Source organism: Vibrio agarilyticus (assembly GCF_012641465.1).
GTDB lineage: Bacteria > Pseudomonadota > Gammaproteobacteria > Enterobacterales > Vibrionaceae > Vibrio > Vibrio agarilyticus.
Genome location: NZ_JABAIK010000001.1, coordinates 115343 through 173013, shown reverse-complemented (window position 1 = coordinate 173013; position 57671 = coordinate 115343). Strand labels below are relative to the sequence as shown.

The following is a 57671-nucleotide window of genomic DNA, read 5'->3' as shown; positions in this document are numbered from 1 at the left end:
CAAGCGCTGTTTGTGTTTGATTTTGAGGTGGGTTTTCGAAAGCATCAGCGTCAATACGCTGGGGTGTTTGAGACGTTGTTTGCCAGCTAGCTTGAAATGGGTTAAATCGAAGTGCATCAATCGGCTGTTTATTTTGGCCATGATGATAGATAGCACGCTCAACCACATTTTTTAGCTCTCGAACATTACCAGGCCATGAATAGGTGAGGAGCGCGTGTTTGGCATTATCGCTAAAACCAACAAAATAATCTAAAGCCAGCTCTCGACACATCTTGATTGCGTAGTGTTCCGCGAGCAGCATAATATCTTCACGTCGGTGGCGTAGTGGTGGCAGCAAGATAACATCGAATGCCAGCCTATCAAGGAGGTCGGCACGAAAGTCACCCGATTCTGCCATCTCAGGCAAGTTAGCGTTGGTTGCACAAATCAATCGTACATCGGCGCGGCGAGCACGATGGCCGCCGACACGCTCGTATTCACCGTATTCAATGACGCGTAATAGCTTTTCTTGTACCGTGGCCGTTGTGGTGGCCAATTCATCTAAAAATAAGGTGCCGCCTTCGGCGCGCTCAAATCGACCTGAGTGAGTTCCTTTCGCGCCAGTAAACGCGCCAGCTTCATGGCCAAAAAGCTCTGAATCGACTAAATGCTCATTTAATGCAGCGCAATTGAGCGTGACTAAAGGCTTATCCCATCGCTGAGACAAATAATGAAGTCGCTGAGCGATGAGCTCTTTACCCGTTCCTCGTTCGCCGATAATCAGCACAGGGCGCTCAATTGGCGCAAGACGAGAAACTTGGTCTAGCACTTCAAGAAAAGAGGGAGATTCGCCAATTAACGTTTGCTTCACGATGAGGCTCTTTTTTACGTTCAAATTTAGTAAAATTTACCAATAAGTGACGAAAATAGCCAATTATTGGTAATAAATGTTACTGCTTGAAGGTCGCTGACTCCTTTAAACGTTGAGATTAGATATTGAATTTAGTTAAAGTATTAAAATTAAAGGAAAATAAATAGTTGGCACGTTAATTGATATTACGTTAATCGATACGCTATGAATCGATACCGTATCGATGAAATAAACTGATTTAGGAGAGTGACCATGGGTATTTTTTCTCGTTTTGCTGACATCGTAAATTCAAACATCAGCGCACTTTTGGACAAAGCGGAAGATCCAGAAAAAATGATCCGTCTTATCATTCAAGAGATGGAAGATACGTTGGTTGAAGTGCGAACCAATTCAGCCAAAGCCCTTGCAGATAAAAAAGAGCTGGCGCGTAAAGTAGACGCGATGCAGCAGCACATTGATGATTGGCAGCAAAAAGCGACCTTAGCGCTAACAAAACAGCGTGAAGATTTGGCTCGTGCCGCACTTATCGAAAAACAAAAGCTAGAACAATTGATTAAGGGCTTACACACAGAGCAAACTTTGGTCGACGAGACGATTGCGAAGCTAAGTGGTGAGATTGGCAAACTTGAAACCAAAATTGCCGAGACACGGGCGAAACAGCAAGCACTAGCAATTCGCAGCCAGGCGGCCACGAATCGTCGCACAGTGCAAAAGCAGTTGGACCAAAATCGTACCAACGAAGCGATGGCAAAATTTGAACAATACTCGCGTAAGGTCGATGAGCTTGAAGCGCAGGCAGATGTGTTTGGCCAAACCACGAGTGCGAAATCGTTAGATCAAGAGTTCGCTGAGCTGCAAGCGCAAGATGAAATTGAAAAAGAGCTGGCCAAGCTTAAAGCGACGATGCAGCAAGCGGATGATTCAAAATAATTCGACGGTTAGTGAAACGCTATCGTTAGTGAAATAAGGAGTAAGCTATGTCTGCTGGTTTAATCATCGGCCCTTTGATTGTCTTTTTGATCTTCGTTGCGCCGTTATGGTTGTTTTTACATTACCGCAGCAAGCGTAAATCCAATGTCGGGTTATCAAACGAGGATCGCATGCGGCTCGATACGCTGGCAGCCAAAGCGCAAGCGCTGCAAGCTCGAGTGGATAGTTTAGAGCGAATCTTAGATGCAGAGACACCGAATTGGAGAGGACGTTATGAGTGATAGAACACTGTATCGCGACTCTTCGCGTGGCATGTTGTCTGGCGTGTGTGCGGGCATCGCGAACTACTTCAATATTGAAGTGTGGCTGGTGCGCATCATCTGCATTTCTTTGACCTTACTTGGGGGCGCGTTGATCACCTTGCTAGCTTACGTGGCGCTGAGCTTTATGTTAGAGCCAGCGCCCACAGAGCAAAGTGCGACCGCGCAGCACAAGCAAACCCACACATTGAAAAATAAGCCATGGCAGCAAGGGCAGTCGACCGAAGCCTTGATTGCCACACTTGAGCAAGATTTTGAACGTATCGAGGGACAAGTTCAGCATTTAGAAGCGTATGTCACCTCGAAGCGTTTTCAGGTCGACCGTGAGTTTAATCGGCTATAAAATGGCGCCTAGAGGCTTTGCTCTCAGCCCAGTGAGTCAACTCTGAATCCAGAATCTTGAAGTCACTCGGGTATACAAAATCATTATTAAGGAACGGTAGAATGACGCGTTGTCAGTGGGTCGATGAAAGCAAGCCTGATTATGTTGCTTATCATGATGATGAGTGGGGCGTGCCCGTTTATGACGATCAGCGTTTTTTTGAGTTTATTGTTTTAGAGTCTGCGCAAGCTGGCCTGAATTGGTACACCATATTGCGCCGTCGGGAGGGCTACCGTCATGCGTTTGCTCAATTTGATCCGCACAAGGTGGCTCAGTTCGATGAGGCCAAGATTGATCAGTTGGTACAAGATCCTGGCATTATTCGTCATCGCGGGAAAATTGCGGCGGCGGTAAATAATGCACGCTGCTTTCTCGAAATACAGCAGGAGTTTGGCAGCTTTAGTCGGTTTATCTGGGCTTATGTGGATGATGTTCCTTTAGTGCGCAGTGAGGCTACGACGGTACCTGCGACAACCCCTTTGTCTGATCGTATTGCAAAGGATCTAAAAAAACGTGGCTTTAAGTTTATCGGCAGCACCATTGTCTATGCCTTTATGCAAGCCACGGGATTGGTGAACGATCATGATCTTGACTGTTGTTGTCGCCGAGTTTAACGTTTCCCTGATGCACTGCCGTTATTTGGTTACAAAAAACGGGTGATATTGATACCACCCGTTTGATCTGTTTCGCTGAGAAATCCTTGCCGACTCCCAAGATTAAGTTTACTTGTGCAGCTGCTCCATAATCACGCTGTTGTATCGCTCAAATCCTGCCGCAAGATCGGCGATTAAATCTTGTGGATCTTCAAGTCCAACGTGAATGCGAATCAAAGTGCCATCGAAATCAGGGTTACTCACACGGCGTAAGCTGTTAAAGCTGCTCGGCTCATTGGCAAGAATTAGACTCTCGTAGCCGCCCCACGAAAATCCCATACTAAAATGCTGCATGCCATCAAGAAGCGCGGTCGTTGCAGCAACATCACTGGTCTTTAAAACAAATGAGAATAGGCCATTTCCGCCAGTAAAGTCGCGTTTGAAAAATTCATGTCCTGGGCAACTGGGCAATTCGGGGTGTCGCACTTCGGCAACTTCTGAGCGAGCCTCAAGCCATTGGGCAATCTCCAAGCTGGCTTTGGCGTGTTGCGCCATGCGCATTGAAAGGGTGCGAATACCACGCAGCGCGAGATAAGCGTCATCGGCAGAAACGCACTGCCCCATAAGATAACTTTGTTCGCGCAGGGTGGGCCACAGCGCCTCAGTGGCAACTGCGGTACCTAGCATGACGTCCGAGTGCCCGACAATGTATTTCGTGGCCGCTTGAATAGAAATATCGACGCCGTGAGCAAAAGGGTCAAAATGCAAACCGGCACTCCAAGTATTATCAAGCATCACAATGATATCGTGCTGGTGTGCAATTGTCGCAAGAGTGGGAACGTCTTGCACTTCCATTGTGATTGAGCCCGGTGATTCTAAAAATAGAATTTTGGTATTTGGCTGAATCAGTGCCGCGATACCCTCACCGATCATCGGATCGTAGTAGGTCGTGGCGATCCCCATACGCGCTAAAATACCATCACAAAAAGCGCGAGTTGGCTCATAGCAAGTGTCGACCATCAAAATATGATCACCAGTGGCTAAAAAAGAGAGTAAAGCATTCGTGATTGCTGCGGTACCACAAGGGTAGAGCGCGCAGCCAGCACCGCCTTCAAGTTGAACCATGGCATCTTGCAAAGCAAAGTGGGTCTGAGTGCCACGGCGGCCATAAAACAGTGTTTGTTGCCCGCGTTTGAGTGTGGCTTGTTTTTTTTCTGCAACCGTATCAAAAATGATGGTTGATGCGCGCTGAACGGGTGGATTAACCACGCCGTGAGTCCATTGCTTACTGCGTCCGGCATGGATAAGCGAGGTTTGCTTACGTTGAGACATCGGTGATCCTTGTGATGATTCGCTAAGATAACGAGCTTATCTGGATAACAAAACGATAACAAGCTTATGCTCTAAAGCAGTGGGTTAAACAGATAAAACACCCGCTCAAGGAATCGTGAATATAGGCCTCGTTGACTCCACTGAGTGAGATCCACTCTATGAGATTGCGTCATATAATCGCTTTGCATTTGATAAAGTTCTTGGGTAAACGCTTCGTCGTCAACCGCCAGAGTGACTTCAAAATTAAGCCAGAGACTGCGCATATCCATGTTAACCGTACCTACAAGGCAAAACTGCTCATCAATAACGACGGATTTGGTATGCAGTAACCCACCGTAGAACTCGTAAATGGCCACACCCGCAAGCATCAATTCAGTATAAAAGGCCCGTGACGCCCACTGCACCATCAATGAGTCATTTTTGTGTGGAATCACCAGCTCTACTTTGACGCCACGTTGTGCGGTCATCTTGAGTGTCTCTAATAAATCGGCACTTGGAACAAAATAGGGCGTCGTAATACGAACCGATTCGTTGGCCTGATGAATCGCAATACTTAATACTTGAGAGATTAAGTAATCGGGCATTCCAGGCCCGGAAGGGACCACCTGAATGGGATGCGGCGGCGCCGTTTCATCCAGTTGGACCGAGGGCTTTAACGGAAGATCGCGTTGACCTGTTTCGACTTCCCAATCCCAACTATGAATGGCGGCAAGGACGTTTACGGTTGGTCCTGTGATCCGCACCATAATATCCACCCACTGCCCAACACCACTGCCTTGTTTAAAATAGGCGGGATCGACCAGATTCATTGAGCCGGTATAAGCAATTTCGTCATCAATCACCGCAATTTTACGGTGCTGGCGCAAATCGAGTCGGCGAAGGAAAATGCGGTATGGATTGACTTGCAAGGCTTGCACTACATCAATACCTGCATTGAGCATCATGGAATACCACGGACTGCGGAAAAAACGCGGGCTACCTGCTGAATCGAGCAGCAGTTTAATTTCGACGCCTCGGTTGGCTGCGCGCAGTAACGCTTGAGCGACGTCATCTGCCAAGCCTCCAGGGTGCCAAATGTAAAACACCATGCGAATGTGACTTTTGGCTTGGTCAATGTCGTTTATCATCGAGCGTAGAATGTGCTCGGGAGTGGACTGCAGAGTGAGCTGGTTACCACTTAGCGCGGGTAAGCGCAGTCGATTATTGCAAAGCGAGTCAATACGATAAATATGACGGCCAATCCCATCGGTCACGTGAGCTTGGTTTTCATCCAGTTGGGAAAACCAGTCGCCATAAGGGCCAAACATCATTTTGGCTCTTTCGGCACGTTTGCGGCCTAAATTGAGCTCGCCGAATAAAAAGTAACAAGCGATGCCGAGCACGGGAAGAATGTAGATCACCATGAGCCACGCCAGAGAGACGCTCACGGCGCGCCGTTTTAGAACCACACGTAATGTCACACCAGCGACTAAAAGCCAATAAAAACCGATACCTGCGAGGGTGACGAAATGATAAACCTTTTCCATAGCGTGCTCAAAACGAAGTCGTTTTTAGATAGTACGCTGGAACTGTGGTCTCTGGAAAGAAATTAACGAGTTTCTTGAAGACAGGACGAAATGATTATCGCAGGTTATGTTGACATTGGTGCAAAAAACCACCAAACGAATCACAAAATGACGTTAATTCAGTAAAAGATATAACTTTGGCGTTCCAATTCTAAATAAAAGCTGGTTTACTTGCCATTAGTAAGTCGTTACTCATTTAGACTTGATCTGTAAATTTTATTGTACACCTTTGGTTGAGTGACGTTGTATTAACCAACAACAATAGCGGTACTTTTATATGGCAAGTAATTCTCGTGGCCATTTCTCCTCACGATTTGGCTTTATTCTCGCGGCTGCCGGCTCGGCGGTTGGCCTTGGTAACGTATGGGGCTTCCCAACTCAAACTGCCAGTAACGGTGGTGGTGCTTTTTTAGTGGTTTACCTTGCAATGGTATTTCTGATCGCATTTCCAATGCTGGTTGCAGAACTTACTATTGGTCGTTACGGGCAATCAAACCCGATTGCATCGTTAAAATCTGTGTGGACAAATAGCCGTTTTGGCGCGCCTGTTTTAGGCGTGATAGCCATGATTGCCGCTTCGATGATCCTCAGTTTTTATTCGATTCTGGCCGGTTGGTTAATGGGTTTTGCGATTGCGCCGCTGCTGGAGCTGTTTGGATTAAGCGCCGCAGCTGAGTGGCTAATCAACTTTAGTAATGGTCGTAATTTATTACTAACGTTGGCATTTTCTCTTTTGACCATCTTTGTGGTACGTAAAGGCGTCGCCAATGGTATTGAAAAATGGTCAACCCGACTCATGCCGGTTCTTTTCGTCTTGTTCGCCATTATGATCGTGTATATCTTTACTCAGCCAGGCGCAATGGACGGGTTGAAGATGTATCTTGTGCCTGATTTTTCGCATCTGTCGCCAAGCCTAGTGGTGAATGCGATGGGCCAAGCCTTCTTCTCGCTGTCGCTTGGTGTCGGCACTATGATGGTGTATGGCTCTTACCTGAAAAAAGACGTTAATATTCCCAAAACAGCGGCTCAAGTTGCATCGATTGACACTGCTGTCGCTTTTGCTGCAGGCTTAATGATTCTGCCAGCGATGTTTGTTGCAAAGCATAATGGTGTGGAAATTTTTAACGATGCAGGCGAGCTTATCAGCTCGGGTGACTTGGTCTTTACTGTGCTGCCAGCGATGTTTGATACCATGGGAAGCGCAGGTATTCTGCTTGCGGTTGGCTTTTTCATTTTGATGGTGATTGCAGCGCTAACCTCTTCAATTTCGATGCTTGAAGTGCCCGTGGCGTGCGCGCAAGACGAGCTTAAGATGGAACGTGGCACCGCAACCTTTGTCATTGGTGGCATTATTTTGATCTTATCCGTGATTATTGCGCTTAACTTTGGCTCGCTGTTTGATTTAGTCGCTGAAATCTCAACCGTTTATATGCAGCCTCTTATTGGTTTGGCATTTGCGATTATTGTGGGTTGGGTTTGGAATCGAAATAAACTATTGCAAGAACTGCAACAAGGGTGTCCTGAGTTAGCCACCAGCCTCTTTTGGAAAATTTGGCCTTGGTATGTTCGCATTGTCTGCCCTATTGCCATTGCTGCGATATTTTTGGTGACAGTGATCTAACTGATTTGAACGACTGTTTTGAAGCCCGCCGTTTGGTGGGCTTTATTTTTGGGGTATACCTGTATTTGGGTATGCCTTGATATTCATCTTGGCGCTTTTATTTATAAATCACGGATTTTTCTAGAATAAAGTGAATTATTACTGATAAATGTAAGGATATTTGGCTAAATTTGATCACTGCGCTTTTTTCATGTTAAGCATTTTTTTATGCTGCCGATAATGATACCGAATGTATCTTGTTCAATTTGGCCATAAGGAAAATGCGATGAAGTTGTCGGTAGGGCAGAAACTCTATGCAGGATTTGCAGCTGTTATCTTGCTAATGTTGATGATGGTTGCGGTAATTTGGTATGAGGTTGATTTAGCGCATGATGAAGCTACTGAAATGCAGCTCGATGATATACCTGAAGTGGTGAATTATCTGACGCTCACCAGTGAAATCGGTAAGGTTTATCGCGATGCCATTGCGGTGATTTATGGCACAAGCATGGCTGCTCGTGATTATGATGCGCAAAAACAGGTTGTTGCGAGTGTTATCGCGGAACTAAAAACGTTAGAACAGCCGGGCTCAAGCGATTATGCTCAAGTCGAAAAAATTGAGCAGGGTATGGCAACCTTTACTCGTCAATTTGAACAGTCACTTAATCAATCATCGAGTGCCAATCTTGAACAGAGCATTGAGCAACTCACCGCCCTCTACACAAGTCATCTTTTACCAAATGAACGTCTATTGGAGCAAATAGCAAAAGAAGAGCGTGAAGATACCCAAACCGGTATGCAAGCATTAACCGCGACGGTTGATATGATATCGGTCTCTGCGGCGACAATTTTGTTGATTGCGTTGGTGATCACCATATTCATTGCCGTGACACTGTCGCGCTCGATTGTGACTCGTTTGGCAAAGCTTGAAGCGGTTGCTAAGAGTGTCGCGCGCGGCGATTTGACCTCTTCCGCGATTGTTGATCGTTCTCACGATGAGCTAGCGAGTTTGGCAAGCTCAATTAATCAGATGCAGAGCGCGTTATTTGACGTTATTGGTTCGATTTCGCGTGTCACGGGCGAAGTCGGTCAGGTCACGCAAGAAATTGCGAGCACCAGCGATGATATCGTTAAAGGCGCAAGCGCGCAGGCAGAAAAGGCAACGCTCATTGCCACTGCCGCTGAACAGTTAACGCACACGATTACCGATGTGGCGCAGCATGGGGCATCGGCTTTTGATGTTTCTCATCATTCAAAAGAGGCTGCGCAGCAGGGGCTGAAAATCATTACAGAAATGGTGCATAGCGTTGAGCAAGTTTCACTGCAAATGCGCGACATGTCGTCAAAAATGAACCAGCTAGGTACTCATGGTGAACAGATTGGCAGTGTCATTCGAGTCATTGAAGAAATTGCGGAACAAACCAATTTACTGGCATTGAATGCTGCAATAGAAGCGGCGCGCGCAGGTGAGTTTGGCCGAGGTTTTGCGGTAGTGGCTGATGAAGTTCGCGCACTGGCAGAGCGCACGACCAATGCAACCAAGGAAGTTGCAGAAATTATTCAAGCCATTCAAACCGGAACTCAAGAAGCGGTCAGCTATACAGAAGAAAATGCCCGTTTGGTTGAGATTGGGGTAAACCAAAGTGAAGACGCGGTTCAGGCACTTGCGCAAATTGTCGACAGTACCAACGATGTGCAAAGCCGAGTGAATTCAATTGCGACAGCAGCGGAAGAACAAACCGCCGTCACCAAAGAGATTGCCAGTGACATTACCACCATTAGCGAGATTTCAAGTACCTCACTGACGTTGGCGCACGATAGCGCTACCGCAGTAGGAAGTTTGAACAGCAAAGTGAATGAACTTGATACGCTTGTTGGCCGTTTTTCGATTCGCTAATCATCCTCGCTCTATTTAAGTTAAGGCTGCACCAATGAGTGCAGCCAACCTCTATGCTCAAAGGCTTTGCTCGCTTGTCGCCTAGCTGCATCTTCACGTTGTTTGGGTATAGAGATATACTGTCGGCCGCTTATTCTCTCTCCCAACGCGGCTCTGCATTCATTATGTTCGATATTCTCTATACTCACCCCGATTTTATTATTATCAATAAGCATCCCAATGTTTCGGTTCATAAAGACGATGGCGACACCATGCTGGTGGCCGAAGTGGCAAAGCAAAGTGGTGATGCTGCGCTCTATCTAGTGCACCGCTTAGATAAAATGACATCAGGGTTGTTAATTTTGGCGCGTTCGTCATCCGCCGCGGCGGCGTTATCGAGCCTTTTTGCACAAAAAACGATTGCCAAGTTCTATTTGGCAATTGGCAGCAAAAAGCCCAAGAAAAAGCAAGGTTGGGTGATAGGGGATATGGAGCGCTCTCGTCGCGCGGCATGGAAATTAATAGCCACCAAAGCCAACCCTGCCGTGACTCAGTTTTTTTCGTTACCGGGAGAATCTGGACAGCGACTTTTTTTATGTAAGCCGCACACAGGCAAAACGCATCAAATTCGCGTCGCGCTGAAATCGGTCGGTTCGCCGATTCTTGGCGACCCGATTTACAATGCAAATAACAGCGCGGACCGAGGTTATTTGCATGCTTACGCCTTGGTATTTGATTACCAGGGGGCGCACTATTCGTTTATTTGCGATCCGCGGCAGTCGCAAATAATGGGCGCATTGTGGCACACAGCTGCGGCTTGCGCCGCCATTGATCAGTGGCAGCAGCCTTGGGGCCTGACTTGGCCTACGCTTTCTTCTCGTTTGGACTAACACGGTCGTATGTCGGCTGAACACACTTTTTTTGTTTTGAGTACTCTTATGCAAGCTTCGCAACTTCCTCTGTTTTTTTCTCATCTCGAGCGCGCTTTGGCGTCCGCACCTAATGAAATGCGCCGCCTGTTTCATGGTCGCGGGCAGCTCTACCCAGGCCTTGAGCAGTTAACTTGTGATTGGTTGGCGGGCCAATTAGTGGTGAATCTATTTAAAGAGCCCGACGCTGAATTTTCAAGCGAACTCAGCCAAGGTTTAACCGAGTTAACTCAAAGCGAATTATGGCAAAACAAAAAAGGGCGCTGCATTTTAATTCAGCACCGTTATGCGGAAGGGGCGCCATCTCAGATTTTGTGGGGTGAGTTGGAGTCACGGCCTGTAGTGGAAGAGGCGGGGCTGCGTTATCAACTTGATATTGGGCGCAATCAAAATATTGGGCTGTTTCTTGATATGCGTTTGGGGCGTCAATGGGTGCGTGAACGTGCGCAACATAAAAATGTGCTTAATTTGTTTGCGTATACCTGTGGGTTTTCTGTTGCCGCGATGGCAGGCGGTGCCGATCAAGTGGTTAATGTTGATATGGCGCGAGGCTCATTGGCTAAGGGACGCGAGAACCATATGCTCAATGGTGACAATCTCAATGCGGTGAAATTTCTCGGTCATGATATTTTCAAATCTTGGGGAAAAATCAGCAAATCGGGACCTTATGATCTGATTATTATCGATCCGCCGTCGTTCCAAAAAGGCAGTTTTGCGCTGACCAAAGATTATCAAAAAATTATTCGTCGATTGCCGAGCCTACTCTCGAAGCATGGTGAAGTGCTAGCCTGTGTCAACTCACCAGCGGTAAGCTGTGACTTTCTCCTTGACTCCATGGCAGCAGAAGCGCCGCAATTGCAATTTGTTGAACGCTTAGCCAACCCACCAGAATTTGCCGATGCTGATGAGCAAGCTAGCCTCAAAGCGCTCGTGTTTAAAAATGAGGCTCACTGCGATTGATTTAAGGTCTCAAACCCAGAATAGATACGCGTTATTGTCGTAAACCAACATGCTGCGCCAAATCCGTAGGCGATAACAGCGAAATGCGCAGGGAAAAGACAGCATACAACAAAACAGGCGATGGTTTCAGTGCCTTCGGTGAGGCCACTCATATAGTAGAGCGATTTGTGGCGGTAAACGGGATTATCGATACCCCGCTTGCTCGCCATAATGGCGAAGGCTAAAAAGCTGGATCCTGTGCCAACAAAGGCAAAGATTAAGAACGCACCAGCGACAGCGTTGTGCACAGGTGCCGCAAGCACAAAACCAAACGGAACCAGTGAATAAAACAAAAAATCGAGGCTGATGTCGAGAAAGCCTCCGGCGTCGCTTATCCCTTGTATACGAGCCACTGCGCCATCCAGACCGTCAGCAATGCGATTGATAATAATGAACAGCAGCGCCCAGTCATAGTGAGAAAAGGCAAGCGCAGGTAGGGCGAAACAGCCGATAACAAACCCCATCACGCTGATTTGATTGGCACTGACGCCCCATTTATCGAGATGATTTGCACCGTGCTCGAGGGGCTTTTTAATCCACTGGATGGTGACGCGATCAAGCATGGTGCGCTCCTTGAGTTAAAGTTTGCCAAGGCCAGTGGAATACCGCACTGCCGCACGGCACATCCGCCTCATCGTGGGTAACTAACAGTGTTGGGATCTGTTTTTCTGCCAATTGTGTGAACACCCAATGACGAAATTGGCTACGCAGCGCTTTGTCGAGCTTGCTAAACGGCTCATCAAGTAGCACCACTTGAGGCTTTGCCAGCAACATGCGAACTAAAGCAACGCGCGCGCGCTGACCGCCGGAGATTTGGTCTGGGTATGAGTGGGCCAATTCCTCTAGCGCCACTTCCTTTAATGCCTCTAGCGCCTGTTGGCGCCGCGCCTTGCCTTTGATTGCGTTGGGTAATGCGAAGGCCAAATTTTCCCAAATACTGAGGTGTGGAAACAGCAGATCATCTTGAAATAAGATCCCAACATGACGCTGATGCGGAGCGCAGTGGTTGAGTGTCACCCCGTTAAGTATGATCTCGCCTTGGAACGTAAAGTCAGAATTTAAGTGCCCAGCAATGGCATCGAGCAGAGTGGACTTACCACAACCACTCGGTCCCATTAAGCACGCAACGTCGCCGGGTAACACGGAGAGATCAAATGGTGCAATTAATGGCGCGCCATCACGCGTGAAAAGCGCGATTTGCTTGAGTTCTAAACTCATTACGATGCTTCCTTTTTAGCATAGGTTGCTAGAGTCGTGCGTCTGCGGTAAACCTGCTGACTGATGATAATGGTCAGCGCAAAGAAAATGAGAGGTAATAACGCTTGGCATAAGGCGTATATCGCCGTGATTCTGCGGTCAAACCCACTCGATAATGCAACGGCTTCTGTGGTCAATGTGGTAATCCGGCCCGCACCGAGTATTAAGGTTGGTAGATATTGCGCAAGGCTGACGCTGATACCGACCGCCCATGCAAATAATACCGCCGAGCGGAGCTGGGGTAATTTTATTCTCCACCACGCATATCCATATGATTTACCAAGGCTTAGTGCGACATGCATATAATTTTGGTTAAAGCTGCGCCAAGGTCCATCAAGGGCAAGATAGACGTAAGGATACGCAAAAAAGAGATGCGCCCAGCAGACCCAAAAGAAATAAGCATGGCTATTGAGAGACAAGGTCATTATCTGCAAACCAAACAATATTGACAGCTGGGGAATCAGCATTGGTAACGCAATCATCCAGTTGGGCACCATCACACGGTATCTTGTATGGTATTCGTGGGTGACAAGTGCCAAACAAAGCGCGGCGGTGGCGCTTATGAGTGCAATAGTGACACTAGTGATGAGAGTGTCACTGATTTGAGGCCATGTTTCGAGCCAAAACCTCAGCGTCGTTTGGCTGGGCAATAGAGTGGGGAATCGCCAACGCAGTGCGACACTCCAAATGAGAAGGATCGGAATGACGGCGGCACTGATAATTAAAATAAGGGCAAAGAGCGTCTTTCCAGGAAGCAAAATGGCGTATCGGCCACTGCTCTGCCAATCACGTTGCTGCTGTAAACATAATGCTTCGATAAGACGCGCGACACCCATACACCCAAGGGCAAGCAGTAGGAGTACGAAAGCACCAGTGGCCGCTCGAGGAAGTTGGCTTAAATCTGGGTCGTTAAACCATTGCCAAACTAAAACCGCAAAAGTGGGCGGGTGCGTCGGGCCAAGGATCAAAGCCACATCTACCACAGAAACACTGTAGGCAATGACGGCAAACAGCGGAAAACGCATTTGTCTCAGCCATTGTGGTAATACACACTTCCACCAGGTTTGCGTAGGGGTATAACCCAGTGACGCGCAGACTTTTTCCGTTTGGGGAAGGTTTAATTGCTGCAAAATAGGAATGCTCATTAACAGCAAAAATGGCACTTCTTTCATCACCAGCATCATCAGCAAGCCAATACCGAAAGGATCTTTGATCAGCAGAGGCAGTGTGTCGCTGGTCTGGCTTATGTCAGCAATAGAAAATGAATGCGATAATCGGGCTATCAGCCCTGTAGAAGAGAACAGAAAGGCAAAACCGATCGCAAACGCAACATGCGGCAATGCCAGAAGCGGAGCCAAAGTGCGTTCGATTTTTTGCCAATAACGGTGATGCCAGCACCCTTGCAAAACCGCAAAGCTCACCAAGCATGCTATCGCACTGCTAGCCAATGTGGTGAAAAGGGTAAGTCCAATGGCGTGAGAAATACCATTCCACGCTAACATTTCGCGCAAACCAATGCTGGAAATTTGCGTCATATTAAGCGCGGGTAAATAGGCTAGCGCGGTGCTAATAACGCCCAGAATCCCGGGGATAATGGGCATGAAACAGAGTACCACCACACAGGTGTAAAACACTCGTAGCATCATAATCGTGCGTTAATTACTGTAGCGTTTTAGCCATGCTTTCTCGAGGGCCAATTGCCAACTTGGGTGTGGCTCTGGCAACGATTTAAATTGCTCGGTGTGTTTTGCACTGCCCGTGAGATATTGGTTTTGTAAAATCGATGGGTCGCCCCAAATCTGAATATCGCCTTTACGCGATTGTGCTTTTGGACTGAGTAAAAAGTTGATGGCCACTTGCGCGCCCTCTTTAGCGCTTGCATTCCATGGTATGGCCAAGAAATGAATATTGGAGAGTGCACCTTGATCCATGGCGTACACTTTTGTCGATTCGGCCAATTTTCCCGTTGCTTGGGCGGAGTAGACTGAGTTGGGATTAAACGTAATCGCAAGACTGAGTTGACCATCGTCCAATAATTGCAGAGCTTCGGATGAATTGGCTGGAAACTGTTGGCCACCGCGCCATGCCACCTGATGAAATTCGTCCAAATATTGCCAAAGTGGCTGAGTGATACTGTCAAAACTACTAGGGTCAACTGGTTTTGTTAGTGATGCATCATTGTTGGTTAGCTCAATCAGTAATGCTTTTAAAAAGCTGGTGCCATGAAACTCTGGTGGTTTTGGGTAACTGATGCGATGTGGGAACGCTTTGGCATAACTGAGCATCTCAGCAAAAGAGCGAGGTGGATTATTGAGTGTGGCGCTGTCGTGGATAAACACCAACTGGCCAACGCCCCAAGGCGCTTCAAGACCGTTGGTCGGCTCAGTAAAATCGACATCAACTGGCATCGATTTATCAACGTATTGCCAGTTAGGTAGCGTGTCCACAAAGGGGCCAAACAGCAGTTGATTTTGTTTCATTGATTTGAAATTTTCGCCATTGATCCAGACCATATCAACGCTGCCTTGGTGATTCTTTCCGGCGGCCTTTTCTGCCAGCAATCGAGTCGACGTTTCGGCAATGTCAGTCACTTTGACGTGTTTTAGTGTGACATTGTATTGCGATTTCAATTCATTCGCGGCCCATTGCAAATAGCGGTTGATTTCTTGGCTGCCACCCCACGCATGAAAATAAACCGTCTGCCCATTTGCACGCTGCTCAATCGCTTGCCAGTCTGATGCAAAAGAGAGAAAACTTGTGAGAGCCAGTAAGCAGGTGAGAAGGCCGTGTCGCAGTGTCATCGTTCATCCTTGAGTTTTTTGCGAGAAGTCGTTGATTGACTCTACTATACCCAACTCTTTGTAAGATACTAGCGACAGTTGTATGCTTACAATGCGTGAAGGTGTGTAATTTTGATGGCTTCAGTTGTTGAACTGAAACTGAAGTGTAACGAGAATGATGTGGTGAATCCCAAGCGGTGAAAGCGCTTGGGATTGGAGAACGCAAGTTAATTAACCCAATCGGCCAATTGATACACTAGCGTGTGTTGTGCGCCTTTTAGGGTCAGTGTTTGGCCCTCAATGGTGATTTCGCTCCATTCGGTCAGTGTGGTCGTGATTGCATCTTCGACACCCATTGCCATTGGGGGACACATCTTCATAGTCATGCCCATGTTTTCGACACGAAATTGACCGTTTTTCAGCTCCGCTTGGCCAAAAAAGTTGTTACAGCCCGCATCGCCATTGACCGTTAGGTTTTCACCAATCTCAATACGTGGTGCAATATCGCTGGTTTCTGGTACTAGCACGGCGCCGTCGATTTGGCTCAGGTTCCAATTATGGTGTAGCAGGTCGGCCTCAGTAACTTCGCTGGACTGGGTCGGGGTTTGAGTGCATCCTGCTAGTATGGCAGGAACGGCTATTACAGCCAAAAGGGATTTTACGCTACGCTTCATGTAGTCTTCTCCAGGTAATGTTGCGCTCGATTATAATGTTAAAGTTATCAATCATGTCAGCGTTTGGTCAGAGGAAATGTCAGATTTTTCTTTAAATCCCAAAGAGTAAGCGTGTGTGTTAACTTTGCGAGTGCCATTGCAAAGCCGACAAAAATTTATTAAGGGTGGGAGTACAGTGCAGCAGTTAGAGTTTTTTCCAGTCCCCAGTCCTTGCGTTGGGATCTGTAAGATGGATGACAAAGGTTATTGCATGGGCTGCATGCGACGCCGTGAAGAACGCTTTAGTTGGCTTGACATGACCCCAGCGCAGCAGCGACACGTGATCAAATTGTGCCAGCAGCGGTATCGACGCAAGCGACTTGCCATGCGCAAGCAGAATATCATACCAACAGAGCATGATACTGATAATAACGATGATAGCGGGCAACAAAGTTTGTTCTAGGTGGAGTGCTTGCCGCTTTGTTTGAACTGAATCCGATGTGAATGAGGAATGGCCACGCCATTCCTCTCTTTTTAATGAGTGTCTGCGGCTATTTCATATTCCAGCGGTCACTTACCCATCCCCCGACTTGCTCATCGAAATGACAGCCATTAAACCGGTGGTTGATCTCGCTGCCATGTTCTGGTTGTTCGCTGAGTAGCTGATGAATGTAGTTCGCCATAGGGTCGTTAAGCGCGTCTTGTTCACGACGCGTCACAACATCTTTGATCAGCTGCAAGCGGTAGGTGTTGCTGGCACGTTTCATTGGTTTCTCCACGTTGTTTGGGTATCGGGAATATTTCAAGCTGAAAAAAGCGCTATGAAGCGCTTTTGTTACAAGTAAAAATAGCTGCACCAATAAAGTTAGAAGTCGGTCACGAAAACTTCAACTGAGATTCATGGTTTGGTCATGAATTTAGTGTGAACAAGAGCTGGTGGAAAAAAGAACTGCACTAAAATGAGGCGAAATAAGTGGGTTGTTTGGGCTGTGATTGTCCTAAAACGGTGAAACCCCAGAGGTGGTAAGTCTCTGGGGTTTCGAATTTTTTAGATTAGTCGGTTGGTAAGGCCGTTAATCTTATTATGCAAAAGGTTTGGATTTAATCCGAAAATTCCTTGGTAGGGAATTAGATACGGATGAAGTCCATGTGCTCAACTTTTGGCTTGTAAGCGTGACGTTGAACATCTTGTGGCTTAACTTTTACTTCAGCGCCATCGATAACTAGAACGATTGCTTCGTAAAACTCAGGCTTATCCATTTGGTTTACGATGTCGTCGTGGTTAAGAACGATAGCAACTGGTGCTGCTTCACCGCCGTATACAACTGCAGGGAATTGACCAGCGTGACGTAGGCGGCGGCTCGCACCTTTACCTAGTTCAGTACGTACTACTGCTTCGAATTTCATAGTATTTACTCTCAAATTAGTAAAATATAACTTCACAATCGATAATGCGACCTTATCGTCTTGTGGTAAAACGCCAACGTGATAAATCATCGTTAAAGCGAGCGCGGATACTATCATTGTCTCGGAATACGAGCAAGCATTGGTGATGTGTTTTGACGTTCTATTATCTACTGGCTTAATTCGTCAGCAAAAATACGATCGCGAAGGGTCCAAAATCGCCCATTTTTACGCGCAATAACAAAGGTGGGTAAGCGAAAACGGTGTTGATTATCGACCACCTTATGCGCTGTTGTGGCGGTAAAAGGGCGATGGCGGTCCGCAAGATGAGGGCGAACAAATCGCTGTAAAAATGCGTGCTTTTGTTTTTTGGTGCTGAGTGACCAAAATTCGTGCACACGCGCGTCGTTATCACCAATATAGGTGACTTTTAATTGAGATTTACCATCGGGTGTTAATTGCACGGAAAGCTGCATGTCGCGACATTCAAAAACAAGCGCGTCTTTTAAATTTAGGGCCTCTTTGAGTTTTTTATCCGGGTCGACCAATGTGGCATCGCATTCGTGACAAATACGCGCCGCGATGTCGTTATCTGCGCCGCATTCATTACAATATTTTGCTCGAAATCGATAACCGCAATGCTCACGCTCTCCGGTGTCCTCATCGGTAAAATAGCCCTGACAGCGCCGCCCGAAATGTTCGAGTAAAAAACCATTGCTGTCGAGTTTGCCCCAAAAATTATTGTTAAACCCGCAGGCAGGGCAGGGAATGGTAATAATTTCACTGTCGCTATCGGGTTTGGGATCACCCACCTCGGGCTGATGTAAATCGTAACTGTTACCAGCATAATCAAGTACCAGACATTCGGTTTTGCCGGCAAATAAGCGCAGGCCGCGACCAATGATCTGTTGATATAAACTGACCGATTCGGTGGGACGCAAAATAGCAATCAAATCGACATGAGGCGCATCGAAGCCGGTCGTGAGGACCGAAACGTTGACCAGATATTTGATGTTTTGCTGCTTAAATTGTTGAATGATTGCATCGCGCTCCACTGTGGGAGTATCACCAATCACCAGTGCCGCCTCACCTTGTGGTAACAGTTGGAAAATTTCTTGGGCGTGACGCACTGTGGCGGCAAAAATCATTACCCCGTGGCGCGATTTTGCTTGCTCAACGATTTGAGCCACGATTTGTGGCGTGGCGCGTTTGGCTGTATCGATCACTTTATCCAATTCCGACTCTTTATAGCGCCCGCCATGAGTCGGCGTTAAAGCCGAAAAATCGTAACTGAGGATCGGCGCGTCGAGCAGACGTGCGGGTGTGAGAAAGCCTTCATCGAGTAAATAGTGAATGGGCAGCTCAAAGATGCAGTCGCGAAAAAAACGTGGCGTTTCACTGCGTACCAAGCCTCGCGTATGGTATTGGTAGAGCCATCCCATACCGAGGCGATACGGGGTTGCCGTTAGCCCTAGCACCTTGAGTTCTGGATTAAGTGTCCGCACATGAGCGATTACTTTTTGGTAGCTGCTCTCTTTATCGTCGGGCACGCGATGGCACTCATCAATGACCAGCAAAGAAAATTCATCTTTAAACGCGTCAAGATTACGAACGACAGATTGAACCGACGCAAAGACCACTTTAGCCTCAGTCTCTTTTCGACCTAAACCGGCCGAGAATATCGCCCCTTTTAAGCCATAGCCTTCATATTTGGCGTGGTTTTGTTCCACTAACTCTTTGACATGGGCCAGTACCAGTACGCGTCCTTTGGCCAGTCTTGCCAACTCGGCTATCACCAGACTTTTGCCAGCCCCTGTCGGCAGCACTATCACAGCCGGGGTGTGGTGCTTTCGAAAATAGTGGACAACCGCTTTGACGGAATCGGCTTGATAAGGGCGTAAGGTGTACATGGGAGAGATAATTTACTCAACTATTAACGCGGAGCTGGCTATAATACTCGACCTTAACCGAATGAGGTATCAATGCGTTTAGATAAATTTTTGTGCGATGCACTCGGCATTACTCGTAAAGAAGCCACCAAACTGCTTAAAAGCGGCGAGGTAACAGTCGATGGAGTGGCGAGCAAAAGTGGTGCATTAAAGCTGACAGAAGCCAACCAAGTTGCCTGGCAAGAGCGCCCGCTGAGCCAAGTGGGTCCACGTTATATCATGCTGAATAAACCCGCTGGGTTTGTCTGCTCTCATGAAGATGGTTTTAACCATACTGCGTTTGTGCTGCTTGATGAGCCCAAAATGCAAGATCTTCATTTTGCAGGGCGGTTGGATGTTGATACCACGGGTTTGGTGCTGATTACTGATGATGGTCAATGGTCACACCGCATTACCTCACCTAAGCACAAATGTGATAAAACGTACCGCGTCTGGCTGGCAGATTCGATTGGCGATGACTACGCCGAGCAATTGACACAAGGTATCCAACTACGCAACGAACGCGAGTTGACATTGCCTGCGCATATGGAAGTGGTCGATGCGAGTAACAACGAATTGTTATTGACGATTCATGAGGGCAAGTATCATCAAGTGAAGCGAATGTTCGCGGCGCTCGGAAACAAAGTTGAGCAGCTTCACCGCGAGCGAGTGGGAGCCATTGTGCTTGATGAAGCGCTTGAGCCGGGTGATTACCGCTATTTGACAGCGGACGAAATCGCATCCGTGTGGTAAATAGCTAACATAATGTGAAGCCGCAGCTTAAAGTGATATACCCGTCCTACTTGAAGTTGCAGCGCTTTTCGTTACAAAGTCAGGGACGGGCACTCACAAACCTCATAACATAGTTTATCTATGTTCACGAAGTGCTCAGAGGCTTTGTTCGCTGGTCGCCTACCTGCATCTTCAAATTGTTTGGGTATATTGGGTATATCGAATATAAAACTACTGCCATTCGAACGCGTTCATGTTGCAGTGAGTCGCTGAATTCAGCTTTGATATTTTCGATGGGTTCTTATGTTTAAGAACCCATTTTTCTGCGTAGATACCATTCTTACAGAGTGCTGTAGTGAGATAAGTAATGACCAAACCACCTCGTTCGCCAGCGGCGGCTGATACCGCGACGCATACGATTAGTGTCTTTCTTTTTGCGGTATTAGGCGCAATTGGAGCATTAACGCCACTTGCGATTGATATGTATTTACCTGCGATGCCGACCATCGCGAGCGACCTCGGGGTCGATGCAGGCGCTGTCCAATTAACGCTAACGGCGTATACCACGGGTTTTGCATTAGGCCAATTGATCCATGGGCCGCTAGCAGATAGCTTTGGCCGTCGTCCAGTATTGATTTTAGGTGTGCTGTTTTTTGGTTTAGCTTCTGTCGTGAGCGCCTTAAGTCAAGATATTGATTCATTGACTTACATTCGCGCAGCGCAAGGGTTTGCAGGGGCGGCGGCTGCGGTGATCATTCAAGCCGTAGTGCGAGATATGTTCGACCGTGAAGATTTTGCTCGCGCGATGTCGTTTGTCACGTTAGTGATCACTATCGCACCACTGATTGCACCAATGATTGGCGGGTACGTTGCGCTTTGGTTTGGATGGCGCGCGATTTTTTGGATTTTAGCGGTATTTGCGATTGGCGTTATTGCGTTGGTTTGGTGGCAAATCCCTGAGACGTTGAAGCCGGAAAATCGCCAGTCTTTGCACTTTCGAACGACATTAAGAAATTACGCGCAAGTGTGCCGAAATCCAGTTGCAATGGGCCTCATTTTCTCCGGCGCCTTCTCTTTTTCCGGTATGTTCGCCTTTTTGACCGCAGGTGCGTTTGTCTATATTGACATCTACGGTATACAGCCAGACCATTTTGGTTTCTTTTTTGGTTTGAACATCGTCGCCATGATTGTAATGACCAGCATCAATGGCCGTTTGGTGCGTAAAGTGGGTTCTCATGCCATGCTCCAGTTTGGCCTATGGGTGCAACTTGTCGCCGGTCTCGGCCTTTTGTTGTGTTGGTTCTTTGACAGTGGCTTTTGGGGCATTGTGACGTTTGTGGTGTTATTTATCGGCACCTTATCCACGATTGGCAGTAATGCGATGGCATTGCTGTTGAGTGGTTATCCGACAATGGCGGGGACCGCGTCTTCGCTTGCAGGAACATTAAGATTTGGCACTGGCTCATTAGTGGGTGCTTTAGTGGCATTTTTGCCTGATGGTGTTGCGTGGCCCATGGTCATCGTGATGGCGGTTTGTGCTGTGCTTTCAGCACTGTTTTATTGGGCATTAGGAAGAAAGGCGTAATGGCTCTAAATCATTTAACTAATCAATATAGTTCAGAAATTCAATCTGTTGTAAATTCGGCGCTCAGTGAGCTGGCAGAAGAGCATCGCGCCGGTCGTGTGGTTAATGCCCCAGTAGCGAATAACCATTTTCTGGTGCGTTGGGTAACCAAAGCGATTAAAGAGCAACGCTTTAATCGTGTGGTGAGTGCCGATTTATTGCGCTGGCAGAAGGCGGGGCGCTCAAAGGGGAACGACGCTGCATTATTATCTACCTTTCGCCGCATTTCAGCACTTTATGGTCAGTTTTTCCCAGCAAACGAAACGCCTAAGGTGTTACACGATGCCACGGTTGAGCAGTTTTTAGATGTGATGGAGCAAGCGGGGTGGGAAGTCTCGACATCAGAGCCTTTGGTGAATGTAGGTAAAGTGCAAATTTTTACTGACGGGCAAAACTCATTGGCGCTGTGTGCTAATCAATGTGAAAGCAGTTTTGATGGTAGTGTGATGGTCAAGCCGATGAATTGGTTTGTGCGCGGCAACCATAATCAATTTGTGGAAAGCGCCACCGAAGCAGGGTTTTTGGTGCATAAAGTGACCGATTACAAATCGAATGTGAAATATCATGGTGAATATTTGATTTACCCTGAAAACCAAGGGATGCAGCTTGCTGAAATTCCGATGAGTATTCAGGGGTAATCGCATATTTACCCAAACAATTTCAAGTGGAAAGGGTATACCCAAGTAACCTCAAGATACGAGGTTCAGCGAGAATGACTTGGTTTGTCAGTGAGGCGAGGATTTGAAGATTGAGTGGTTCTCAATCGAAAATCGTCAACAAAGCTGATGAGCCAAGACAGCTCGCCCTTTGGGAGCCAATCACTGAACTGATAGCGGCGTTAAACAACTTGAAAATAGACTCGCTATTTCGCTGCGTTGCTTGCCTTGCTCTCAGCTCAGTGAGCTGGCTCTGAATCCTGCATCTTGAGGTCACTTGGGTATATCTATCGTTTTAGTTACCACCTTGCTGATTGCTCTGAGTATGATTCAACAAAGCGCTGCGACACAGCGCTTTTACCATTCCTTTGAAAATGAACAGGTGGGCCGGAAACATAGCAAACCAGTAAAGCAAACCGGGTAAACCTTTTGGGTGCCACCAAGCGCTAATGGTTAATTCACGCTCTTCACCGAAATCACGGATCTGAAATTCAAGTCGTCCTAAACCGGGGCCTTTCATTCCAAACAAAAGTGATAGAAACTGCTTTGGTTCGCAGCGAATGACTTTCCACGAGTCGATATGATCGCCCACTTGCAATGGCTGATGTTCTGGCACGCGGCGAATCGGTTTTCCTCCTCCAAACAGCACATCTAACCATTCGCGCAATCGCCACAGTCCGGTCGCAAAGAAATACCCGCGTTCATGGCTGCCAACTTGCGTCACTTGCTGCCAAAGTGCGAGTGCCGAAGCGCGTGTACGGTAGCTCGCACCAGTTTGCTTGGGATAATAACCAAAGCCCGGTTGCCAACGAGCAATTGCCGTTTCATCGAACCCCCACACGTTACTGCGGATAAATTCCCCTTCGAGTTCTAATGCTTCGCGTACCGCATCACGGTAGCTGACCAGCGCTTGTGGGTAGCGCTTTCTGATGGCGTCGGAACTTGCCACAAAATGATGACCAAGGCCGCCGAGTAGGGCTTTGCCAATGGCGGCAGGCACCGAGGTAATGACGCCAAGCCAACGCGCCGCCATCATTGGTGTTAGTAGAGGTGTTGCCCACAATCGAAAGGGACGACTTGTTTGCGCACAAAGCTCTTTAAATTGCGCGCGATAAGTTAGTGTGTCGGGTCCGCCCGCTTCCAAAATCTCATGTGAACTCGCCTTGTGCTCGGCAAGCATGAGTAAATAGTGGTTTAGGTTTGCCAGTGCGATAGGGTTGGCATAATTATCAACCCATTTAGGGGTGATAAGGATAGGTAAGTTGTATACAAAATCACGCATGATTTCGTAGGCTGCTGAACCCGGGCCGATGATAACCCCGGCGCGCAGTTCGGTAACGGGTACCGCGCTTTGGCGTAATATTTCGCCGGTAAGAAAGCGAGCTTGCAAGTGCTCAGAGCGACCATTGGCTGGCTGCAGCGCACTAAGATAAATTAGGTGTTTGACTGGATGGCGGTTTAGTGCCGTGGTGACGTTTTGTGCCAAGTTTAGCTCATAATCAATAAAATCGTGACCATGGGCCATGCCATGAACTAAGAAAAACACCACATCCTGCTCTGCCATGGCCTCACTTACCGCTGCCTCATTCTCAAGATCCAGATGAAGGCAGCGTAATTGCTCATGGGAGCCGAATCGAGTCGTGATCAGGTCAATTTGACGTGCGGTGGCGGTCACCGCATAGCCACGCTCTAACAGCAAGGGCACAAGGTGAGATCCAATATAACCAGAGGCGCCAAGTACTAAAATTCGTCTCATATCGTCTTCTTTTGTTGCATTAACCACGTCTTGCTTAATTTATCGTGAGGTAACTAGGGTCTGTTGACCTTTCGAGGTTAAATTTTGTTCGCGCAAAAATCGTTTTAGGCGCGACAAGGCGTTTGCAGCTTAGTCATTCTAAGCAAAGACGTCTTAACAAAGCATAAAACGATTTTAGCCGAACCCTTTGGGCAGCCGTTGTGCTTCATTTCTACTGCGTTATCGGCTTTTCATGTAGGTTGACTACACATCAAAGCCTCTGTCTTGTAGACATTTCCCACAAACGGCTGCAAAAATCAGCACGAAAGGTCAACAGTCCCTAGGAATAACATCATGATAACGTATTTCTCAATGGATGCTGTAAGCGTGTTTTTTTAATCGAGTTTAACGCCACCATACCAACGTAATAACTGTGGTTTTGCGCCAAATAGCATTGCAATAAAAGGCATATCAAAAGATATATTGTGGTTACGATCCCAAAATGCTTTCGATAAACAGCGTTTTGGTGTAGATTCGGGTTCCCAATTTTCACCATTTTCTGAGCAAACCAATCAATGTTAGAGCTGGCAAATTTAAGTAAAGGCTATGTCGACGGCGATGAATTTCACCCAGTTTTGCAAGGGGCCGATCTCATCCTTGAACAAGGGGATCAGGTCGCATTAATGGGAGAGAGTGGTTCAGGAAAAAGTACATTACTCAACTTGATTGCCGGCTTGGATCTGGCGGATTCTGGTGAAATAAAATACCCACATTTTGCGATGCATGATGCGTCAGAGCGTCTGCGTACTGCATATCGTCGAGATAATATCGGGCATATTTTTCAGCAGTTTAATTTACTACCAACCTTGACCATCGCTGACAATATTCGCTTTTGCCGCCAACTGCGCGGTTTGCCAGAAGATATGGGATTATGGCGTCAAATTTTGTCTGCCTTAGATTTAATGCCGTTACTGGGCCGTTATCCAGAAGAGGTCTCTGGTGGTCAGCAGCAACGTGCGGCCATCGCACGCGCGCTGTATATGGAACCCAAATTGCTGTTGGCTGATGAACCGACAGGAAGCCTTGATGAGCGTAATGCAGAAGCGGTGATGCGTTTACTGACCTCACTTGCCAAAGATCTTAACTGCACGTTACTGGTGGTTACCCACAGTGAGCGCGTTGCCCAATATATGGGCGCCCGTGTGCGTCTGCAAGGAGGACAGCTGCATGTTATGGCCCGTAGTTAAGGCGCTGCTGGGTCATTATCGTCGCTATCCTCTGCAAATTCTTCTCGTATGGTTAGGGTTGACGCTTGGCGTTTCTCTTCTGGTCGGTGTCACGGCCATCAATCACCACGCTAAAGTCAGTTATCAAAATGGTGAGCGGTTATTTAATAACCCATTACCGTATCGTATTTTGCCCAAACATGCGGCGAATAAGATTCCCCAAGGCCTCTATATTCAATTGCGCCGAGCCGGCTTTCATCAGTGTGCGCCATTTGATATTCGTTATTTGACTGCGCACGGTGGTGTGAACTTGACCTTGGTGGGTATCGACCCTGTCGCTATGGCACCATTAAGTCAAAATGCCCAGCTGCTTGATATATTGCCGCTTAACTTGATGCAGCCCCCTTATCCCGTCATGATCAGTCGCGATTTGGCGACGCATTTGTCGTTAAAAGATGGCGATAATATCGTATTGCATGACGGTTCGAATTTAGGCCCAATCCAGATAGATCGCAAAGATGAGATGCGCGGCACTCGCATGATGACGGATCTGTCGCGTTTACGTTCAATGGAACGTAGCTCTGGCTTATCACTGATTGGCTGTGCGGAAATGTCGAGTGAGAATCTGAAAGAGTTACGCGCGATGTTGCCAAGTGGTATTACAGTGGTTCAAAACAATCGTGACGAAATGTCGGGCTTGACCAAAGCGTTTCATATGAATTTGACCGCGATGGGAATGCTCTCTTTTGTGGTGGGATTGTTTATTTTTTATCAAGCGATGTCGTTGTCGTTTGTGCAGCGTCAGCCATTGGTTGGGATCATGCGGCAGATGGGCGTTGGCGGAATGCAACTGGCCCAAGCACTAGTGATTGAAATCACGATTTTGGTTTTGATCGCGTGGTTATTTGGTAACGCTTTTGGTGTGTTGCTTGCCAACCAGTTAATGCCAGCGGTCTCTGCTAGTTTGAGTGAACTGTATGACGTGAATGTGGGCTTACGAATTAATTTGAGTTGGCAGGCAAGTCTTTACAGTTTCTGGATGGCTTTGGCCGGTGCTGCAATTTCCTGTTTTTGGCCGGCAGTGCGTTTAATTCGTACTCAACCTATCCGTCTATCGGCAAAATTATCGCTTGTTCGCCATGCGGGACGTGAGTTTTCATGGCAAGCTTTGGTGGCGACAGGTCTGGCGGTCGCGGCGGTGGCGGTTTATCAAGGCCCGCCGAGCCAAGAGTTGGGTTATACCTTGATAGGCTTAATGCTGCTCAGCGTGGCGCTCTTTACGCCTTATATTATTTGGCTCTGTTTTAACAGTTACTCTTATTCGGTGCGCTGGGTTCGTTTACGCTGGTTCTTTAGCGATGCTGCAGCCAGCATGAGTTATCGAGGGGTTGCGACCATGGCATTTATGCTGGCATTAGCAACCAACGTGGGTATTGAGACTATGGTTGGCAGTTTCCGTGATACCACAGACAAATGGCTTACTCAGCGTTTGGCTGCCGATCTGTATATTTACCCCAATAATAATTCTGCTGCGCGGATTGCAAAGTGGTTGGAAGAGCAGCCAGAAGTGGATCAGGTATGGTGGCGTTGGCAAAAAGAGTTACCTAGTGAATATGGTTCACTTCAGTTTGTCAGCACAGGTGCCAACCGAGGCGAATTAACCTCCTTACCAGTTAAGTTGGGGATCCCGGATTTTTGGTTTCATCTTCATCACAGTAAAAGCGTGATGATCAGTGAGTCTATGGCGTTGAAAAAAGGGCTACGACCGGGAGATGAAATTGATTTTCCTGAGCCGCTGGGGCCAGATTGGCAAATTGCTGGTATTTATTATGATTACGGTAACCCTTACCATCAAATCTTATTATCCCATCGCAATTGGCAATATCGCTTTGAAGAAAATGGCGATATTGGGCTGGGTGTTCTGTTAAATGAAGGTGCCAAAAGTGAGACAATTAAGCAGCGACTCGAAGCGCTGTTTCACATGAATTCTGATTATGCTTTTGATAATACTAAAATTCACCAGCAAGCGATGACGGTATTCGATCACACGTTTAAAGTGGCAGACACACTAGGCAATATCACATTGGTTATTGCGGTATTTGGCCTTTTCTTTGCCACCTTGGCGGGTGAGATCTCGCGTCAACGCCATATTGCGCTGCTCCGCTGCCTAGGTTTATCGGGGCGCGAACTGATAGCGATTGGCGGGGTGCAATTACTGCTGTTCGGGTTGATTTCTGCGCTGGTTGCGGTGCCTCTCGGGCTCTCTTTGGCTGTGCTTATTGTTGATCTTATTATCAAACATTCGTTTGGCTGGTCGCTGCAATTGCAAGTGATTCCATGGGAATATTTGTGGACGATTGCTTGGGCCATGTTCGCTATTATGCTGGCAGGCGCACTTCCTGTGTTACGTCTGGTTAAAAACACCCCCATGAAGTCATTAAGGGATGCCTTGTGAGAGTATTACGCCAATACTTTGTCTTTTTTATCTGTGCGTTGGTGCTGGCAGGTTTAGGTTTCGCCTTGTATTGGCAATGGTTTTCAGACAAAAAAGTACCCACGACCAATCTCAACCCAGTCTTGCATCGAGATGGCTCAAGTGTGTTTGAACCTGTGCTGCCAACAACAGAAATCAGCTTGCCACGTGACTTTCACTTCCACCCGCAATTTCAACACGAAAATTGGCACTATTTAGCGACGTTACACGATCAGCATGGCCAGCAATATACGGTGCAATGGAACTATTTTCGTATCGCAACGGATGAGCGTGTTACCTATGGTTGGAATAGCCCACAGCTCTATATTGCGAGTGTTGTGGTGACTGACAGCGAACAGGCGTATCAAGATTTACGGCTGGCGCGCGGTGGTATCGGTCAGGGTGGAATGATCTCTGAGCCGTTTCAGATTTGGCTCGACAATTGGAAATGGGTCGGGGATGGTATGAGTCCGTTTCCTGGTAAGCTAGATGTGACTACCGAGCAATTTGCACTCAATTTGCAGACCAAGCCAAATGGTCCTTTTGTGCTGAATGGTGAACAAGGGTATCAAGTGAAACATCAAGATGGGGTGTTGGCCGCCTATAGTGTGAGCGCGCCATTTCTTGACGTCATGGGAACGTTAGATTTAAACGGGCAACCAATCGCGGTGCACGGCCAAGCTTGGTTACAAAAAGAGTGGGGCAGTGGCTTGTTAGTCGATGAACATAATGGCTGGGATTGGTTTGCATTGCATCTTGAAAATGGTAACGCGCTGAGTGTCAGTCAGTATCGAGATGATAATGGCGCGCCCTTTCGTTTTGGAACACTGACCTTTGCCAATGGTAAAACTGTTACGCTAGACAGCAATCAAATTACGTTAAAGCCATTGACGCAAACCACATTAGCCAATGGTCGCACCGTACCACTGCAGTGGCGGATCTCTGTTCCAGCGTATGACATTCAACTTATTACTCAGGTTAACCAGAGGAATATGTGGCTACCCTTTATGCTTCCTTATTGGGAAGGGCCTATTCACACCATTGGTGCACAAAAAGCGAAAGGTTTTATGCAGCTTACAGGCTATTAGACTTTCGAGCGCGCTGCGGTTAGAGTCGTCCAGCTTTTTGCGGCAGCGCTTTTATTCCCTTTCTACTTGAAGTTGCAGTGCCTTTCTTTAACAACGTAAAGGACTGGCTCTCACAAATCTCATCACACATAAATCTCATCACATAGTTTGTCTATGTTCACTAAGTGCCCAGAGGCTTTGCTCGCTTGTCGCCTACCCACAACGCCAAGTTGTTTGGGTATAGACGCTAAGTGACTAGGGGATCGCCTCGTTATTTTCTGTGTAATACTCTTCTAAAAATCATCTTCTCTCACGTCCCATCTTGCATCTTGAGCCAACTTAGGTATATAAAGCTATTGTTAGGTGTTTTGTCAATGCAATGTAACTCAAGGGTTGACATCCTGAGTATGTGCATATCGTTTTTGCGCCAAAATTGTATTTATTGATGATGTTAGATTTATGCTAAGCCCGTTATATCGAGTGTGGCCCAAGGCTAACTGTTCGGATATTTCGATAAATAACATCTAAACAAGCGATTATTCCGAGCATATTGATGGCGTTAGACTGGTCGATATTGATTATCGGCAAGATAGGTGACGAATGCAGTACCTATCAACATTGAAGATGTGTTGCGCATTTGTTGCGCATGGTCTTATCAGAAAGTAAATCTTGCTTCGTTTGCAGTTCATTTTTTACTCATGATGAGAAAAAGTGAAACACAAAATAATTATTAAAGGATCAATTCATGAACGACATCATTCGTGATTTCTTCAAAATGGAATCGTCAGGCGGCATTTTGCTGGTCATTGCGGCTGCGGTAGCAATGGTGATTGCCAATACCGGTTTTTATGACACTTATGACGCAGTGCTCCACAGCTACATCTTTGGCATGTCAGTGTCACACTGGATTAATGATGGCCTGATGGCGGTGTTTTTCTTATTGATCGGTCTAGAAGTCAAACGTGAGCTGCTAGAAGGTGCGCTCAAATCAAAAGAGACCGCGATTTTTCCAGCCATCGCCGCAGTGGGTGGCATGCTTGCGCCAGCGTTGGTTTATGTTTTATTCAATAGTGGCGAACCTGAGTTATTAAAAGGTTGGGCAATTCCTGCTGCAACTGACATTGCATTTGCACTGGGTATTATGGCGCTGCTGGGCTCTCGCGTACCAGTGAGTTTGAAAGTTTTTCTGTTGGCGCTGGCGATTATCGATGACCTAGGTGTGGTTGTTATTATTGCCCTGTTTTATAGCGGCGAATTGTCAACAATGGCTTTGAGCATTGGCTTTGCGATGACTGCGCTGCTCTTTATGCTCAATGCTAAAGAAGTGACGAAAATCCGTTATTACCTCATTGTGGGCTTGATTTTATGGGTTGCCGTGCTGAAATCGGGAGTGCATGCCACATTAGCGGGTGTTGTGATTGGCTTTGCGATTCCATTACAGGGTAAAACGGGTGAATATTCTCCACTGAAGAAAATGGAGCATGCGCTACATCCTTACGTTGCCTTTGCTATTTTACCGCTGTTTGCTTTTGCTAATGCCGGCATTTCACTTGAAGGGTTGTCATTGAGCAAGCTGACAGACGTGTTGCCATTGGGTGTGGCGCTCGGTCTTTTGATTGGGAAACCACTGGGTATTTTTAGCTTTAGCTGGGTTGCAGTGAAAGCAGGAGTTGCCAAATTACCAGAAGGTGTCAGCATGCGTCATATCTTTGCGGTATCTGTGCTGTGTGGTATTGGTTTCACCATGTCTATTTTTATTTCGTCATTGGCATTTGGCAGCGAGTTCCCAGACTATGACAAGTACGCACGCTTGGGTATTTTGATGGGGTCAACAACCGCAGCGGTACTTGGTTATGTATTACTGAGATTGTCATTGCCTAAACTTGCCACGCAAAATGCCTAAGTTGCAGCATTGAGTTCTTAACAAAAGCCCTTATCAGCGATGATAGGGGCTTTTTAGTACCAGACAGAAAAAAGCCCAAATCAAAAGGTGACTTGGGCTGATACAAAATTAGGAGTTAACAAGAAAAAAATAGCAGCAGTATGTAACACAATCTGTCTCGGTCGGCGGCCAGACGTCACGAACATCATCGGTTACATCTATTCAGACTCACGGTTTAGCAAACAGTTCCAAAAAAAATTACACTTTTTTCGCAAAAAAATTAGCTGATATTAATCAGTTGGTTACGTTTTGATTTTTTCTTTTTGTGGAACATGCGGCAAAAAATTAATGTTAACCACTTGTTAATTTTACGTTGTGGGCGTAAATTCAAACATGTGTTTGATACATGTGATTGAAATAGGTGTTTGTTATGGCTGGCCGGGCTCACACAAAACAAATCATTCTTGATACCGCGGAGAGCCTGTTTGCAGAGCATGGCTTCAATGGCACGTCACTAAGAACCATCACCACGAAAGCGGGGGTCAATTTAGCGGCCGTGAATTACCACTTTGGTGACAAAAAAACACTGGTTCGAGCAGTGCTAAACCGATATCTCGAAGCTTTTATGCCCGCTGTAGAGCAGTCGCTCGCACGCTTGAATACCGAATCGGACTATTCAATGAGTCAAGTTTTTGAAAGTTTGCGTGAACCGCTGCAAGCGCTAGATACACTGCGACCTAATGGCATGCATGTATTTATGCGTTTAATTGGTCGAGGTTATACCGATGTTCAAGGACACTTACGTTGGTTTATTGCTACCCGCTATGGCAGTGCGCTAAATCTCTTCATTGAATCGGTTCAAGTTGCCAACCCAAGATTAACGCCGCAAGAGTTGTTTTGGCGTTTGCATTTTACTTTGGGAACGTGTGTTTTCACTATGGCTTCCAGTCAAGCGCTTGGTGAAATTGCAACGAGCAAATTTGCTCAATCCAACTCACCACAGTCGATCATCGACCAATTAATTCCCTATCTTGCTGCTGGCATGTCAGCAAGTGAGGCGTCAAGCGAACCTACAACGCCATTTTTAACCGATCTAAAGCGCGTTACTCATGCCAAAACATAATAAGAATCACAGCACAGACTGATGAACAACAACCGTGAACAAAAGGATACTGACTATGAGCTCTCTAAGACGACAATGGATAAGTGACCGTGCTTTCAAATTGTTTAAGAAGGTACTACCGCCTCTTTCTGCGACCGAAAAAGAAGCAATGGAGGCAGGCACGGTGTGGTGGGATGCGGAACTGTTTTCTGGCAAGCCCAACTTTGCCACATTGCATCACTACCCTAAACCCAAATTAAGTGATGAAGAGCAAGCCTTTATCGATAATCAAGTCGTTACATTGTTAGGGATGCTTGATGACTATCAAATTGTCAAAAAAGACCGGGATTTGCCTCCTCAGGTATGGGACTTCTTAGCAAAAGAGCGTTTTTTCTCACTGATTATTGGTAAAGAATACGGGGGGCGTGAATTCTCTGCGCTTGCCAATTCGACCATCGTATCCATGATAGCAACGCGCAGTATCAGCGCCGCGGTGACCGTTATGGTGCCAAACTCATTAGGCCCAGGAGAGTTGCTCACCCATTATGGCACGCAAGAGCAGAAAGAGTATTGGTTACCAAGACTTGCAAACGGCAAGGACATTCCCTGTTTTGCGCTCACGGGACCAGAAGCAGGTTCTGATGCGGGCGGCATTCCAGATGAAGGGGTGGTTTGTTACGGACAGCACAATGGCGAAAAGGTGCTCGGCATTCGACTCAATTGGAATAAGCGTTATATTACATTAGCGCCAGTTGCAACTGTGCTTGGGCTGGCGTTTAAACTCAACGACCCTGATGGTTTACTCGGCGATAAAAAGGCGCTGGGCATTACCTGCGCATTAATTCCAGCCTCTCATACTGGGGTTGAAATTGGCGAACGTCATGATCCACTCGGTCTGGCTTTTATGAATGGACCAACACGTGGCAAAGATGTGTTTATCCCCATCGATTGGCTGATAGGCGGGGCAGAGTATGCCGGCAAAGGATGGCGAATGTTAGTGGAATGCCTCTCTGCCGGGCGTGGTATCTCATTACCGGCACTAGGGACTGCTATTGGCCATTTGACGGCTCGAACAACCGGCGCTTATGGCTATGTGCGTAAACAGTTTGGCCTTTCTATTGGTCGTTTCGAAGGTGTTTCAGAGGCAATGGGGCGTATAGGTGGGTTAACCTATTTGCTTGAAGCGACAAGAACATTAACCACTACAGCGCTTGATCTTAAGGAAAAGCCTGGCATAGTGACCGCGATTGCGAAATACCATATGACTGAGATGGCTCGCACCATTTTGAACGATGCGATGGATATTCACGCCGGTCGCGCGATACAAGATGGGCCGATGAACTACCTATCAACGCACTATTTGGGAATGCCTGTGGCGATTACGGTCGAAGGGGCGAATATTTTGACGCGCAATCTGATGATTTTCGGTCAAGGCGCAACACGTTGCCATCCTTATGTTTTGCAAGAGATGGCATGTGCAGAAGAAACCGATTCAGAACGGGCTGCAGCGCAGTTCGACACACTGCTATTTGCTCATATCAAACACGCACTTTCAAACGGCCTTGGCGCGCTAGGGGCGGCATTGACGGGGACACGATTCACCCGTGTTGCGATGAGTGGGCCAACCCAACAATATTACCGTGACATCACGCGTTTGAGCCAAGCTTTGGCGGTGAGCGCGGACGTGGCAATGCTCACTCTTGGCGGTGAGCTGAAACGCAAAGAGACCATTTCAGCCCGTCTTGGGGATGCGTTGAGTTACCTATACATGGCATCGGCGGCGTTGAAAAAATACGAAGATGATGGTCGCCAGCAAGGGGATCTGGACTTTGTTCACTACAGTGTTCAGCACTGTTTGCATCATGCGGCGGCATCGCTTAACCAAGCCTATCGTAACTTTCCAGCAAAATGGGTTGGGCGGAGTGTCCAAGCGCTACTGTTCCCGTTAGGGAATCATTACCATGAGCCAAGCGATACGCTTAGTATTAATATCGCCAAGGCACTTATGGTGCCAAGCGCGCAGCGCGATAGACTCACGCACCTTTGTTACATTGGGAAGGAAAGTTATATTGGGAAGGAAAGTTATATTGGGAAGGAAGGTTATCTTGGGCAGCAAGCGGAGTCTGTGAACGCACCTTTGCAGCATGTTGCCCTTATTGAGCAAGCATTCGTGGCAATGTATGCCATTCAGCCGCTTGAGCGCAAAATGATAAAAGCGGCTCAAGAAGGCGTGGTGGATAAAAAAGGCCCGTTGAAGATTCGTCTGCAACAAGCGCTCGAAGCACAAGTGCTTACGCAAACGGAAGTTGAGAAAATTCAACAGGCGGATGCATTGCGTTATCGAGCCATACAGGTTGATCATTTTAGTCACGACTTTACTGAGGTTCGAACTGATGGCGAGGCCTCACCGCCTCTTACTTCGGTCGCGTAATCAGCGAGCATATCTGCCAGCACTTACAGCTGGCTTTTTTTATCGTGACGTGAGCGCTCAGTGCTCCAACCACTGGTCAAAATGGCCAATTAAGCAAGAAAGAGGATGCGATTTGTGAACGAACCTTTTATCCTAGCAGGGATTTTTTAAGGAAATTGAATATGATCATCAAACCGAGAATTCGAGGATTTATCTGTACCACAACGCATCCGGTGGGTTGTGAAGCAAATGTCAAAGAGCAAATTGCCTACGTCAAAGAGCAAGGCCCGATCAACAACGCTCCTAAACGCGTTTTAGTGGTGGGTTCATCCAGTGGCTATGGACTTGCTTCTCGTATCACCGCGGCGTTTGGTGGTGATGCAGCAACAATTGGTGTGTTTTTTGAAAAAGAAGGCACCGAGAAAAAACCAGGTACAGCAGGTTTTTATAACGCAGCTGCGTTTGATAAGTTGGCAAATGAAGCTGGCTTATACGCAAAAAGCATCAATGGTGATGCGTTTTCTAACGAAGCTAAGCAGCAAGCGATTGAGCTTATTAAACAAGACCTCGGTCAAGTTGACATGGTTGTGTATTCGCTAGCATCACCAGTGCGTAAATTGCCAGATACTGGCGAACTGGTGCGTTCATCATTAAAGCCTATTGGTGAAACTTATACCGCGACAGCCGTCGATACCAATAAAGACGTTATTATTGAAGCCAGCGTTGAGCCCGCATCAGATCAAGAGATTGCAGATACGGTGACTGTAATGGGTGGCCAAGATTGGCAATTGTGGATCAATGCGCTTAATGACGCAGGTGTATTGGCACAAGGCTGCAAAACAGTGGCATACAGCTATATTGGTACAGAGTTAACGTGGCCAATCTATTGGGATGGCGCGTTAGGCCGAGCGAAAATGGATCTTGATCGTGCGGCGACAGAGCTTAACGGTGTCTTAGCAAGCCTTGATGGTAGTGCAAATGTCGCGGTGCTGAAATCCGTTGTGACTCAAGCCAGTTCAGCAATTCCGGTTATGCCACTTTATATTGCGATGGTCTTCAAGAAAATGCGTGAAGAAGGGGTGCACGAAGGGTGTATCGAGCAAATTGAACGTATGTTCCGTGCCCGTCTGTACAAAGAAGATGGCTCTGCCGCAGAAGTGGATGAGGCCAATCGCCTTCGCCTTGATGATTGGGAGTTGCGAGATGATATTCAGCAACACTGCCGAGATTTGTGGCCTTTGATCACCACGGAAAACTTGAAACAATTGACCGATTATGTCGAATACAAAGATGAATTTCTGAAGTTATTTGGCTTTGGAGTGGACGGCGTGGATTATGATGCCGATGTAAACCCATTGGTTGAGACGCAATTTATTAACCTATAAGTTGGTCGTACACTATTTCTATTTTAGCGATAAGCTAGGTGAGTGATCACCTAGCTTTTTTACGTAAAAAGAGTTAAATCAGAATAATCAATAGGGTACCAGCTAACGTCATTAGGATATTAGCGATGGCGTAGGTGCCTGCATAACCTAACGCGGGAATGGTCGATTTGGCGTATTCGTTAACAATATCCATCGCTGGCGCACAGGTGCGAGCGCCAATGATAGCGCCAAGCAACAGCGCGCGGTTCATCCGTAAAATATAGACACCGACTAGATAGGCCAATATAACGGGTAACACGCTCACAACCAACGCAAGACCTAAAATCTGCGGCCCGACTTGAGCAAGGTTTTCAAACATTTTTCCGCCAGCATTGAGACCAATGCCCACCATAAACACCATTAAGCCAAGATCTTTGACCATATTCAGTGCTCCCTGAGGGACATAGCCAAAGGTAGGGTGGTTGGCGCGTAAAAATCCAAGTGTAATACCGGCCAGCAGTAAGCCGACCGCGTTGCCTAAACTGAATGACACATGGCCAAAAGTCATGGTGACTAAACCAAACATCAGACCGAGAATGAAAAAACTGCAAAAAGCGGTTAAGTCGGCGATTTGACTGTGGATTGAAATAAAACCGATTTTTTCAGCCAGTCCGTGAACTCGACTCTTTTCGCCACTGACTTGAAGAATGTCGCCTTTTGCTAACACAATATCTAGATCCATTGGCATTTCAATCTGCGCGCGAACCACTCGGTTGAGAAAACAACCGTACTCGGAGAGATTGAGATCCGAAAGCCGCTTGCCAGCAATGGCGTCGCTTTTGACCACGATTTCTTCTTCAACAATGCGCAAATCGAGAAGGTTGCGATCAAACACTTCTTTACCGTTGCGAAAACTGGGATCAAGACGCGCATGGCTGTCAGGAAAGCCCACCAACGCGATTTCGTCGCCTTCTTGCAAAATTGCATCCCCATCAGGATGGGCTAAAATGCCGTGACGTCGAATTCGCTCGATATAACATCCCGTTTGGCGATAGAGGCCTAGTTCACGTAGATTTTTACCATCGATCCAATTAATCAGTTCTGGCCCAACGCGATAGGCACGAATGATCGGTAGATACACTTTACGTTGGGCAGAGCCACCAAGACCTCGCTCCTGTGCGATTTGCTGTGCTGAGTCTGACAGGTTCTGTTTTTGAAATTTCGGTAAGAACTTGGCAAACATGATCATACTCACCAGACCGACAAGGTAGGCCATCGCGTAACCAACGGAAAGGTTGTCTAAAGCTTGAGCAAAATCCATATGAGCTGGAACAAAAGCAAGACCTGAATTGAGCGCATCTTGAGCGCCCACTAATACAGGGGTTGCGGTGAGCGCGCCAGCCATCATGCCGGCGGCAAGACCAAACTCAAGCCCCAAAAATTGGCTGGCAAAGTAAGAAATGCTGACCGCCGTGATAAGTACAACCAAGCTCAAGACGAGATAGTGTTTGCCGTCACGGAAAAAAATCCCAAAAAAGTTAGGGCCAGCTTCAATACCAACGCAGTAAATAAAGAGCAAAAATCCGATAGTCAGCGCATCGGCACTAAAAGTAAAACCTAAGTGCCCCATTACCAATGACGTGATTAAGACCCCAATAGAGTTGCCCAGCTGTAAGCTGCCAAAGCGAATTTTGCCAATTAAAAGGCCAATAGCAAGGACAACAAAAATCAGAAGAATCGGGTTTTGTTTTAGCAGTAAAACGACATCAATATTCACAGTATGGCTCGAAGTCAGCGAAATAAGAGGGAGATAGCGCGTAACTTAAATTACGGAGGAATTGTAACCAAATAAATCGAAAAGATAAGCGAAATATCTGAGAATTGGGTAAAAAGTCAATATGAAAGAGCGGGCAACAAAAAGACCGCACAGGCGGTCTTAGTTCAGCGCTTATGTATCAATGCCGTGCGTTTGAATTTAGTGTAGGTTTGATACTGAAATGCGGGCGGCTTTTAATCAAACAGGCCCAGATTCTCTTTAGCATAGGCTTCAAAATCGTCACAGCCACCGATGTGTTGCTGGTCGATAAAGATTTGCGGTACGGTTTCCACGGGCTTACCAACGGTTTTCTCGAGATCGGCCTTTGAAATACCTTCAGCCTGGATGTCTACATAGCGATAGTTAAAGTCGTCGCGTTTTGCTTTTAACGTTTCTGCGTGCTCTTTTGCGCGAACACAGTAAGGGCAACCCGGACGGCCAAAAATAACTACGAACATTTCGATTCTCCTTGATTCTGTATCACTACACTATGCCTTATCTATTGAGGGAAATAAAGACGCATTTGCCTTTTACTGTCATAGGCAAAACCAATGGTGCTATACCCTTTTCGCGCCAAGTTGTTTGGGTATCAGTGCGGGCCACCTCATGATATTTCGCGTTTTCGCCAAGGGATTTCTCACAAATTGCACTTCATCTCATTAATTTAACGCTAAAATCGTCACAGTGGGGATATTCGTTATTATCGGGAGACGCCTATGTTTCAGTTCATGACGGCCACACGGATTATATTTGGTGAAGGGGCACTACAGTCGTCACTGTCGCTGATTAATCAATATGGTTACAGTGTGCTTTTGGTGACGGGCAAAGAACATCAACGGGCTCAGCCAGTGATTGATTATATTCAGGCACAGAAACTGCGCTACCAGCATGTGGCGATTTCCGGCGAGCCCAACATCGCTATGGTGGAGCAAACCGCGGTAGTCAGTCGTAAGTTTCAACCGGATGTTGTTGTGGCGGTCGGTGGTGGTAGCGTGATCGACACGGGTAAAGCGCTCGCGGCCATAGTTCCCAACCAAGGTAACGTCTACGACTACGTCGACTTGGTTGGACGGAGCGTACCACTCAAAACATTTCCGCTGCCGTTTATTGCCATTCCAACCACAGCCGCCTCAGGCGCTGAGGTAACGCGAAGTGCGGTGCTGAAATCGGGTCAAGATCAGCTCAAAGTCAGTTTGCGTAGCCCGGAAATGGTGGCAGATGTTGCGATTGTCGACCCTACGTTGACATATGGCACTGACCCTTACACGTCGGGACGTGGTGCTTTATATGCGTTTACTCATTTGATGGAAGCTTATGTGTGCGGCGATCCTAACCCATTGACAGATATGATTTGCGAAGAGGGGTTAAAACGACTGGCACACTCTATCTATTTGGGTTGTCTTGAGGATGACGCGAAAGGTCGCCACGATCTCTCTTTTGCCGCAATGCTGGGTGGAATGGCCATCACCAATGCGAAATTAGGGGCAGCACATGCGCTTGCGTCTGCACTCGGCGGTAAATTAGATGCACCCCACAGTGTTATCAGTGCGCAACTGGCGCCTCATGTGATGCGAGAAAATATTGCTGCGGCAAAAATCGCCAAACGTGGCGATGTTATTGAACGATACCAAGCCATAGCACGAATTTTGACGGGCCAAGACGATGCCGATGCACAGGATGCGGTGGTTTGGCTCGAGCAGGCGCTGGTCACTTTACAGCTCCCGACGTTACGTAGTTTTGGTGTGTGCCAAACGTCGTTTGAACAAGTGGCTAATGATGCACTCATGTCGGTTGCGATAAAAGGTAACCCGTTGCCGTTAACCCACGAGCGTCTGACTTATATTCTAGATCAGGTGTGCGATTGTGGGTGCAGTACAGAACCACCTAAAATTCGAACCAGTGCATCTATGGAAATTTGTTATCAAGATCAGCGAGACCGTCAGCTCCCCGTGATTGTCGAGGAAAATCCTGAAGAATGATGTGAAAAGAAAAGGCGCTTTATGCGCCTTTTCTGATGAGTGAATACTAATGTTAAAACTGACTGATTTTGTCGTAGCGACTGTCTTTCAACGCCTCTTTGACGCGTTTCAGGTTTTCGCGGAAGCCAGTGCCGCGACGAAGTGTAAAACCAGTGGCAAGTACATCAATTACTGTCATTTGTACCACTCGGCTGGCCATTGGCATATAAACATCGGTATCTTCAGGAACGTCGAGCGTAATCGATAGTGACGCTGCTTTTTCCAATGGCGAATCTTTGGCTGTGATGGCGATAACTGTTGCTCCGTTTTCTCGTCCAAGATGCGCCACTTCGACCAAACTCTTAGTTCGACCTGTATGGGAAATGAGCACAATCACGTCGTTGTCGGTCGAATTGATGCAGCTCATTCGCTGCATTACGATATCTTCAAAACACGTGATGGGGATGTTAAAACGAATAAATTTGTTTTGTGCATCTTTTGCAACGGCAGAGGACGCGCCAAGGCCAAAAAACGAAATGCGTTTGGCTTGAGTCAGTAAGTCTACCGCTCGATTAATTTGCATCGAGTCAAGGCTGTTTTTCGCCACGTCAAGGCAGGCCATGGTCGACTCAAAAATTTTATGAGTGTAGGCGTCTGGGCCATCGTCCTCTTCAACGTTACGATTGACATAAGGGGTGCCATTAGCAAGGCTCTGTGCCAAGTGCAATTTGAAATCCGGAAACCCTTTAGTATCGAGGCGACGGCAAAACCGATTGACCGTTGGTTCACTCACATCCGCCATTTTCGCTAGCGTTGCGATGCTGGAGTGAATCGCCGTTTGTGGAGATGCCATGATCACTTCGGCAACTTTACGCTCAGATTTGCTGAAATTCTCTAAATTTTTTTGGATTTTTTCTAATGTATTCATAGTGTCGTTGCAGCTTACTACGGCGAATTCGGGTTGAATTAATGGGATTCGATGTGAGTGCCCATCGTATCTCCCCAGAGAACCTTAGCCAGTGGTCCACTGCGTTATAACAAGCGACGCAGGCACATTAGCCAAAGGTATTGAACACGGTAAAAGTATAAACGGGTTCTAACGTTGGGCTAAACCCAAACGTGCGACAATCTTACGAGAATATGACCCGCCTCAAACATTATTTTGTTTAAACTACAGAAATAATAGTAATACGGCGAAATTTACCGCACTTAAGACAATATTGATGTGAGAGTTACGGCAAAAAAGAAAGAAAATTTCATATTCCCCCGTTTAATATCGAGACCTAGCTCAGCACTATCCCCTTTCCACTTGAAGCTGCAGGGGTGTTGGCTCGTTCTCACAAACCTCATCACATAATGATTAGCGCGCCAATGTGAGCCTCATAACAAAATAACAAAGTTGTTTCGTGCAATGAGGCGTCACTGACACTCCGCAAATCTGCGCGGGTCGAATAGGCTGCGACGCTTTATTTTACTTGGGCAGCAAAGGTTTCGAGACGATCAAGTAACGTTGGGACTTGCTTGGCTATCTCGCGCTGTTCAAGCAAAATTGCTTGCAAAATTTCTTCGCTGGTAAGTGGATTAGCGAGTACGACGCGAAATACTATCGTGTGGTGATGATCGTAGTTCGCAGGGTTGAGTCGAGTACGTGAGACAAATGAGCGCCCCGTTTCACGCTGGCGTTTTTGAATAAATTGGGTGAGATCGTTAAGCATCTCGTTTAAATGTGCTTTTTGTTCACCTTGAGCTCGTGCCAGCGCCGCCTGAATCGATTTTGGTACATAGCGATAGGTTAATAGGCACAGTTCAGGTTCCGAGATGAGCTCGAAATCAGGTTGCTGAGTAATGAGGCTGGCAAAATATTGCGCCTTTTCGATGCTTTGGTTAATCAGCAGTTCATACCCTGGACGACTGATGATATGCATTGCCGCATAAAGTAGCATTGCCATACCAGAACGAGAGCCTTCTAACGTGTGACTGCCGAGATCTTTTGAGCCTTTACGTAAAATATATTGTGCGTGATGCTCAATGCATTTCATTGCGTCTGGCTCTTTAAATAGGACCATGCCGGCGCCCATTGGCAAATAGAGCTGCTTATGTGCGTCAATCGTGACGGAATCGGCAAGTTCGATTCCGCTCAGAAGATGGCGATAACGATTGGACATTAAAGTCGCGCCGCCCCAAGCGGCATCAACGTGAAAGTGACAATCGTGTTCTTGACAAATGTGAGCAATCTCGACCAGCGGGTCGACGTTCCCCGTTTCTGTGGTACCTGCGACACCGACCACCGCAAATGGTTTGATGCAGCGTGTTTTCAATGAGCGAATGGTCTCATCGAGCGCCTTGGGGCAAAGACGATTATTGGCATCGGTTTTAACCGGCACAAGGCCTTCTTGTCCAATACCAAGAACATCAGCGGCTTTTTTCAACGAGTAGTGGCCGCGTTCGGAGACTAAAATGGCTAAACCTTCATAGCCATAATGCTTCATGGCTTTAAAAAGTCCTTCTTTTTCGACACCTTTGAAGCTGCCTTGAGCGCGCAGTGCGTTATTGCGAGCGACCCAAAGCGCGGTAATATTCGCAATTGTCCCACCTGAACAAAATGCACCCAGTGAATGATTCGCGCTGTGCATCCAGCGTTGGTAAAAAGCATCATCTTGACGATAAATCAATCGATGCAACATACCAAGAACTTGGCGTTCAAGTGGTGTAAAGGCTTTTGAGGTCTCGATTTTTACCAAATTCTGATTGAGTGCAATCATGATTTTGGACAATGGCATCAGAAAATAGGGGAGAGCGGATGTCATATGACCAATGAAAGTTGGCGCAGAGGTATGAACCGAATGCGAAACCACAGTATTAAGCAAATGCTCGGTGTGATCAGACACAAAAGACGCGGTTTCTGGGATCACAGCCGAAGAAAAATCTTTCTCGATCTCTCGCAAAGGCTTTTCTTCGGCAACGATATGCTCGCGTAAAAACTGATTGAGGTTTTGCGATAAGCTGGCCTCAATTTGAGTTAAGGTGGAGTCCGGTCCTTCCGGTACAGTGAAGATTTTCAGCAGACTGTCAAAGCTCACATCAGCTGTTTTTGTTTCGGTAACCATGGTGCAAAATCATCTCAAAAGGTCATGAGACCCTAAAATTTGAAGAAGGGTCAATCTAAACCAAATTGGGCGCAAAGTCCCGTTTTTCTTAATTATGACCACAAGGGGATCTGGCTTATAAACTTTACGCTCAATTAGCGTCACAACGTGTTGCAAGAGACTTTGGTTAATTGCTCAAGCTGGTGGTTGTAGCGGAGTAAAGCCTTTTCAATCTGTTTGGGTTGAGTTAGCAATTCGGCAAACGCACTGCGCAGTTGGTAGTTTTGTTCGTGATTTTTACTTTGACGATCATTGTAGGTTTGTTTTGCTAGCTGCCCAAGGCGATCCTCACGACTGGCTAACTGCTTAACATCGGTTTGGGAAAGCTGAAGCCAAGACTCAACTGAGCGTTGTGAACTGATACGTCCAGGATCATTAGCAAGAAAGTAGTCAAATGCCGCGCGATTGAGTTCAAAGTGGTGCTGGCGCCCAGTAAGAAACCAATGACTCACGTCGGCAAGCTCGGGATACTGGCGAGTGGTTAATGTTGCGAGATCACTATACCAAAGCAACGAGGCATCAATATAAGCGTTGTATTTTTGACTTAAACAGAGATCGTGCTGTTGCGCATGAGCCAGCGGACTTATTAATATCGCCATTAGAGCGAATGAGGGGCGCCAAGAGGTCATTGCAATATCCTTTTACTTTTAAAATAACATCGCATTGTATGTTTATTTTTAGTAAAAATCTTGTTGTTACATCGCAAGCGAGACAAAGAATAGCATCAATACCGGAACTAATAAGCTCAAAATGAACCCACTGACAATCGCAACGGGTACGCAGCGAACACCACCTGTGGTTTGAATCACAGGTAGAGTGAAGTCCATAGCGGTCGCGCCAGCGTAGCCAATCGCAGTGCAGGGAAAGCGACGAATAAACAGCGGGATCATCACTAATGCGACGAGTTCACGCAGTAGTTCGACACTAAATGAAACCCCACCAAAAATAGGGCCAAAGGCGTCTCCCATCAAAATGCCCGCCAGAGAATACCAACCAAAGCCTGATGACATGGCTAATGCTTGTTGCCACGGCATGTCAAGATACCAACCGGCCAATAATCCACCCAGCATGGAGGTGGTTATCATGACGAACGCAATGATCAGCCCGTGTTTATTGATAATGATTTGTCGAAGTGTTAAACCACTATTACGCAATTGGATGCCAATAAAAAACAGCAATAACAATAGAATCCATTCGCTTGCCGTCTCAACCCAACTTAAGTCCAAAGGCAAAAGTAGCCCCACGGCAAGCCCGCCCCCCACGACGAAAATCAATTTGAGTGACTCCAATGCCATTTGGGACAGAGGGACTGACTGTTGCGTTTGTTCACTGTGAAGTGGCAGCCAGCGATCAATTAAGGGCAAAATGGCTAAATTTGCAGCGCCTAAAAAGAAGAAAAAAGTGGCTGCATAATGAACTATCGTCGCCAAATTGTTGGCTAAATCGTCTAATGCCGCTAATGAAAGTCCCATCAAGGATAAAATCACCAAAACCAAATTGGCGGTGATTTGGTTGATGCGCTCTAAGACGTCTGTACGATTTATCGCGATAAAGTAGCCGAGCACCAAGGGGGTAAAAATGAAAAACATCCCTGAAAACATATTGATCTCTTAATGATAGCGAACTTCAAAACCTCGTTATATCGCCCATCTAAGTGCTGAGGCTTGATAAATCGTTGACGTGCCAAACGCCAGTGGGTTATGAGCGAAAGGCTCGATTTAAAGACTAAAAGCCACTCGCGTGCAGAACCGTACGGATGTTGTCAGAAAATTCGTCATCAGACAAATTGCTGAGCTCAAAAAGTACTTCGGCACCAGTGACATCAAATTCCACTTCGTGCTCTTCAAGCTCTTGATCTTGTCGACGAAAGAGTAAGAGATGATAGGCAATACGGGCGATGTCGAGATAGTGCACTTTGTCATCTCTTTCGACTTGTGGGCGGTTTGTAGCTACCTCAATAAAGTCATTATCAAATCCCCACTGCTTTAGCACAATTTGGCTGATGTCAGAGCAGCGGCTTTGAAACAGTTGCAGCGCAATGTCATGGTCGAGATAGTTACCTTTTGCTAAGTAGTGATGATATTCATTGACTAAGCAGTAAAGGCCAATGTCAGCTAACAGGCCGACAAGTAACGCTTTTTCTCGCTCAAGGTAATCAAACTGCTCCGGTGCCAATCGCTTATACGCCTCGACGACTAGGACCATAGTCGCGCCGAGCTCTCGTGACACTTTGGCGCTATCAATAAGGATTTTTTTGCAATCTTTATCGATACCAGCGGTACACTTTAGCTGTTCAATCGCTTGAGCTGTGACAATGTCACGAACGCGCAACATACCAAGCCGAGAGACGGCAGTATGCAGCTCGGTACACGTAATATTGCGTCGATTGAAAATGACGGAATTGGCGACGCGAAGGATGACGGCCGACAAGCTTGGGTCTTCCAACAAACAGTCCGCAATTTGTGCCACGCTGGTTGTATCTAATACAGACAGCCGTTGGATTTTAAGTACTACGTCTGGAATAGGTGGTAGTGATACATTTCCCGCAGTAACGGAACGTTCAACCAATCGAGAGAATTCGCTTTCAAGGGCGCTGAGTAGTGCCGTGCGATTCGTTGGCAACCAATAAAAAGATAGATGTTCCATAAATTAGCGGTGTAAATCTTGACGGTCGGTAGTTTACTTCGTGGTTGGAGGGTGAGGCAACTATTGTTACCGGTTACGCTTCACAAATGCGTTTTTTTACCGCACACGTGTACGAAAAGTTATGGATAAATAGCAGAATGTGAATACTATCACGCAAGTAAATATTGAACACGATGATTTGTGAGACATATCCCAACTTATTTTTTATCGTAAAGTATGATTCATACATAATATTCGACACATATATAAATAAAATACTTTTTTCTTATTTCGCAATTATTGCTGCGTTCTGGCGACATCACATTGTTTGGGGGTTACTTCAGGGTATGGGAGTCAAAGGACATGACAGAGCAAGCTTATTTAGAATACATCAGCCAGTTCGGTTCATTTCAACAACGGTCAATGTTTGGCGGTATCGGTTTATTCAGTAACGATGCTATGTTTTCATTGATCAGTAATGACCACATTTATCTTCGCGGTGGAGAGTCGCTTGATGAGGTGTTTACTGCGCTTGAGTGTGAAAAATATCGCCATGTCAAAAAGCAAACCACGGCAACCGTCAATTATTACGATATTGGCAATTTGCTCGATAGCGACTGCGCGCAACTTGATGAGTTAGTGCGTCGCTCAATTACATTATCGGAGGATCACCGCTGCTATCAAAAATCGAGTGCTAGTCGCAGATTGCGCGATTTGCCGAATATGCAGCTCACTCTTGAGCGTATGGTTAAAAAAGCAGGGGTTAAGGACGTTAACACGTTTTTAGATTTGGGGGCGATCGCCGTGTTTTCCAAAGTCCGCGTGGCGTATGGCAACGATGTTGACATTAAATTATTATGGAAATTTGCAGGCGCTGTTGAGGGTATTCACTGGAAACTTCTTGAAGAACCTTATAAAAATCATCTGCTACAACAAGTTCGACAGTAATTTATATACCCAAACAATTTGAAGATGCAGGTAGGTGGCAAACGAATAAAGCCTCTGGGCATAGGCAAGCTATGTGATGAGGTTTGGGAGAGTCAGCCAACAAAGCTGCAACTTTAAATAGGAAGGGTATAACATTGACGGCAAATAATAAGGCGCTGACAAATGGTCTGCGCCTTATTATTTATGCTGAACTCAATGGCATTAATATTTGAAACGTGCTGTAAACATACCTTGAGTGCCGTAGAAATCGTTAATGCGAATTTCAGCGCCTAGTGAGAAGAGTTCCGTTGAGTGAAAGCGAGCATAGGCTGTGCCTTTCCAATCGTCATCATCTTCGATAGAGACGTAACCTACATTACCGCCAACCTCAAGCTGTGGACCCAGCCATTGGCGCACGCCAAGGTTAAGCTCCATGCCTAAGTCCGTACCACTTTTTGCCACAGGATCGACCACACGCAGCAACATTGCGCCAGTCAAATCAGCCCAGTTATTGATTGGCGAATGAAAGCCAACCCCAGCAGCCGCGTCAAAATCACTTTCAAACTCTGAATCGATGCGAGCGTAAATATGGGCGTTTGGGTGAACAGACTTACTGAACGCGCCACCAAAAGTCACAGGGCTGACGCCAATGCGCGCTTCAAAATAGTCATAGCTGAAATTGCTCATTGTCGCTTGATCGTACGAACTTTGAGCGAATAATGGTGTCGCACCCATCATCAGTGCGGCAGCCCAAAATGTATTACGCATTTTCATGGTAAACCTTATTCATCATTGAGCGGCAAACTTATGTTGCCTGAGTTAGTTTTACTAAGCTAAAGCAAAATACGCGCCAATTTACTCAGAACTTCTCTGAGGCGACTCGGTATCGAAGAGATTATTCGCCAAATTGGGTCCGTTTTTGCGCCATGGCATTGAGTAAGGCTTCTGAGTCTAAAATTTGCACCCATGGAAGCAAATTGTTGTCATGAGCGATGACATATTCGGTCAATTGCTGCTTGATTGCCGCTCTCAGCGTGTCACCCTGCCACGGTTTGGCAATGTAAAAATCGAGACTGGCGTGATTGATGGCTTCAACGGTATCTTCGAGGCCGGCTTGCCCAGTGAGTAAGATTTTTCGGCAGGTGGCGGCGCGAGGATCGTCGCTAAGTTCGATAAGGAAACTGATCCCAGTCTGCTCTGGCATAATATGATCGCATAAAATCAGCGCTAAAGGGACTGACTGCGCATGGTACTCAGCAATGACATGTTTTGCCTCGGTGACGGATTCTGAGCCTTCAATAATGAAATCGTCTTCAAAGATAGATAGGTCTTGTAATACGCTATCAAGCACTTCACGCTCATCATCTACACATAAAATCAGTAGCTTATTCATGGTTTGCTCCTTGCTCGAAAATGGGTAACCAAACGGTCATCTGGGTGTACTGCCCTTCTTCTGATTGAACGTCTATCCAGCCGTGGTGACTATGAACAATTTGTTGGCAGATAGAAAGACCAATACCAAGGCCGAAGTTACCTTCGCGCTTGGTGGTGAAATTGAGATCAAAGATCGCGTGTTGAATGGGCGCAGGAATACCGCAGCCACTATCATGAAATACAACGGTGGCGTAATCTTGCCCAAGATGTTCACGCCGCTGAGTATAAAGCCGAAACTCTCCTTGGTTATTCATCGCATCCAGCGCGTTTGAGATAAGGTTGGTCCAAACTTGTTGCAGCGCTAAAGGCTGACATCGAATTAAAGGCAAATCGGCGTAATCGATGTGCACGGTCAACCGTTTGAGCCGATTTTCAAAAATCAGCAAAGTGTCTTGTAACCCTTCGTGAATATTCGCTTCTCGCATGCCTTCTTCATCCTCAGAGCGAGCGTAGCTCTTGAGACTTTTGACCATATCTGCGATCCGCTGCGAACAAACCTTGATGGTACGCAGCGCGCTGCCGACTTGGTGATAACTGTCCCAAGTTTTGAGTTGCTCTGTGGCGTGTGGTGTTTGTTTGCTTAAGCGAGCAATAAAGTCGGTTTGGTCGTCTAAGCCAAGGGCAACCAACTTTCGCGCTTGATTGGGGTTGTTAAGGCGCGGAAGTAATTTTTGCGCTCTGCTGCGGAGTTCTAGCGTGGAGAGCGGCTTTGACTCGCTTGCGTGCTGCATGCACTGAATGCCGACTTGGCGTGTGGCATCGCTTTGCTCATCCTCACACATTAGAGCATCGATTTGGGTTGAGAGTAGATCAATGCTGCGCAGCGTCGCTGCAACGGGATTGTTTAATTCGTGAGCAACGCCCGCCACCAGTTGCCCAAGCATCGCCATTTTTTCTTTTTCGACCAATTGCTGATGAGCAGATTCAAGCGACTCAAGGGTTTTTTGTAAGTCAAGTTTGGTGGTAATGCTACGTTGAAGGCGGCGATTAAAGTGCCTTAACAATAAGTTAGTGAAAATGGGTAGTAAATTGCTGTCCGATTGCATCACTTTAGCAAATGTACTGCGATCAAGTTTAATCACCTCCGTCGGTGAAAGCGTCAACGCAGTGGAAAACGACGGTTCTCCCGTAACGAACGACATACCGCCAACAATATTGCCTTTATTATGGCGCACGACCTCGCGCAGTTGATTTTGATCATCGCGTTTGTACAGAGCCACTTGACCTTGAGTAATAAACCATAAGAAATGGTTTGGTGTACCTTCTTCTGTCAGCAGGTGATTGGCGGAATATTGACGCCTAGCGCGGGTTTCATCCCCTTTTTGATCAAAGAAATCTGATAGTGCTGTGACACAACGCTCAGCCAGTTCGTTGTCACTGAGCCTATGGTAATCATGAATAAAACCTGCGTGATAACGCTGTACTTGTTGTTCAACGTGTGCCTTTAGCAGTTTATCTTGCTCTAACACATTGCAATAACGCACCAACTCGTCTTTGGCGTAACGTAACACAAATTGAGTGAGCTCTTTTTTGGCACTGAGATGCAACTGTTTGGGCTGAAGTGGTTTGGTCAAGCAGTGATCGAGGCGTCCTTCGTTGACCGCATTGAGTATCACAGCAATATCGACTGAGTCGCTGATCAAAATTTTACGCGCTTGTTCGGTATGAGGGTTTTTGTCCAAACTGATGAGGAAGTTTGCGCCATCAAATTCTCGGTGATGCGCCGCAATGACAAGCGCCATGGTTTGTTCCTTTTGTTTAAGGAAAGCAATGGCTTGTTCGGCTTCATCAAGGCTATCAGCGCTAAAGATATCAAAGTGCTCGGTAAACGCAGAAAGTTCATGACGACCTTGCTCGAGGCTGAGTGGGTTGCTGTCAAGATACAGTAAGGCGTAACGATTCACAGGCGTCCATTGGTTGAAGAATTTGCTCCACTTTAGCAATAAATACCCGAGTTAATTTGGGAGCTGGGCTGGAATTTGGCGTAACTTTCACCACCAAATGATAATAACCTGATTTAACTCAACGTTTTAAAGCTGCTAAAAAGCCGATTCAATGCTGCCAAGGCTAACGGTATTGTTGTAAACTGACGCAAATTAAATGAACAGTGAGAATGTGATGACGAACCTGAAAAAGTGGGCAGGAGCGGGTGGCGCGCTTGCGCTTATCTTGTGCTGGCCTTTGGCCGTAGGCCAAATTGGCCAAAGTGTCGTTGAAAAAGAACTGAACAATCGCGAATTGGCTCTGGTTGATGTCACAGTCGAAAGCTATGACCGCGGCTATTTGAGTTCAACTGTCATGACACGATTGACGGTTCGCGATGCCGCGTTGCAGGCTCAACTGAAAGCGGAAGGCTTGCCCGATAGTTACCTCGTGCACTCGACGTTATCGCATGGTTTGGCGTCGATTTCAGCAAAGTCTACGCTAGCAAACGTCACTTGGCCGCTGACATTAAATACCACCACGCAACTTAATGGTGATACGGAGTTCGATTTTCAACTAGCGGCGATTCGTCAAAGTGAGCTAAAACCAGGCTTAACAGTGTCTGTTGATGCATCGTCATTTACCGGAAATGTGGCGATTGATGGTCTGATGCAGTTTGCTCTTACGGTGCCGAGTGTGCGAGTGACCAATCCTGAGGGCGCGCATCTCACGCTCACCCAAGTCCAAGGCACTGGCGAAGGCCGCAATAACGGCGGGTACTGGCTCGGAACGCAATCACTAAAACTAAAGCGTGTGGCGTTTGAAGAACCACAAGCGGTGACGATTACCAGTGACGATATTGTTATCACCAGTGATACTCAGTTGAACGAGAATGGGTCGCGTATTACCAGTGACACGCGCGCGGTACTGGGCGCATTGCAGTTACCGGATGAACCCACTGTCAATGATTTGACGTTTGGGTTTTCTATGAGTCAATTGGACGTCACCGCATTTAATGGAATTGTCGATGCACTTCAGCACCAAAATGAAGCCGATGCTCTGGAGCCAGCAGTGGTGCTTGGCCATCTTGATACCTTATTTAACAAAGGATTCGCTGTCGCAATTGACGAATTCTCAATGCGCATTGACGACGGTACCATGAACGCGAGCGTCCATTGGCAAGTTCCAGAGGGCACCACGGGACTGAAACAAAATCCAATGCAGTTATTAGCGAAAACCAATGGTGAAATGAAAAGTTATGTCTCGCAAACTTTAGTTGAAAAGTACCCTAACTTACAACAAGGTGTTGATGAGCTGATCATTTCAGAAATGGCCGAAGAAGTGCAGGGCGGTTATCAAATGAACACCCAACTGCTCAATGGTAATATTCAATTTGCTAATGGCGAACAGGTGCCATTGTTTAATTTATTAATGCCAATTTTCATGTAACCCTTATTTTTAGTATCTAGCAGGAGCAAACAACATCATGGAACCCATCACGGATACCGTTTTTAATTTTAGTGCAGGTCCGGCCGCGTTGCCGAAGGCCGTGATGCAACAAGCCCAGCAAGAATTGCTTAATTGGCATAACTTGGGCACGTCGGTGATGGAAATTAGCCATCGCAGTAAAGAGTTTATTGCAGTTGCCGAACAAGCCGAGCAAGATTTGCGAGATCTACTGGCCATTCCGAATAATTACAAGGTGCTATTTTGCCATGGCGGCGCGCGTGCTCAGTTTGCGGCGATTCCGCAAAATTTGTTGGGTGAAGCCACGACCGCAACGTATATTGATGGCGGTTTTTGGGCGGCGAGTGCCGTCGATGAAGCGCGTAAATATTGTGAGCCAAGCGTTCAACAGGTGAAAACCGAGATTGATGGCAAGGTGGCAATTTTGCCTGCAAGTGAATGGGCGATTGCGCCTGAATCGGCTTTTGTTCATTTTTGCCCTAACGAAACGATTGACGGTTTAGAGATCAACGATCTTCCCGAAACGGATAAACCCATCATTGCCGACATGTCATCAACGATTTTGTCGCGTGAAATTGACGTTTCTAAATACGGTATGATTTACGCTGGCGCGCAGAAAAATATTGGCCCGGCTGGCATTGTGATTGTGATTGTGCGCGAGGATCTTTTAGGTTACGCCCATCAAACGGTACCGAGTATTCTTGATTACACCGTATTGGCAAAACAGGACTCGATGTTTAACACCCCTCCAACGTTTGCTTGGTATCTTTCAGGTTTAGTTTTTAAATGGCTGAAAGCACAAGGTGGTGTGAAAGCCATTGAGCAGCGCAACCGTGAAAAAGCAGCGCTTCTTTATGATTTCATCGATGACTCTGATTTTTATCGCAATCAAGTGCATCCGCAAAATCGCTCGCTCATGAATGTGCCGTTCCAATTGGCCAAGCCTGAGCTGGACGCGCTGTTTTTAGAGCAGGCAGATGCAGCTGGTCTAAAAGCACTTAAAGGCCATCGTGTTGTTGGGGGAATGCGAGCCTCAATCTACAATGCAATGCCACTTGAAGGTGTTCAAGCGCTGGTTGATTTTATGCGTCAGTTTGAACGCGAAAACGCATAGTTATACCCAAGTAACCTCAAGATACATGGTTCAGCGAGAATGACTTGGTTAATCAGTGAGGCGAGGATTTGAAAATTGAGTGGGTCTCAATCGAAAATCGTCATCAAAGCTGATGAGCCAAGACAGCTCGCCCCTTGGGAGCCAATCACTGAACCGCTTTTTGTTGTAACGAAAGTGCGTTAAACAACTTGAAAATAGACTCGCTATTTCGCTGTGTTGTTTGCCTTGCTCTCAGCTCAGTGAGCCGGCTCTGAGTCCAGCATCTTGAAGTGACTTGGGTATATACCCAACCCTTTGAAAATGCAAAGGCTGTGATCGAGTTTGCCCCAAGAGCATAGCTAATAGTGCAATTGGGGTGAATGAGTGACCTCAACACAGCTGCTGTATTCAGTGGAAGTGAGCTTAGCTAAGCTTACTTGCTGTTTTTCGCTTTCTGCAGACGCAAATGACGATTCGATTCTGGGTTAAGAGGCAAGTTAGGAACGGTTTTCTTTTCATGCAGCAGATGGCGCAATGCCAACTTAGGGTGCCATAACAGCATACGTGGACCGCTAAAACGCATCACACTTTTCATTTGCAACTTTTGTTGTGGTTTATAGCAGTGAACAGGGCAGCGGTTACAGGTTGGTTTGTTTTGACCAAATGGGCAGCGGTCTAGCTTGGTCTCTGCGTACGAGATCAAATCGGCACACTCAGAGCATAACCCTTCACTCTGATGATGCTTGCGGCAATAGATCCAAACCATTGCGGCGACGGTCTCAAACTCTTTTAGAAGCTCACCAGTAAGTAAGCTAGCGTCGCCATATTGAATTTTGGTCATGCATCTATCCTCTTGCGATGAGAAGTAGCAGCGTTGTTGGCTGCCACTTACAAACCTCATCACACCGTTTACCTATTCCACGATGTGCTCAAAGACTTTGGTTGCCATTCGCCTAGCTGCGTGTTCAAGTCGCTTGGCAATGTTCACTTTATGCTATCGATTGCCATAACTGATAGTAACGGCCTTTTTCAGCCAGCAGTTCGGCATGAGAGCCTTGTTCAACAATGGCCCCTTGCTCCATTAAACAGATACTGTCCATTTGTTCGAGTGCAATCAGTCGGTGCGTGACGAACAGTACGGTTTTGGTCTGATAATGACGCGCAAGCAGCGCCATAATGTGCGCTTCGGTCTGCTTATCTAGGCCTTCGGTCGGTTCATCCAATAATAAAATTGGCGCATCGCGCAACAGCGCGCGAGCAATACCGATGCGGCGGCGCTCACCACCAGAAAGCTGACGGCCACCATCACCCAGCCAAGCATCTAAGCCCTTTCCTTCGAGTAGCGTGTCCAATTCTACATCCTGTAAACGCGCCACAAGTGCGTCGTCGTTCGCTTCAGGCGCCGCCAACAGTAAATTGTCCCTTAGTGTGCCATTTAAAATATCGACACGTTGGCTGACAACGGTCATTGATTGACGCAATTCCGTCTCACTCCACTGAGGCAACGGAACCCCATTTAGGGTTATCAGGCCTTGCTGCGGATCCCAGTAGCGGCTAACCAGTTGTAATAACGTCGACTTGCCAGAACCAGTCTGGCCTAGAATGGCCACTTTTTGACCCTTGGCGATAGCTAAGTTTAGCCCATGAAGCGCTGCGGGTTTGCCCTCGGCATAGTGGAACTGGACATTATCAAACACCAAAGCGTCGTGATGGCTTGTCGGCGACTGTGCTGACATGGCTGGAAATTGCACCTCGGGTGTGGTGAGCAAAATATCGTTGAGCCGCTTTGCCGAGGTTAATGTTTGTCCGAGATATTGAAATGCGCCTGCCAGTGGCATGAGCAGCTCAAAGCTTGCCATGGCAGCAAAGGCAAAGAGCGCCACAATCGGATCGGGCGCTTGCCCGTTAACGCCGTCAGCCGCGAACCATAAAATCACGACTAGCGTCAGCCCATTCACCAGAATAAGCAGCGCGCTTGCAAGGCCGGTAATGTGGGCATGAGCCCATTGATTGCGAAGCAGTGAGGCTTGTTTGGCTAAAAACGCGTCACGATAATGGCGCTCTGCGCCAAAGAGCGTTAACTCGCTAAAGCCCTGAAGCCAATCAAGCATAGCAATACGAAATTGCGCGCGATGCTCTGTTAACTCTCGGCCGTTGCGTTTGCCTAAATGATAAAATAATACGGGCCAGACAAGTGTCATCACTAACAAAATTGCGCCAAGAAGCAGTGCCAGCGAGGTATCAAACCAAGCTAGTAGCGCGGTTAATCCGGCGATGCCAAGCAGGCCAATGGTGACTGGGCTAATGAGGCGTAAATAGAGATGGTCCATCGCCTCAACATCTGCGACCAAGCGATTGAGCACATCGCCATCACGAAGATTACCGATTTTGCCTGGAATCAAAGGGGCAAGACGTTCAAAAAAGAAGATGCGCAAGTCTGCCAGCAGTTTGAAGGTTGCATTGTGACTGACAACGCGCTCGCCCCAACGACCTGCGGTGCGCGTCATGGCCAGCCCACGAACGCCGCCGCCAGGTAGCATGTAATTAAAGGTTTCTCGAGCAATAGAAAGTCCTGCGACTGCGGCAGCAGAAATAAACCAACCGGATAGTGTGAGTAATCCAATCGATGCCGCAAGTGTTATAAATCCAAGCAGCATACCTAGGGTTAAACCAAACCAGTGCTTGCGATACAGGCTCAGATAAGGGAGTAAATCACGCATCTAAATTCCCCTTCTTATTGTGGTCGAGAGCCGCCAAATGGACCTTTAACATCTTTTGAAACCGGCCTTCACGGTTTGAAAGTTCATCAAAGGAGCCTTGTTGAACCAAAAGACCTTGTTCCATCACGAGAATTTGCGTCACACTTTCAAGTGCGCGTAATTGGTGGGTCACCATCAGTTGAGTAAGACCTTTAGAATAACTTTGTATGCCGTCTAACACTAGACGCTCGCTGCGCGCATCCAGACTGGCCGTAGGTTCATCAAGCAGCCAAAATGTGCCGCGTTGTAACATGGCTCGCGCTAATGCTAACCGTTGTGCTTGACCTACCGACAGACCGCCACTGCGATCACTGATGAGGTAATCGAGTCCATGTTGCGATACAAATTCAGTTGCATGAGCGTCATCAAGGGCGGTTTGCAGATCTTGAGCGGCGATCTTTGATTTGCCTAAAGTGACGTTTTGTTCAATTGTGCCGTGAAGTAGCAGCGGGTTTTGGCCGACCCAACTGATTTGGGCGCGCCACTGCTCAAGGTCAAGTTGCGAAAGTTCAACGCCATTGATCTTCAAAGAGCCGTCATAAGGCAAAAAGCCCAGCAACGCGTTAATGAGCGTTGTTTTACCCGCGCCACTTGGCCCAACGAGCGCGCACGATTCCCCATTGTTGATAGTGAAGCTGAGCGGCCCCACTAACGACTGGCCTTCGGGGGAAAAAATCACAACATCATGGGCTTCAATGGTAATTTGCGCAGGTGTCGGCAACGGCTGTTTCCCTTCAGCGGATTGGTCCGCTTTTGGTGTTTCTATGGCTAAAAATGCCACGATGCTTTCTGCGGCGCCTACGGCTTGCTGTTTCGCATGATAAAACGTACCAAGATCGCGTAGTGGCTGGTAAAACTCCGGCGCCAGTATCAGCACAAATAGCCCAGCAAAGAGAGTGACGCCAAGGCCATAATGACCAAAGTTAAGTTCGCCAATGAAGGCAAAGCCAAAGTAAACCGCCGTTAACGCAATGGAAATCGACGTGAAAAATTCAAGAACGGCAGAGGAGAGAAAGGCGACTTTAAGCACATCCATAGTGCGTTCACGAAATACATCAGACGCGCCGCGTAACACATCCGCTTCCGCCTGAGCTCGATTGAAAAGACGAATGGTGGTCATCGCCTGCAAGCGGTCATAAAAATGACCAGAAAGTCGTTGGAGCGCCTTAAAGTTTTTGCGGCTGGCGTCGGCCGCTTTAATGCCAACCAAAGCCATAAACAGTGGCACCAGTGGCGCCGTTACAAGGAAAATAACGCCTGCCGCCCAGTTGACAGGAAATACCACTACTAAAATCAACAGTGGCACGGCAACAGACAATACCATCTGCGGTAGGTAGCGGGAAAAGAAGTCCTGCATATTTTCCACTTGCTCAAGCAGCAAGGTGGCCCAAGCACCAACGGGTTTTCCCTTGATGTAGGCAGGTCCTAGTTGTTGCATTTTATCGAGGATCAATTGGCGAATATAGACACGGATCTCCTCGCCGCAACGAAATCCTGCGATCTCACGGCCCCATGCACAAGCCGATTTGCCCACGACCATAAATGCGAGGGCAATAAATTGCGGGATCAATTGAGATTTATCGACCTGCTCAATGATCACTTGGTGCAAAATTGACGCAAGCAGCGCCGCTTGAGCAATTAAAAATACGCTAGAAACAACCCCTAGCCCAATTGCAATCATCAACCAGCGTTTTGCCAGTTTGCTTTGCTGCTTGAGCCATTGATTTAAAGCGCGTTGTTTCTTTTTATCCATTGAAAAGGCTTAATAATTATGATTTTTGAAACGGAAGTATATACCCTTCCCAATTGAAGCAGCAGGGGCGTTGGCTGACCCTCATAAACCTCATCACATAGTTTATCTATGCTCACGAAGTGCTCAGAGGCTTTGCTCGCTTGCCGCCGACCGGCAACTCCAAGTGGTTTGGGTATACCTGTTTACTCCAAGTGGCTTGGATACAAACAAAATAACCCAGCGAGACTAACACTGGGTTGAGCTTATTCGACGCGTGATTATGCTTGTTGCGCGAGACTGTCGAGGTAACGTTCGGCATCCAGCGCCGCCATACACCCTGTGCCAGCCGAAGTAATAGCTTGACGGTAGTTATGGTCCATCACATCACCAGCGGCAAAAATGCCTTCAATGCTGGTTTGTGTTGCATTACCGTTTAAGCCTGACTTCACCACAATGTAGCCATCTTTCATCTCAAGCTGATCGACAAACATTTGGGTATTTGGCTGGTGGCCAATAGCAATAAAGGCACCCATCACATCGATAGTTTCGGTGGTCTCAGAATCGGTGGCTTGGACACGCACCGCGGTCACGCCCATTTCATCGCCGAGGACTTCATCAAGCACGCGATTAGTATGCAAAATAATATTGCCGCTGGTGACCTTGTCCATCAAACGTTTGATGAGAATTTTCTCGGCGCGAAAGGTGTCTCTGCGATGAATAAGGTGCACTTCCGAGGCAATGTTAGCCAAATAGAGTGCTTCTTCAACGGCGGTATTTCCGCCTCCTACCACAGCGACCTTTTGGTTACGGTAGAAAAATCCGTCGCAGGTTGCGCAAGCGGAAACGCCGCGTCCTTTGAACGCCTCTTCTGACTCAAGTCCTAAGTATTTGGCAGAGGCACCAGTCGAGATGATCAATGCATCGCAGGTGTATTCACCACTATCACCAATCAGTCGAAACGGCCGTTGAGAAAAATCAACACGATTGATGTGATCAAAGATCATTTCAGTTTCGAAACGCTCTGCATGTTCTTTCATTCGTTCCATTAGGCCCGGGCCTGTGAGCCCCTCAGCGTCACCAGGCCAGTTTTCAACCTCAGTTGTGGTCGTTAATTGACCACCT

At 47.1% G+C, this 57671-nt stretch carries 49 protein-coding genes (2 of these 49 running past the window's edge); 23 read left to right on the top strand and 26 right to left on the bottom strand.

The features are described 5' to 3' along the window. Positions 1-808: the 5' portion of a phage shock protein operon transcriptional activator gene (pspF, locus tag HGP28_RS00745; RefSeq protein ID WP_439333808.1), read on the bottom strand. The gene continues 191 nt to the left of window position 1, outside the view; 808 of the gene's 999 nt are visible here — the first part of the coding sequence; its start codon is at positions 806-808; the stop codon falls past the left edge of the window. A 294-nt stretch (positions 809-1102) separates the two neighbouring features. On the opposite strand from pspF, the gene pspA reads away from it, so the two are divergent. The 4 genes from pspA to HGP28_RS00725 all read left to right on the top strand — a co-directional run bounded on the left by pspA (position 1103) and on the right by HGP28_RS00725 (position 3096). Further along, positions 1103-1780, top strand: a complete 678-nt coding sequence (gene pspA, locus HGP28_RS00740) for a phage shock protein PspA (protein WP_168834516.1) — start codon at positions 1103-1105, stop codon at positions 1778-1780. 47 nt (positions 1781-1827) lie between these two features. After that, complete coding sequence (gene pspB, locus HGP28_RS00735) at positions 1828-2061, top strand: envelope stress response membrane protein PspB (RefSeq protein WP_168834515.1); 234 nt, start codon at positions 1828-1830, stop codon at positions 2059-2061. Continuing rightward, positions 2054-2443 (top strand): envelope stress response membrane protein PspC, encoded by a 390-nt coding sequence (gene pspC, locus HGP28_RS00730; protein ID WP_168834514.1) that lies wholly within the window; start codon positions 2054-2056, stop codon positions 2441-2443. Before pspB ends, pspC begins: the two co-directional genes overlap by 8 nt. A 101-nt stretch (positions 2444-2544) precedes the next feature. Then, positions 2545-3096, top strand: coding sequence for a DNA-3-methyladenine glycosylase I (locus tag HGP28_RS00725; protein ID WP_168834513.1), 552 nt, complete (start codon positions 2545-2547; stop codon positions 3094-3096). Positions 3097-3204: 108 nt separating this feature from the next. Here HGP28_RS00725 and HGP28_RS00720 read toward each other — a convergent pair whose 3' ends face one another. Together HGP28_RS00720 and cls are read right to left on the bottom strand one after the other, a co-directional pair. Further along, positions 3205-4407 carry a cystathionine beta-lyase gene (locus HGP28_RS00720; RefSeq protein ID WP_168834512.1) on the bottom strand — a complete coding sequence of 401 codons (1203 nt, stop codon included), beginning with the start codon at positions 4405-4407 and terminating at the stop codon, positions 3205-3207. Between the two features lie 71 nt (positions 4408-4478). After that, positions 4479-5933, bottom strand: a complete 1455-nt coding sequence (gene cls, locus HGP28_RS00715; protein ID WP_168834511.1) for a cardiolipin synthase — start codon at positions 5931-5933, stop codon at positions 4479-4481. Positions 5934-6249: 316 nt separating this feature from the next. Here cls and HGP28_RS00710 point away from each other — a divergent pair, with 316 nt between their 5' ends. The 4 genes from HGP28_RS00710 (at position 6250) to HGP28_RS00695 (ending at position 11337) form a co-directional block, all read left to right on the top strand. Continuing rightward, positions 6250-7593, top strand: a complete 1344-nt coding sequence (locus tag HGP28_RS00710; RefSeq protein ID WP_168834510.1) for a sodium-dependent transporter — start codon at positions 6250-6252, stop codon at positions 7591-7593. Between the two features lie 265 nt (positions 7594-7858). Continuing rightward, positions 7859-9469 carry a methyl-accepting chemotaxis protein gene (locus HGP28_RS00705; RefSeq protein WP_168834509.1) on the top strand — a complete coding sequence of 537 codons (1611 nt, stop codon included), beginning with the start codon at positions 7859-7861 and terminating at the stop codon, positions 9467-9469. 164 nt (positions 9470-9633) lie between these two features. Then, positions 9634-10338 (top strand): TIGR01621 family pseudouridine synthase, encoded by a 705-nt coding sequence (locus HGP28_RS00700; protein ID WP_168834508.1) that lies wholly within the window; start codon positions 9634-9636, stop codon positions 10336-10338. A gap of 48 nt (positions 10339-10386) precedes the next feature. Further along, the gene (locus HGP28_RS00695) at positions 10387-11337 is read left to right on the top strand and encodes a class I SAM-dependent methyltransferase (RefSeq protein ID WP_168834507.1); all 951 of its coding nucleotides are present in this window, start codon (positions 10387-10389) and stop codon (positions 11335-11337) included. On the opposite strand, the gene HGP28_RS00690 is transcribed toward HGP28_RS00695, so the two are convergent. From HGP28_RS00690 to HGP28_RS00670, 5 genes are all read right to left on the bottom strand, one after another. Beyond that, on the bottom strand, positions 11325-11939 hold the full coding sequence (locus tag HGP28_RS00690) for a CDP-alcohol phosphatidyltransferase family protein (protein ID WP_168834506.1): 615 nt from the start codon (positions 11937-11939) through the stop codon (positions 11325-11327). The genes HGP28_RS00695 and HGP28_RS00690 overlap by 13 nt on opposite strands. Then, positions 11932-12594 (bottom strand): ATP-binding cassette domain-containing protein, encoded by a 663-nt coding sequence (locus tag HGP28_RS00685; RefSeq protein ID WP_168834505.1) that lies wholly within the window; start codon positions 12592-12594, stop codon positions 11932-11934. Before HGP28_RS00685 ends, HGP28_RS00690 begins: the two co-directional genes overlap by 8 nt. After that, a complete protein-coding gene (locus tag HGP28_RS00680; protein WP_343033761.1) occupies positions 12594-14279 on the bottom strand; it encodes an ABC transporter permease in 1686 nt (561 codons plus the stop codon). Before HGP28_RS00680 ends, HGP28_RS00685 begins: the two co-directional genes overlap by 1 nt. A 9-nt stretch (positions 14280-14288) precedes the next feature. Beyond that, positions 14289-15434, bottom strand: a complete 1146-nt coding sequence (locus HGP28_RS00675; protein WP_168834504.1) for an ABC transporter substrate-binding protein — start codon at positions 15432-15434, stop codon at positions 14289-14291. 206 nt (positions 15435-15640) lie between these two features. Then, positions 15641-16087, bottom strand: coding sequence for an META domain-containing protein (locus HGP28_RS00670; RefSeq protein ID WP_168834503.1), 447 nt, complete (start codon positions 16085-16087; stop codon positions 15641-15643). A 175-nt stretch (positions 16088-16262) separates the two neighbouring features. Here HGP28_RS00670 and HGP28_RS00665 point away from each other — a divergent pair, with 175 nt between their 5' ends. Continuing rightward, the gene (locus HGP28_RS00665; protein ID WP_168834502.1) at positions 16263-16529 is read left to right on the top strand and encodes a DUF1289 domain-containing protein; all 267 of its coding nucleotides are present in this window, start codon (positions 16263-16265) and stop codon (positions 16527-16529) included. An 88-nt stretch (positions 16530-16617) separates the two neighbouring features. On the opposite strand, the gene HGP28_RS00660 is transcribed toward HGP28_RS00665, so the two are convergent. The 3 genes from HGP28_RS00660 to radD all read right to left on the bottom strand — a co-directional run bounded on the left by HGP28_RS00660 (position 16618) and on the right by radD (position 19380). Continuing rightward, entirely contained in the window at positions 16618-16833 is a 216-nt protein-coding gene (locus HGP28_RS00660; RefSeq protein ID WP_168834501.1) for a hypothetical protein, read from the bottom strand. A gap of 361 nt (positions 16834-17194) precedes the next feature. Continuing rightward, positions 17195-17473 (bottom strand): 50S ribosomal protein L25, encoded by a 279-nt coding sequence (rplY, locus tag HGP28_RS00655; protein WP_168834500.1) that lies wholly within the window; start codon positions 17471-17473, stop codon positions 17195-17197. A gap of 167 nt (positions 17474-17640) precedes the next feature. Next, positions 17641-19380: a DNA repair helicase RadD gene (gene radD, locus HGP28_RS00650; RefSeq protein ID WP_168834499.1), complete on the bottom strand. Its 1740-nt coding sequence runs from the start codon at positions 19378-19380 to the stop codon at positions 17641-17643. A 72-nt stretch (positions 19381-19452) separates the two neighbouring features. Here radD and rsuA point away from each other — a divergent pair, with 72 nt between their 5' ends. From rsuA to HGP28_RS00635, 3 genes are all read left to right on the top strand, one after another. After that, positions 19453-20151: a 16S rRNA pseudouridine(516) synthase RsuA gene (gene rsuA, locus HGP28_RS00645; RefSeq protein ID WP_168834498.1), complete on the top strand. Its 699-nt coding sequence runs from the start codon at positions 19453-19455 to the stop codon at positions 20149-20151. 346 nt (positions 20152-20497) lie between these two features. Next, complete coding sequence (locus HGP28_RS00640; protein ID WP_168834497.1) at positions 20498-21715, top strand: Bcr/CflA family multidrug efflux MFS transporter; 1218 nt, start codon at positions 20498-20500, stop codon at positions 21713-21715. Then, positions 21715-22392 (top strand): DUF2913 family protein, encoded by a 678-nt coding sequence (locus HGP28_RS00635; protein WP_168834496.1) that lies wholly within the window; start codon positions 21715-21717, stop codon positions 22390-22392. The genes HGP28_RS00640 and HGP28_RS00635 overlap by 1 nt, the downstream gene beginning before the upstream one ends. 313 nt (positions 22393-22705) lie before the next feature. Here the strand turns inward: HGP28_RS00635 and HGP28_RS00630 are convergent, their stop codons facing one another. Then, entirely contained in the window at positions 22706-24166 is a 1461-nt protein-coding gene (locus tag HGP28_RS00630) for a DUF2867 domain-containing protein (protein WP_168834495.1), read from the bottom strand. Positions 24167-24720: 554 nt separating this feature from the next. Here HGP28_RS00630 and HGP28_RS00625 point away from each other — a divergent pair. The 7 genes from HGP28_RS00625 to fabV all read left to right on the top strand — a co-directional run bounded on the left by HGP28_RS00625 (position 24721) and on the right by fabV (position 35690). Next, on the top strand, positions 24721-25392 hold the full coding sequence (locus HGP28_RS00625) for an ABC transporter ATP-binding protein (protein ID WP_168834494.1): 672 nt from the start codon (positions 24721-24723) through the stop codon (positions 25390-25392). Continuing rightward, positions 25373-27826 (top strand): ABC transporter permease, encoded by a 2454-nt coding sequence (locus HGP28_RS00620; protein ID WP_168834493.1) that lies wholly within the window; start codon positions 25373-25375, stop codon positions 27824-27826. Before HGP28_RS00625 ends, HGP28_RS00620 begins: the two co-directional genes overlap by 20 nt. Beyond that, positions 27823-28932, top strand: coding sequence for a lipocalin-like domain-containing protein (locus tag HGP28_RS00615; RefSeq protein ID WP_343033758.1), 1110 nt, complete (start codon positions 27823-27825; stop codon positions 28930-28932). Before HGP28_RS00620 ends, HGP28_RS00615 begins: the two co-directional genes overlap by 4 nt. A gap of 724 nt (positions 28933-29656) precedes the next feature. Next, positions 29657-30814 carry a Na+/H+ antiporter NhaA gene (gene nhaA / locus HGP28_RS00610; RefSeq protein WP_168834492.1) on the top strand — a complete coding sequence of 386 codons (1158 nt, stop codon included), beginning with the start codon at positions 29657-29659 and terminating at the stop codon, positions 30812-30814. 409 nt (positions 30815-31223) lie between these two features. Then, the gene (psrA, locus tag HGP28_RS00605) at positions 31224-31916 is read left to right on the top strand and encodes a TetR family transcriptional repressor PsrA (RefSeq protein WP_168834491.1); all 693 of its coding nucleotides are present in this window, start codon (positions 31224-31226) and stop codon (positions 31914-31916) included. Positions 31917-31971: 55 nt separating this feature from the next. Beyond that, positions 31972-34326, top strand: coding sequence for an acyl-CoA dehydrogenase (locus tag HGP28_RS00600; RefSeq protein WP_168834490.1), 2355 nt, complete (start codon positions 31972-31974; stop codon positions 34324-34326). Positions 34327-34487: 161 nt separating this feature from the next. After that, entirely contained in the window at positions 34488-35690 is a 1203-nt protein-coding gene (fabV, locus tag HGP28_RS00595; protein WP_168834489.1) for an enoyl-ACP reductase FabV, read from the top strand. A gap of 73 nt (positions 35691-35763) precedes the next feature. Here the strand turns inward: fabV and HGP28_RS00590 are convergent, their stop codons facing one another. Together HGP28_RS00590 and HGP28_RS00585 are read right to left on the bottom strand one after the other, a co-directional pair. Next, a complete protein-coding gene (locus tag HGP28_RS00590; RefSeq protein ID WP_168834488.1) occupies positions 35764-37446 on the bottom strand; it encodes an aspartate:alanine antiporter in 1683 nt (560 codons plus the stop codon). A gap of 233 nt (positions 37447-37679) precedes the next feature. Next, positions 37680-37943 carry a GrxA family glutaredoxin gene (locus HGP28_RS00585; protein ID WP_168834487.1) on the bottom strand — a complete coding sequence of 88 codons (264 nt, stop codon included), beginning with the start codon at positions 37941-37943 and terminating at the stop codon, positions 37680-37682. Positions 37944-38201: 258 nt separating this feature from the next. Between HGP28_RS00585 and HGP28_RS00580 the strand changes: the two genes are divergently transcribed. Then, positions 38202-39464, top strand: a complete 1263-nt coding sequence (locus HGP28_RS00580; protein ID WP_168834486.1) for an iron-containing alcohol dehydrogenase — start codon at positions 38202-38204, stop codon at positions 39462-39464. Positions 39465-39516: 52 nt separating this feature from the next. Here the strand turns inward: HGP28_RS00580 and HGP28_RS00575 are convergent, their stop codons facing one another. The 5 genes from HGP28_RS00575 to HGP28_RS00555 form a co-directional block, all read right to left on the bottom strand. Beyond that, positions 39517-40371, bottom strand: coding sequence for a MurR/RpiR family transcriptional regulator (locus tag HGP28_RS00575; protein WP_168834485.1), 855 nt, complete (start codon positions 40369-40371; stop codon positions 39517-39519). A gap of 538 nt (positions 40372-40909) precedes the next feature. Next, positions 40910-42550 (bottom strand): pyridoxal-dependent aspartate 1-decarboxylase PanP, encoded by a 1641-nt coding sequence (gene panP / locus HGP28_RS00570; protein ID WP_168834484.1) that lies wholly within the window; start codon positions 42548-42550, stop codon positions 40910-40912. Positions 42551-42690: 140 nt separating this feature from the next. Further along, positions 42691-43188 (bottom strand): hypothetical protein, encoded by a 498-nt coding sequence (locus HGP28_RS00565; RefSeq protein WP_168834756.1) that lies wholly within the window; start codon positions 43186-43188, stop codon positions 42691-42693. A 96-nt stretch (positions 43189-43284) separates the two neighbouring features. Further along, complete coding sequence (locus HGP28_RS00560; RefSeq protein WP_168834483.1) at positions 43285-44190, bottom strand: LysO family transporter; 906 nt, start codon at positions 44188-44190, stop codon at positions 43285-43287. Between the two features lie 124 nt (positions 44191-44314). Beyond that, entirely contained in the window at positions 44315-45235 is a 921-nt protein-coding gene (locus HGP28_RS00555) for an HDOD domain-containing protein (protein ID WP_168834482.1), read from the bottom strand. Between the two features lie 342 nt (positions 45236-45577). Here HGP28_RS00555 and HGP28_RS00550 point away from each other — a divergent pair, with 342 nt between their 5' ends. Beyond that, positions 45578-46162, top strand: coding sequence for a TfoX/Sxy family DNA transformation protein (locus HGP28_RS00550; protein WP_168834481.1), 585 nt, complete (start codon positions 45578-45580; stop codon positions 46160-46162). A gap of 201 nt (positions 46163-46363) precedes the next feature. Here the strand turns inward: HGP28_RS00550 and HGP28_RS00545 are convergent, their stop codons facing one another. From HGP28_RS00545 to HGP28_RS00535, 3 genes are all read right to left on the bottom strand, one after another. Next, positions 46364-46879 carry a hypothetical protein gene (locus HGP28_RS00545; protein WP_246225500.1) on the bottom strand — a complete coding sequence of 172 codons (516 nt, stop codon included), beginning with the start codon at positions 46877-46879 and terminating at the stop codon, positions 46364-46366. Between the two features lie 157 nt (positions 46880-47036). Continuing rightward, positions 47037-47534, bottom strand: coding sequence for a response regulator (locus HGP28_RS00540; RefSeq protein WP_168834480.1), 498 nt, complete (start codon positions 47532-47534; stop codon positions 47037-47039). After that, positions 47527-49479 (bottom strand): ATP-binding protein, encoded by a 1953-nt coding sequence (locus tag HGP28_RS00535; protein ID WP_168834479.1) that lies wholly within the window; start codon positions 49477-49479, stop codon positions 47527-47529. The genes HGP28_RS00540 and HGP28_RS00535 overlap by 8 nt, the downstream gene beginning before the upstream one ends. Positions 49480-49693: 214 nt before the next feature. Between HGP28_RS00535 and HGP28_RS00530 the strand changes: the two genes are divergently transcribed. Together HGP28_RS00530 and serC are read left to right on the top strand one after the other, a co-directional pair. Further along, the gene (locus HGP28_RS00530) at positions 49694-50947 is read left to right on the top strand and encodes a DUF945 family protein (protein WP_168834478.1); all 1254 of its coding nucleotides are present in this window, start codon (positions 49694-49696) and stop codon (positions 50945-50947) included. Positions 50948-50984: 37 nt separating this feature from the next. Then, entirely contained in the window at positions 50985-52079 is a 1095-nt protein-coding gene (gene serC / locus HGP28_RS00525; protein ID WP_168834477.1) for a 3-phosphoserine/phosphohydroxythreonine transaminase, read from the top strand. Between the two features lie 412 nt (positions 52080-52491). On the opposite strand, the gene HGP28_RS00520 is transcribed toward serC, so the two are convergent. From HGP28_RS00520 to trxB, 4 genes are all read right to left on the bottom strand, one after another. After that, positions 52492-52899: a nitrous oxide-stimulated promoter family protein gene (locus tag HGP28_RS00520; protein WP_168834476.1), complete on the bottom strand. Its 408-nt coding sequence runs from the start codon at positions 52897-52899 to the stop codon at positions 52492-52494. A gap of 148 nt (positions 52900-53047) precedes the next feature. After that, positions 53048-54778, bottom strand: a complete 1731-nt coding sequence (gene cydC / locus HGP28_RS00515) for a heme ABC transporter ATP-binding protein/permease CydC (protein ID WP_168834475.1) — start codon at positions 54776-54778, stop codon at positions 53048-53050. Continuing rightward, positions 54771-56570, bottom strand: a complete 1800-nt coding sequence (gene cydD / locus HGP28_RS00510; RefSeq protein ID WP_168834474.1) for a heme ABC transporter permease/ATP-binding protein CydD — start codon at positions 56568-56570, stop codon at positions 54771-54773. Before cydD ends, cydC begins: the two co-directional genes overlap by 8 nt. Positions 56571-56827: 257 nt before the next feature. Next, a protein-coding gene (gene trxB / locus HGP28_RS00505; protein WP_168834473.1) for a thioredoxin-disulfide reductase crosses the window boundary here: on the bottom strand, positions 56828-57671 show its 3' portion. 119 nt of this gene lie beyond the right edge of the window; 844 of the gene's 963 nt are visible here — the last part of the coding sequence; its start codon lies beyond the right edge, outside the window; it ends in the stop codon at positions 56828-56830.

Bases quoted from the DNA above. Each gene is read 5' to 3' on its own strand.
- pspA (WP_168834516.1), top strand. From the start codon at position 1,103: ATGGGTATTTTTTCTCGTTTTGCTGACATCGTAAATTCAAACATCAGC.
- pspB (WP_168834515.1), top strand. From the start codon at position 1,828: ATGTCTGCTGGTTTAATCATCGGCCCTTTGATTGTCTTTTTGATCTTC.
- pspC (WP_168834514.1), top strand. From the start codon at position 2,054: ATGAGTGATAGAACACTGTATCGCGACTCTTCGCGTGGCATGTTGTCT.
- HGP28_RS00725 (WP_168834513.1), top strand. From the start codon at position 2,545: ATGACGCGTTGTCAGTGGGTCGATGAAAGCAAGCCTGATTATGTTGCT.
- HGP28_RS00720 (WP_168834512.1), bottom strand. From the start codon at position 4,407: ATGTCTCAACGTAAGCAAACCTCGCTTATCCATGCCGGACGCAGTAAG.
- cls (WP_168834511.1), bottom strand. From the start codon at position 5,933: ATGGAAAAGGTTTATCATTTCGTCACCCTCGCAGGTATCGGTTTTTAT.
- HGP28_RS00710 (WP_168834510.1), top strand. From the start codon at position 6,250: ATGGCAAGTAATTCTCGTGGCCATTTCTCCTCACGATTTGGCTTTATT.
- HGP28_RS00705 (WP_168834509.1), top strand. From the start codon at position 7,859: ATGAAGTTGTCGGTAGGGCAGAAACTCTATGCAGGATTTGCAGCTGTT.
- HGP28_RS00700 (WP_168834508.1), top strand. From the start codon at position 9,634: ATGTTCGATATTCTCTATACTCACCCCGATTTTATTATTATCAATAAG.
- HGP28_RS00695 (WP_168834507.1), top strand. From the start codon at position 10,387: ATGCAAGCTTCGCAACTTCCTCTGTTTTTTTCTCATCTCGAGCGCGCT.
- HGP28_RS00690 (WP_168834506.1), bottom strand. From the start codon at position 11,939: ATGCTTGATCGCGTCACCATCCAGTGGATTAAAAAGCCCCTCGAGCAC.
- HGP28_RS00685 (WP_168834505.1), bottom strand. From the start codon at position 12,594: ATGAGTTTAGAACTCAAGCAAATCGCGCTTTTCACGCGTGATGGCGCG.
- HGP28_RS00680 (WP_343033761.1), bottom strand. From the start codon at position 14,279: ATGATGCTACGAGTGTTTTACACCTGTGTGGTGGTACTCTGTTTCATG.
- HGP28_RS00675 (WP_168834504.1), bottom strand. From the start codon at position 15,434: ATGACACTGCGACACGGCCTTCTCACCTGCTTACTGGCTCTCACAAGT.
- HGP28_RS00670 (WP_168834503.1), bottom strand. From the start codon at position 16,087: ATGAAGCGTAGCGTAAAATCCCTTTTGGCTGTAATAGCCGTTCCTGCC.
- HGP28_RS00660 (WP_168834501.1), bottom strand. From the start codon at position 16,833: ATGAAACGTGCCAGCAACACCTACCGCTTGCAGCTGATCAAAGATGTT.
- rplY (WP_168834500.1), bottom strand. From the start codon at position 17,473: ATGAAATTCGAAGCAGTAGTACGTACTGAACTAGGTAAAGGTGCGAGC.
- radD (WP_168834499.1), bottom strand. From the start codon at position 19,380: ATGTACACCTTACGCCCTTATCAAGCCGATTCCGTCAAAGCGGTTGTC.
- rsuA (WP_168834498.1), top strand. From the start codon at position 19,453: ATGCGTTTAGATAAATTTTTGTGCGATGCACTCGGCATTACTCGTAAA.
- HGP28_RS00640 (WP_168834497.1), top strand. From the start codon at position 20,498: ATGACCAAACCACCTCGTTCGCCAGCGGCGGCTGATACCGCGACGCAT.
- HGP28_RS00635 (WP_168834496.1), top strand. From the start codon at position 21,715: ATGGCTCTAAATCATTTAACTAATCAATATAGTTCAGAAATTCAATCT.
- HGP28_RS00630 (WP_168834495.1), bottom strand. From the start codon at position 24,166: ATGAGACGAATTTTAGTACTTGGCGCCTCTGGTTATATTGGATCTCAC.
- HGP28_RS00625 (WP_168834494.1), top strand. From the start codon at position 24,721: ATGTTAGAGCTGGCAAATTTAAGTAAAGGCTATGTCGACGGCGATGAA.
- HGP28_RS00620 (WP_168834493.1), top strand. From the start codon at position 25,373: ATGTTATGGCCCGTAGTTAAGGCGCTGCTGGGTCATTATCGTCGCTAT.
- nhaA (WP_168834492.1), top strand. From the start codon at position 29,657: ATGAACGACATCATTCGTGATTTCTTCAAAATGGAATCGTCAGGCGGC.
- psrA (WP_168834491.1), top strand. From the start codon at position 31,224: ATGGCTGGCCGGGCTCACACAAAACAAATCATTCTTGATACCGCGGAG.
- HGP28_RS00600 (WP_168834490.1), top strand. From the start codon at position 31,972: ATGAGCTCTCTAAGACGACAATGGATAAGTGACCGTGCTTTCAAATTG.
- fabV (WP_168834489.1), top strand. From the start codon at position 34,488: ATGATCATCAAACCGAGAATTCGAGGATTTATCTGTACCACAACGCAT.
- HGP28_RS00585 (WP_168834487.1), bottom strand. From the start codon at position 37,943: ATGTTCGTAGTTATTTTTGGCCGTCCGGGTTGCCCTTACTGTGTTCGC.
- HGP28_RS00580 (WP_168834486.1), top strand. From the start codon at position 38,202: ATGTTTCAGTTCATGACGGCCACACGGATTATATTTGGTGAAGGGGCA.
- HGP28_RS00575 (WP_168834485.1), bottom strand. From the start codon at position 40,371: ATGAATACATTAGAAAAAATCCAAAAAAATTTAGAGAATTTCAGCAAA.
- panP (WP_168834484.1), bottom strand. From the start codon at position 42,550: ATGGTTACCGAAACAAAAACAGCTGATGTGAGCTTTGACAGTCTGCTG.
- HGP28_RS00565 (WP_168834756.1), bottom strand. From the start codon at position 43,188: ATGGCGATATTAATAAGTCCGCTGGCTCATGCGCAACAGCACGATCTC.
- HGP28_RS00560 (WP_168834483.1), bottom strand. From the start codon at position 44,190: ATGTTTTCAGGGATGTTTTTCATTTTTACCCCCTTGGTGCTCGGCTAC.
- HGP28_RS00555 (WP_168834482.1), bottom strand. From the start codon at position 45,235: ATGGAACATCTATCTTTTTATTGGTTGCCAACGAATCGCACGGCACTA.
- HGP28_RS00550 (WP_168834481.1), top strand. From the start codon at position 45,578: ATGACAGAGCAAGCTTATTTAGAATACATCAGCCAGTTCGGTTCATTT.
- HGP28_RS00545 (WP_246225500.1), bottom strand. From the start codon at position 46,879: ATGATGGGTGCGACACCATTATTCGCTCAAAGTTCGTACGATCAAGCG.
- HGP28_RS00540 (WP_168834480.1), bottom strand. From the start codon at position 47,534: ATGAATAAGCTACTGATTTTATGTGTAGATGATGAGCGTGAAGTGCTT.
- HGP28_RS00530 (WP_168834478.1), top strand. From the start codon at position 49,694: ATGACGAACCTGAAAAAGTGGGCAGGAGCGGGTGGCGCGCTTGCGCTT.
- serC (WP_168834477.1), top strand. From the start codon at position 50,985: ATGGAACCCATCACGGATACCGTTTTTAATTTTAGTGCAGGTCCGGCC.
- HGP28_RS00520 (WP_168834476.1), bottom strand. From the start codon at position 52,899: ATGACCAAAATTCAATATGGCGACGCTAGCTTACTTACTGGTGAGCTT.
- cydC (WP_168834475.1), bottom strand. From the start codon at position 54,778: ATGCGTGATTTACTCCCTTATCTGAGCCTGTATCGCAAGCACTGGTTT.
- cydD (WP_168834474.1), bottom strand. From the start codon at position 56,570: ATGGATAAAAAGAAACAACGCGCTTTAAATCAATGGCTCAAGCAGCAA.